We start from the raw sequence: 55,065 nt of genomic DNA, 5'->3' as shown, positions 1-55,065 counted from the left end.
GGTGGTCTGGCCCAGCCGCCAGCAACTGTTCAGCGAATCGGTGGCGGTGATCCTGATGGTGGGCCTGTCGGCTGCCTCGATCGCCGCGATCGATCGCCTCTTCGGCTGGCTGTCCTCCCAGATCTTCCGCTGATCCTCCCGCCCCGCATTCCCCACGCCGCCTCGTCGTCCTTTCCTCAACCTCGTGTCAGAAGCCGAACTCGCCCCTGCTGATCTCGCTGCCGTCGATCTCACCGACGCTGACGCCCTGAGCGCTGCGGCGGTCGACCTGGCAGCTGTCGATCCGGCCGCCGCCGCTGAAGCCGAGGCCAAGCCGCAGGTGGCCCGCTGGTACGCAGTGCAGGTGGCCTCCAGCTGCGAGAAGAAGGTCAAGGCCACCCTGGAGCAGCGGGCGATCACCCTGGGCGTCAGTAACCGCATCCTCGAGATCGAGATCCCGCAGACGCCTGCCATCAAGCTCAAGAAAGACGGCAGCCGTCAGTCCACCGAGGAGAAGGTGTTCCCCGGTTACGTGCTGGTGCGTATGGTGCTCGACGAAGACACGATGATGGCGGTGCGGAGCACCCCGAACGTGATCAACTTCGTGGGGGCCGAAGAGCGCCGCGCCACCGGCCGTGCCCGTGGCCACATCAAGCCCCGGCCCCTCACCCGGCCCGAGGTGGAGCGCATCTTCAAGCGCGCTGCTGAGAAGAAGCCACTGGTGAAGGTCGACATCACCGAGGGGGATCAGATCCTCGTGACAGCTGGGCCGTTCAAGGATTTCCAGGGCGAGGTGATCGAAGTGTCGGGAGAGCGCAGCAAGCTCAAGGCTCTGCTCTCGATCTTCGGCCGGGAAACCCCGGTGGAGCTCGAGTTCTCCCAGATCAGCAAGCAGAGCTGATCACCAGCGGCCGCCTCCCTGCGGAGGGTGGCCCTGGGTGTGTTCACCGCCTGCGGCGGACACACCACACCGCCGCTCCCCGCGAACGGCGATCCGCACACCTCCCCTCGGGGAGATCCTGTCCAGCCCACCGGGGCGTACGCCCCCATCTCCCGCGAGGGAGTTTCCGTTCCCCAGACCAGCCGATGGCCAAGAAAGTCGTAGCCGTGATCAAGCTGGCCCTCAATGCCGGCAAAGCCAACCCTGCTCCGCCCGTGGGTCCCGCCCTCGGTCAGCACGGCGTCAACATCATGGCGTTCTGCAAGGAGTACAACGCCCGCACCCAGGACAAAGCCGGGTATGTGATCCCGGTGGAGATCTCGGTCTTTGAAGACCGCAGCTTCACCTTCATCACCAAGACCCCGCCGGCGTCGGTGCTGATCTCCAAGGCTGCAGGGATTCCCAAAGGTGCCGCCACTTCCGCCAAGGGAGATGCCGGTGCCATCAGCCGCGCCCAGCTCGAGGAGATCGCCAAGACCAAGCTCCCCGACCTCAACACCAGCAGTGTCGAGGCGGCCATGCGCATCATCGAAGGCACCGCCCGCAACATGGGTGTCGCCGTCCGCGACTGAAGGCCCCCGGCCTGATGTCGCCACTGGCCGAGGCCCGCGGGCCGGATCCAGTTCCCTGCTCCTTTCCTTTTCACCCCACCCGGGGGAGACCCAGGGCCCGGGCCTCATGCGCCCGCCGGCTCCGTCGCCCGCACCCCAACTCCCACCATGCCGAACCCTTCCAAGCGTTACACCGCCCTGGCCGAAACGGTCAAAGACCAGGCCTACGAGCCTCTCGAGGCCATCGAGCTCGTCAAGGCCAACGCCACCGCGAAATTCGACGAAACGATCGAGGCCCACGCCCGCCTCGGCATCGACCCCAAGTACACCGACCAGCAGCTCCGCACCACGGTCGCCCTGCCGAACGGCACGGGTCAGAGCATCCGCATTGCCGTGATCGCCCGTGGTGAGAAGGTCGCCGAAGCCAAGGCTGCCGGCGCCGACCTCGCCGGTGATGAGGATCTGGTCGAGTCGATCGCCGGCGGCCAGATCGACTTCGACCTGCTGATCGCCACCCCGGACATGATGCCCAAGGTGGCCAAGCTGGGCCGTGTGCTCGGTCCGCGCGGCTTGATGCCGAACCCCAAGGCCGGCACCGTGGCCACCGACCTCGCCGCCGCCATCAATGAATTCAAGGCCGGCAAACTGGAATTCCGTGCTGACCGCACCGGCATCGTGCACGTGCGCTTCGGCAAGGCCAGCTTCAGCACCGAGAAGCTGCTGGAGAACCTCAAGGCACTGCAGGAAGTGATCGACCGCCAGAAACCCAGCGGTGCCAAGGGTCGCTACTGGAAGAGCCTCTATCTCACCTCCACCATGGGTCCGTCGGTGCAGGTGGATGTCACCGTGCTGCAGGACATCAAGCGCGACAGCTGAGCTCCGACGGCTGAGCGCCGAGGGCCCGGAAGCGGGCAGGTCGCCGGTGTAGGGTGATCCACTGGCTTGTCCAGAGGGCACGCGCCCAACCCAAGACAGCAGGTGAGCGATCGAGCTTCCGGGAAACCTTCCGGGAGTCCGTTTGTTCATAAGTCCTGCCGAGGTGCTCGCGGAAGGTTTGGCGCTCCGGTTTCCGGTGGTGCGAATCGTCAGGCGGCCTCGTCGCGCCCCCGTTTGAAACGGGAGCGGGTCCGTCACTCCAAACGCCCCAGCGGTGCTGGCCTTTGCGGGCCGCCACCTTCAAGGAGCGGCACTTTGAGTGAGGGGCTTCAGGGGCCGCGGGCCCGGCTTGTTCCCACCGATTCGTTCCACTCCTATGGGCCGCAAACTGGAGAGCAAGCAACAGATCGTCGAAGAGCTCAAAGGGCTCCTCGGTGCATCGGAAATGGCACTGGTCCTTGATTTCAAGGGCCTGTCGATCAAGGAGATGTCCGACCTGCGCACCCGCCTGCGGGCCAGCAACGGCATCTGCAAGGTGACCAAAAACACCTTGATGCGCCGAGCGATCGATGGAAACAGTGCCTGGTCGGAACTTGATTCCCTGCTCACCGGCACCAACGCGTTCGTCCTGATCAAGGGCGACGTCGGCACTGCCGTCAAGGCCGTTCAGTCCTTCCAGAAGGACACGAAGAAGTCGGAAGTGAAAGGAGGCCTTTTCGAAGGCAAGCTCCTTTCCCAGAACGACGTCAAGGCCATCGGTGAGCTGCCCTCCAAGGAGGTGCTGCTGGCGCAGATCGCAGGTGCGATCAACGCCGTGGCCACCAAGCTGGCTGTGGGCATCAACGAAGTTCCGTCCGGTCTTGCCCGAGCGCTCAAGCAGCACGCCGATTCCGGCGAAGGCTGACCGCCGACTGTGGCGATTCCTGGAGTCGTCGCTCCCCATTCACCCGATCTGTTGCTGAATCTCAACCATGTCCGCCACCACTGACTCCATCCTCGAGTCGCTCAAAACCCTCTCCCTGCTGGAAGCTTCCGAGCTCGTCAAGCAGATCGAAGAAGCCTTCGGCGTGTCCGCCGCCGCTTCCGCCGGCGCCGTGATGATGGCGGCTCCTGCTGCTGCCGCTGAGGCCGTCGAAGAGCAAACCGAATTCGATGCCGTGCTCGACGGCTTCGACGCTGCTTCCAAGATCAAGGTGCTCAAGGCCGTCCGTGAAGTCACGGGCCTCGGCCTCGGCGAAGCCAAGGCTCTCGTCGAAGCGGCTCCCAAGGCCATCAAGGAAGGCGTCTCCAAAGACGAAGCCGAAGCCATCAAGAAGGCCATCGAAGAAGTGGGCGGCAAGGTCACCGTCAAGTGATCTCCGGGGGTGGCCGTTCGGCTGCCCCACCCCGCTTGTTTCCGGCCTTTTCTCCCTGGCCCGATCGGCCTCAACGGCCCGGCTGGCCTTCGGGCTCCCTCCCGGGGTCCGTCTGCTTACCCATTTCCTCTTGAAGCCAGCCCCCGAGGCTGGCTTTTTTGTGGGCGTGATCTGCTGGTCCCCTCGGCTGGAGCGGCTTGCTTGGCCTGCCGTCCTGAAGCAGCTTGGCCTCCCCAGCCGCCGCGGAACCGTCAAGACAAAAAAAAGCCCCGCCGAAGGCAGGGCTTTAGAGGTGGGACGTTTCAGGGAGTCTGTCCTTGTTTCGACCCTTGAAGGTCGTCCCTCACCCCTCACACCCCCGAACGTTAACGCTGCTGAAAAGGGGGGAGTGGGGGAATGGGTCGCTGGTTCAACTGTCACCGCGGCTGTTGCTGCTCCTTTCGTGGCCGCCCCGATCCCCTCGGTGTTCACTCCTCGAACGGCACCACCTGCAGGGCGATCGGTCCCTCGGTTTCTTCGTAGGAGGGCCTGCTGTCGTCCCTGCGGCCCAGCAGTGGGCGTTGGCGGCCGGCCACGAGCGAGCCCCTTGCCTGAGCGGCCCGTGCCAGCAGGTCCTCCAGCGGCGTGCCGTTGGCGAAATACACGTGGCTGAGGGTCTGGTTGCCGAAGGCGCGGCGGTTGAGCTGCCAGTCGGGCTCCAGGGTGATGGCCACAAAGGCATCCCGATCGCGCAGCGGCACGGTGCCGCGCCCCACGACCAGGGTGGTGGTTTCCGTGGGGCTCATCGCCTGCAGCTGAAGCTCCTGGCCCACCTGCCGCAGCCGCAGGCGGTAGCGGCTGGCCAGATCCTGATCGGCGACCCGCAGCGAGTAGCCGTTGCTGTCGAGATAACGGCTGCAGATGCCGGTGAAATCGAAGCGGTTGAGGGAGGGATCCACCAGGCCATCCGGCCGCTGTTCCCAGCACAGCGGCCGGGGTGCCAGTTGCTCGAGCACCAGCAGCGACCAGTCGGCCGAGCCCACCGGCTTGGCCAGCACCGCAAAGCGGGAGGCATCCACAGGCACGCTGTTGAACACGCCCTGGGCCAGGGCCACGGAACTGTTCACGGCAGGGGCGGCGGCCATCGCCAGACCGAGTCCCGCCAGGGCCAGGTAAGTTCGCTTCATGATCGTGTGCGTCCTGGCCCGAGGGGGATCCAATGTTTACCGAACTTTTCGCCTGACGCCCAGTGGGTGCTGAGCCGGTGCGGGTGGTGGCAGCGGCCTGTGATGGGGCCTGCAGTGGCAACCCGGGCCCAGGGGGCTGGGGGGCACTGCTGCGCTTCGAAGACGGCAGCATGATCGAACTGGGGGGTGCGGATCCGGCCACCACGAACAACCGCATGGAACTGACGGCGGCCCTGGCGGTGCTGGAGCGCCTGCGCGAGCTGCCACGCCACCCGGATCTGCGACTGCGCACCGACAGCCGCTACCTCATCGATGGCCTGCAGCGCTGGATGGCTGGCTGGAAGCGCAAGGGCTGGCGCACCGCCTCGGGCAGCCCGGTGCTCAACAAAGACCTCTGGGAAGCGCTGGATCGGGCCCGGCTGCCGGATGTGCCGCTCGTGCACGTGCGCGGCCACAGCGGCGACCCCGACAACGACCGCTGCGACGTGATCGCCGTGGCCTTTTCCCGCGGCGGCAGACCTGCCCTGGCCGGGCGCGCTGCCGCAGGCGCCGCTCCTCTTGTTGCTTCTGTTCCTCCACCGGCCACCTCTGTACCCGCGTCCGGTGACCCCCTTGCTGCCGGCACCCCTGCTGACGACCCTGCGCCACCGGCACTGACCGCCTTGCTCAGCCGCCTGGAACTGGCGGACCGGTTGGCGGACGGCGGGTTTACCCTCTCGGCAGCCGAGCTGGCCCAGCTGGTGGATCTTCCCCTCGCCCGTTTGGCCGAGCGTCCCGGCGACTGGGTCTGGCGCGATTGGCACGTCCGCTCGCTCGACCAATGTCGCTGGCGCCTGGAGCGTCGTTGATGGAACCCCCCATGGCATCGGCCCCGCCCCTGTCCAGCACCGAAGCGCTCTATCGGCGCTGGGTCGGTCCGTTGCTCGCCCGCGATGACGGGGCCGACGCCGAACAGCTCACCCAGCTCACTCTCACCGCCTTGGGGCTGGCCTCCCGGCGCCGGCACTGGCCATTGGTGTCGGGCAGCCTGGCGGGCCTGGGGGCGGAATTGCAGCGGCCGGATCTCCGCCTCGAGCAGACCCTGTTCGGATGCCGCTTCGCCAATCCGCTGGGCCTGGCGGCCGGCTTTGACAAGAACGCTGTGGCGGCTGGCATCTGGCACCTGTTCGGCTTCGGTTTCGCCGAGCTCGGCACGATCACCTGGCACGGCCAGCCCGGCAATCCGCGGCCCCGCCTGTTCCGCCTCTCGCAGGAGCGGGCCGCCCTCAACCGGATGGGTTTCAACAACAACGGCGCTGTGGCTGCCAAACGCACCCTGGAAGAGCAGCACCTGCCGCCGGCCGGGCAACGTCCGGCCGTGCTTGGCCTCAACCTGGGCAAATCCAGGATTACCTCGCTCGAGCGCGCCCCCGACGACTACGCCTCCACGCTGGAGCTGCTGGCCCCGCTGGCCGATTACGCGGTGATCAACGTGAGCTCTCCCAACACCCCGGGGCTGCGGGACCTGCAGGACGCCACCCAGCTGCGACGGCTGGTGGAGCGGTTGCGCCGCCTGCCAGGTTGCCCGCCCCTGCTGGTGAAGATCGCTCCTGATCTGGAAGACGACGCCATCGACACGATCGCGCGGTTGGCTTATCAGGAGGGGCTGGCTGGCGTGATCGCCGTGAACACCAGCTTGAACCGTCGGGGCCTGGAGAAGCGCCGCCTCGCGCAGACCGGACGCACCCTGGAGGAGGAGGCCGGTGGCCTGAGTGGCGCCCCGCTGCGTGGCCGTGCGCTGGAGGTGCTGCGCCGGCTGCGGGCCACGGCTGGACCAGCCCTGCCACTGGTGGGGGTGGGTGGCATCGACTCGCCTGAATCCGCCTGGGAGCGCATCACGGCGGGGGCGTCGTTGATTCAGCTGTACACCGGTTGGATCTACGCCGGGCCTGCACTTGTGCCAACCATCCTTGAAGGCCTCCAGCAGCAACTCGACCGCCACGGCTGCCGCCATATCGGCGAAGCGGTGGGCAGCGGTTTGCCTTACCTGAGCGCCTAGCGAGCGATTCGGTGCATCGGCGGAAGTCTGCCGATACGATTCGCGCATCTTTTCGTCGCCGATCTTGGTTCTCGCTGGCTTGCAAGAACGGCTGCGGCCTCTGACGGCCCGTCTGTTCCCTCCCCGCCTCCTGCTGGTGCTGGAAGACGAGCAAGTCACCTTGATGCATTTGAAGGGAGCCACCTACCCGCCCACAGGCACTTTGCTGCGCACTGTGCCGTTGCCACGCGGCACCTGCAGCGGTGGCCAACCTCAGCAGAAAGCGGCCCTTGGGGACCTGATCGGTGATCTGGTGGTGGAGCTCAACTTGATGGGGGCGGAGGTGGTGGCGGCCTTGCCCGCCGCTGCCTGCACGCTCCGGGTGGTGGAGTGGCCCTATGACGACTGGCCTGAGCAGCCCGACCTGGCGCTGCGGGAGTTGAACCCGGATCTGGGGCTCCCATTCCCAATGAGCCAGACCTACATCACTCTTGGGCCTCTCCCCTCGCGGGATCCATCCCGCCCCCCCACCTCGCTGGTGGCCATCGGCCAGCGCGCCATGATCCAGGCCTGGGTGGAGGTGTTCTCCATTGCCGCCTTGGATCTTGTCTGCCTTGAGCCCGCCCAGGTTGTGACGCTGCGGGCGTTGGATCCTCTGATTGCTGCGGCTCCTGCCGGCGAACTGATGGTGTTGCTCGAGCTCCGTGGGGACAGTGCCGATCTGTTGCTGGTTCGTGATGGCATCCCCGAATTCAGCCGGCGGGTCACGGCAGGCGCCATGTCGATCGAAAGGGAGCTGCGTACCTGTCTGGCGTTCTGGCAGCGCCGGGATCCGAGCATGACGTCCGTGCGGGTGCTGGTCTACGGCCCCGCTCAAGATTGCGCGAAGGTTTCCGATACGCTCTCGCCGACACCGTCGTGGAGCGTGGAAATCGTCGACCCCCTGCAGCAAAGGTGGCTGAGCATTGTCGGCACCGAGAACGATCCTGATCCTTCCGCTGCCGACGCGGTCGGTGGAGCGTCCCTGGTGCGGATGTGCGGCCTGGCTGCCGGAGACCTGTCCCGATGAGCGCCTCCTTACCCCCCGTTGACCTGCTGCGCGAACGCCGGGTTGAACTGGGCCTGCCAGCGGATGGGCCGCCACCTCTTGACGCTCGGCGCCTGCTGCTGATCGGCGCCGCCGTCGGTGGTGGCGATGCTGGCCGTTTCGCTGCTGCTGCGGATTCAGCAGCAGATGATCTCTCAGGAATTGGAGCGTCTGGCACCGGTGCGGGGGCAGGTGGCCCAGCTGGAGCAGGAACTGGCCGCCGAGAAGGCCGCCAATGACAAAACCCGCGCCAGCAACGCGTCCCTGGCCGGCGGACTGATCACACTGCGCTCCGGTTCGGCGCTGATGACGGATGTGAGCCAGCGCACCCCTCGCGGCCTGCAGCTGACCCAACTCACGGTGGAGAAGCAGGCCCTCTTGATCAAAGGCCGCAGCGCTGATCCGGGTGCCTTTGAGCGCATCAATGCTCTGGTGCTCCAACTCCAGGGCTCACCCCTGCTGGATCCGAGCCAGATCACCCTGGCCAGAGCAAGCCGGCCCTCAGCAGGAGGGTCAGGGTCGAGCCCAGAGGCCAATCTGGTGGCCTTCGAAATTTCTGCGGGCTTCCGCGCTACGGCCGAATCACTCAACCAGCGCCTGGCCCTGCTGCAGAGCCTCGGCGCTGAAGGCCTCGCCTTGCGGCTGCAGAAGCTCCGCCGTGAGGGAGTGCTGCCATGACGAACCTCCAGGAAGGCATCAAACCGCCATCCCCTGCCTTGCGGATCGGACTGCTGGCGGGTCTCCCGATCGCCGCCGGTGCCCTGCTCTCAGGACTGGTGTTCTTCGGCGGGGTCTGGCAGCCCTGGAGCAGCCTGCGCCAAAACCAGGTCCAGCTTGATGAATTGCGCGAGATGGAGCGCCGTCTTCCCCTGCTGCGCGTTCAGCGGCTGCGCCAGATCGAGGACACCGAAAAAATCCGCAAGCAGCAGAGCAACCTTCTGCAGCTCATCGCCGGCAGCGGCGATTTCGATACCTTCATGGCGCAGCTCAACCGGGAAGCGAGTGCTTCCGGTATCCAGCTGGATGTGTTTGAACCCGTTGCCCCGCCTGCCGCACCGGCGGCTGCCGAGGGCGCCCCTCCCGCATCGGGCCAACCGGCCCAAGGAAAGGCTGCCGCCGACCCCAATGCTCCGCCGCCCCCGCCCCAGGACCCATTGGAAGCCAGTGGCCTGGTGAAAGCGACGACCCTGCTCAGTGCCCGCGGGCGTTATCCCAACCTGCTTGATTTCCTGCGCCGGTTGGAGCGTCTGGGGCTGCTGGTTGTGCAGAGCGATCTGAACGTGGCGCTTCGAGAGGCAAGTGCCCCTGCTGGAGCTAATTCACCTCCACTTGCTGATCTCAAGCTCAATCTCTCTCTCTATCGAGAGGGAGATCCAGCGCCCAAGCCGCCCAAGCCCGCTCAGCCCACGACGCCCTGATTTCCCCATTCATGCCCACCGCGTCGCACACGTTCACTTCTACACATAAGATCCCCCAACGATGAAATTTGCGGAGAACCGGTCAGTGCGACGAGTTGGAAGTCTGGCTCTTTCGGCAGCCTTTCCAGTGCTGACCCTTTTGCCGGTTGCCGAAGCCATGGCAGCGCCCGCCCAGGTGGGCCCATTTCAGCCGGGGACTCCTGCCGCCGGAACGAACCCTCCCGCCAGCCAGTCCGGCTCAGTGGAGCTGAAGATCCGCCGCCTGCCCGATTCGGTGGAGTTTGTGATCGAAGGCACCGGTGCAGCTCCGCAGCTGCAGCAGTTCACCAACAACCGGGGCTGGGAGGGGCAAATCCTCCTCACCGGTCCAAACAGCCTGCGGCGTGGCCCCCAGAGGGTGAGCCTGCCGGATCTGGGCTTCGAGACGGTGAGCCTTGAAGGCGAAGGCACCCGCTTCTTCCTGCAGGTGTCTCCGAGTCGTGGGGGTTCCATGCCTCGCCCGGTGGTGAGCGCAGACGGCCGCAACCTGATTCTCACCTTCCCCGCTCCCCGCCAGAGTTCCACCCAGACCGGCCGGCTTGACCTCAATACACCGGGCCGGGTGGATCAGCCGCGCTTTGCGCCGCCGCTGCAACCCAGGGCGGTGGCACCGCCGGTGGGCGACATGGCCGTTGGCAGCATGCTCCTGCGCAACCGCAGCTTCGTGAACCTGCGGGGTCCGAGTGTGACCATGACCCTGCGCAATGCCCCGGCGAAAGACGCGCTGATGGCCGTGGCCCAAATGGGTGGTTATGGCTTCGTCTACGTTGACGACTCGCCTGCCCCTGGCGCGACCCCCGCTCCACCTGACACGGCCATCAACGCCAGGCGCGTGTCGATCGCCTTCCGTAATGAGGCCTATTCCAGAGCCGTGAACGCGATCCTGTTGGCCTCTGGTTTGCAGGGAAAGCTGGAAGGCAATCTGATCGTTGCTGGCCCCAGCGCGCTGAGCAAAACCTTCGGATCTCAGCTCTCCAAGGTCTACCGGCTGAATCAGGCGTCAGCCAACTCCGCTGCTGACTACCTGGCGAGCCTCGGGGCCACAATCAACAAGACGTTCACCACCACATCCACCTCCAGCGAGGTGGCTTCCACAGGCACACCGGCGAACAACACGGCCGCTTCCACCGCCACGACAGCCACCACCACGCAGATCAACTCCTTCGGCGCCAGCCAGGGGCCTTTGGTGGGGCTGATCGGCACCACCGACACCAGGCTCGGCACCATCACCCTGGTGGGGGAAAGCTCTCTGGTGGCGATCGCTGAGGCCTATCTCAAGCAGCTGGATCTGCGCCAGCGGCAGGTGGCCCTTGCTGTGCGCATCCTTGATATCAACCTGGAGAACTCCCAGGATATTGCCAACAGCTTTGCGTTCCGCTGGGGTAATAACTTCATCGTCAATGACAATGGTCAGCTGCTGGGTGCATTCGGGTCGCGGCTCCCGCCCACAGCTGGTGATTTCCGGCGCGGTGTTCCTAGCGATCTGACAGTTGAACTCACGCCTGCCCAAGGCACAACACCGGGAGAAGTTCAGGTTGAGGGCAGTAACCTTCCAGGGCTGGTGGCCACTGGTGCGGCAGCATTGAATGGCGGTCGGTCGGTCGGCGCTGCCATAACCGATGGCTTCCGGCGGAATCCCGGCCAGAACTTCCCGCAAGACAACTTCTTCGACTTTGTTCAGGCCCAGATCGTTTCGCGCAACACCAAGCTGATCGCAAGTCCCACGTTGATCCTGCAAGAAAATCCCTCCCGCCTGCGCGATGGCGGTGCAGGCGCGGGAGACAGCGGCAACTCCAACCAGGGCCTTGATTCCTACACGATCGATTCGCCCATTGCCCGCAGCCGTGCCAACGAATCAGTCGTGCGGGTGGGCACCAATGTGATCACCAATGTTGAGGTGGAGCAGCAGGAAAATGGTGGTACCCAATGCACGTTGGAACTCTCGACAGCTGGTCTGGTGCTGGGCGCCCGCGTCGAGAAAATCGATGACAACGGCTTCGTGACCTTCTCACTTTCCCCCAGTATTTCCGCCGTCACTGACTCGGTGCCGGGCCCACCCTCCTGCACCAGCGAAGTGAGCATTCTCAGCGTGCGGCGGCTGGACACCGGCGCTCTGCGGGTCCGCGACGGCCAGACCCTGATCCTCACCGGTGTGATTTCCGATGTGGACATCGCCGAGGTAACAAAATGGCCCATTCTTGGTGATCTTCCCTTGGTCGGCCAGTTCTTCCGCGGCTCCTCCAACCGACGAGAAAAGCGTGAGTTGGTGATCATGGTGACGCCGCGAATCATCTCCGACAATGACGGCGCCACCTTCGGCTATGGCTTCCAGCCCTCTACGCCGGAATCCCGCCAATTCATGAGCAACCCGCAGTGAAACCGCAGCGGTGAGGGCTCAGAACGCCAGGGGGATGAACGCCTTGGCGGCCAACGGCAACAGGAACTGAACCACACCCATTGCCCCGCCCACAACCTGGCTGCCGAAGCCATTGCCTCCGTCTTTTCCTTGCCGCGGATCTTTTTTCAGCTTGGCGGAGGCCTCCAGCAACTGCTCGGACGTGGCCAGATCCCCGCTGGTGGCGTAGAGCTGAGCGGCATAGCTGAAATCGGCGGCGGCCTGCTCGGTCTTGGCTTGCTCTCCGCGCACGATTCCGCGTGCCACCCAGCTGATCGCCGCCTCCTGGTCGCGCTGAATGGCCGCGTCGAAGAAGCGTTCTGCCTCCGGCAGGCGCCCTGCTTTGGCCGCTGCGACGCCGGCATTGTGCAGCTCGGCGTGTCCCTGAAGGGCGGGATCGATGCCCCGGGCCCCCTGCCAGTGGGTGGTGGCCAGGCTGCCCGTGTCGACCTGGGCGCCACTGAGGTCGGCCTCCCGCAGGTCGGTGCCTTCCAGCGTGGCCCCCCGCAGATCGGCCCCCCTGAGCGAGGCCCCCTGGAGGCTGGTGAAGCTGAGATTCGCCCCGCCTAACTTGGCCCCATCCAGACGGGCACCACTCAGGTTGGCGCGCTGCAGCTGGGCGTTGCGCAGATCCGCGTCGCGCAGGTCTGCCCGCACCAGATCGGCGTCCTGCAGCTCGCAGCGCTTGCAGGAACGCGTGTCCAGCAGACGCACGACGGCATCAAATGAGGAGGCGCCGGCTGGGGGCATCAGCCCGAAGGCCGTCAGTGAACCCAGCAGCAGCACAGCCAGCCTTGGCTGGAGACCGCCCATCATCTGGTGCTTGCATGGATCCATGTGTTCTATCGAGCAGCACGGCTGACTGGACTGGAACGGGGCCGGATCCTGTCCCGGATGCTCATGCCTGTGAGCTCGAGGCGGCGGGCAAGGCTCCGAGCTGTTGCCGCAGCTGGCGCAGGCGCTTTCGGGAGGCCTGGCGCTGGTCTTGCGGCAGCGCTGGCCCGAACCGCTGCCGCAGGTAGGTGCAGGCCAGTTCATCGAGTGCGCAAGCGAGATCAGGACGCTGCTGTCCGGCTCGACGGCAGAAGCTGCCGAGGTCTTCACCGGGGCGTGGTTCGAGCCCCAGCAGCCGCAGACGCTGGAGACAGTGATCGAGCTCGCGTCGCAGGCCATCGGTGTCGCGCCGCCGCTGGCTCCAGTGCATCAAGGGCAGCACGAGGCCGAGGCAGAGGGCCAGTGCTGCCACCAGCAAGGCGCCCAGCCATTCATGCCGCTTGCCCAACAGCCGCTCAATCAGCGCCATCTGGTCCTGGCGATTGAAGCTCATCACCCACCCGGTCCAACGCAGATCGATGCCGCGCCACTGGAGCAGGGCCCAGCCCAGTGGGCTGAACTGGCGGGGGGTTTGCCCGGCAGAGATCGGCTGGCCGGCCGTGATTCGGAGCGGCGATACCCAGGCGGTGGGATCCACCAGGACCCAGCCCTGGTCTGCCAGCCAGACTTCGCTCCAGGCATGGGCATCGCTCTGACGCACATCCAGATAACCGCCGCCGCCCACCTGGGGCACCCAATCTCCCCCCTGGTAGCCGAGCACGATGCGGGCAGGCACGCCGGCGGCACGCATCAGGGCCGTGAAGCCTGAAGCGAAGTGCTCACAGAAGCCCGTCCGGGTGTCGAAGAGGAAGGCGTCCACCGGATCAGGGCCCGGCAGCAAGCCTGGCTGGGTGGTGTAGCGAAACGGCTGTGAGCGGAACCAGCGTTGGGCTACAGCGACCCGATCAGCAGGCGGAAGGGTGTCCTTCCACTCACGGCCGAGGGCCTGTAGGCGGGGGTTGATGCCGACCGGCAGCTCCAGGGCGGCTTCCCTGGGCGGCTGAAGCTTCCAGGCAGCGGGCGCACTCAGGTTGGTGAAGCCATAGGCGCGCCGTTCGATCGGTGGCCGGTTGTTGAGCAGCACGCCATCGGGGCTGATGCGCAGCTCCGGATCCAGCGGTTGGCCTTGGCCGCTCCAGGGGAGCACCGGCAGCAACATGGGCTCGGCTAGCCAGAACTGTTCGCGGCTGCCGGTGGGTGACTCGCCGGCAGTCTGTGGGAGCAAGGCATTGAGGTTGTCTTCGTTGGGCAGCCGTTCCCAGCGCTGGCCATCGAAGCTGTGCAGCGTGAGCACCCGCCAGTACCGGGACTCCGGTGGTGGCGGCTCTTCGTTCGTGAAGCTGATCCGGGCCGCTGGCGTGTCCACCGCCACCAGATCGGCGATGCTGCCGGTGTCGAGCTGATCGGAGAGGCCTGTGCGGGCGGTCTGTCCCATGGGCACCGTCCAGAGCGGCCCGACCCGCGGCACCAGCAGAAACAGCACCAGCACCAGCGGCAGGGCGGCGCCGAGCAGGCGCAGGCTGCGGGCCAGCAGGGTCCGCAGCTGCACAGCACTGCCGAGTTCCAGCGACAGCAGGCTGCTGAGCGCCAGCAGCGTGGTGAGCAGCTGGATCAGGCTGGGCCCCAGACCGGGCAGCAGGGCCGCCATCACCCCTGTGATCACCAGAATCAGCAGCGAGGCGCGTCGCAACTCGCTGCGGGAGTGCGCCTCGCGCAGCTTGAGGGCGGTGAGCGTGATCAGGCAGATCGCCCCCCAGCTCAGCGGCATGCCGGTGTCGATCGCTGGCAGCAAGGCGGCCAGTAGGCCGAGCGCCACCCATTGCAGCCGCCGTTGCCCGCTCACGGAAGCAGGGCCAGGGCCGCCAGGCACTGGTCGCGATGGCGGCTGCCGCTGCCCGGAGCGATCGTGGTGCCGCCCAGGATCAGGCCGTAGCTGTCACCGGCAGCACTGAGCGCCCAGATGCGGGCACTGAGGTGTTCGAGCGCCTGCTCCTTCGGCAAGTCCGGTTGGGGGCTAAGGAGGGGCTCCGACGGCGGGGAGCCGCCGAACACCTTGGAGTGGGCGCCCCGGCCCCGCGCCATGGATTTCCAGAACAGCCGGCTGACCCCTTCCTCGGCCCTGTGTGGCCGCAGATCGACCCAGTGGTCATGGCCCAGGGCGCTGGGGCGGCCGCTTACGTTCAGCCGGTTCCCCTCTGCATCAGCAAAGGTTTCGGCCACCGGCCCTTCGCGGCGGGCTGGGTAAACGAGCTGGGCGGTGGGCGGTTCCCACAGGCTCCAGCAGCGGAACAGACCGAGCGGAGCACTGGAGCTGATACGCAGTCGGCCGGGCCGTTGCAACCCCCGCTGCTGCGGTTGCCAGGGAATTGACAACTCGGACTGGCCCGGCTGGATCTCCTGATCGCGGCTCTGGGTGGTGCTGTGCTGCCGCAGCGCAGAGCCCAGGATGAAGCCGATGCGCAGCTGATCGCGATGACACTGGCTGCGCACGACCACCGGGTAGTTGAGTGGGGCATCGGCGAATCCTGGAGGGGGATCGTTGCAGCTCAGTTCGAGGCCTTGCAGATTGAAGGCGGTGAGATGCATCGCCAGCAGGAAGAGCCCCAGCAGCAGATAAGACATCATCAGCGTGCCGTTGCTTTGCAGCTGGATGCCCACCACCTGCAGCAGCACGACGGCCATCAACCAAAGGGCGCCGAATCCAGTGGGCAGGATGTAGATGCTTCGGGCGCCAAGGCGCAGCTGGTGCCCGGCGTGAGGCCGGAACAGGCCATTGCGCTTCGCCTTGGGGACAGCTGGGTGGTCAGCGGAGACCATCGACGCCCGCCAGTAAGCGGTGGCTCCAACTGCCGGAGGCACAGGCACCGACACCGTTGGTGGCGATTGGCTCGCCGTTGTCCATGCGGTGTTCGCAGACGCTGGGAAGTACGGCCTGCACATCGGCGGGAATCACGAAATCGCGCCCCTCCAGCAACGACCACGCCCGGGCTGCCGCCAACAGCGACTGGGCGGCGCGCGGAGAGAGCGGCGAAGCACCGAAGCTGTCCTGGCGGCTGAGCTGCACCAGATCGAGCACATAAGCGAGCAGAGAAGGCTCGGCATGCTGGGCCGCCGCCTGCTGTTGCAGGGCGAGCAGATCGGCGGCGGTCAGCAGGGCCGGCAGCTGATCGGGCCGCATCGCCTGGCCGCTGAGCAGGGCCAACTCCGCTTCCCGCTCGGGGAATCCAAGGGTGAGCCGCATCAGGAAACGATCCAGCTGGGACTCCGGCAGCGGGGCGGTGCCGGTTTGATCGAGGCCGTTCTGGGTGGCGATCACGAAGAAGGGCGAGGGCAGCTCATGGCTGGTGCCATCAACGCTGACCCGGCCACTGGCCATTGCCTCCAACAGCGCACTCTGAGTGCGGGGGCTGGCCCGATTGATCTCATCGGCCAGAAGCACCTGGCTGAACAGGGGGCCGGGCTGGAAGCTGAAGTTGCCACTGCCCGTATCGAGCACACCGATGCCGGTGAGATCGGCAGGGAGCAGATCGCTGGTGAAGTGCACCCGCTTGAATTCCAGCCCAAGACAACGGGCAAGAGCTTCGGCGAGGGTGGTTTTGCCCATGCCGGGCAGATCTTCGATCAGCAGGTGGCCGCGTGCCAGCAGGCAGGCCACGGCCAAGCGGATCTGCTGGTCTTTGCCGAGCAGGACCTTGCTGACATGCTGGACGACCCGTTGCGGCGACACAGACTGGACCGTCACCAGCAGTTCCACCTATCAGATTAAAGGATTCTGAGTCTGGGAGCAGGGGACGATGACCAGTACGCCGGGCAGCCACGAGCTGGAGCTCCGGCACGGCGGCAATCTCGAGGCGGCGGCCAGCCGCCTCGGTTGCCAGCCGCATCAGGTGCTCGATGCCAGCGCCTCACTGGTGCCGTTCGGCCCCCCCGCCTCCCTGCGGCGGGCGTTGCGGGTCTGCCTGCAGGGAGGTGCCGCCGGCACGGCCCTGCGGGACTACCCCGACCGCAGCTATTCCCGGCTGCGGTCGGCGATCGCTGCCCACCACGGCATCGACCCGGCGGCGGTGCTGCCTGGCAATGGGGCTGCTGAACTGTTCACCTGGGCGGCCCGGGAGGCGGCGGCGGCGGGCCCCAGCCTGCTGCCCGAGCCCGGCTTTGCCGATTACCGACGCGCCCTGGCTTGCTGGGACGGGGCCATCGAACCTCTGCAGCTACCGCCGCCATTCCCTTCAACGCAGCGACCGACAGGTCGCCGTGGCGCACAGCCGGCCTGGGCCTGTCCGGCTCCGTTCCCCGCCCCGGCCGGCCCCGGCGCGGCGCTGTGGATCACCAATCCCCACAACCCCTCGGGCCAGCTGTGGGACCGCCGTTCGCTCGAGCTGCTGCTTGACCGCTTCGCGCTGGTGATCGTGGATGAGGCCTTTCTGCCCTTGGTGCCCGATGGCGAGCGGCACTCGTTGGTGCCGCTGGTGGCAGACCATCCCCAGCTGGTTGTGATCCGCAGCCTCACCAAGCTGATGGCGATCGCCGGGCTTCGGCTCGGCTATGCGGTGGCAGCTCCAGCACGTTTACAGCGCTGGCAGGAGTGGCGGGATCCCTGGCCGGTGAACGGCCTGGCCGCTGCCGTCGGCCCGCTGGTGATCGCCGATCGGCGCTGGCAGCAACGCGTGCAGCGCTGGGTGGCACGGGAAGGCCCCTGGTTCCACCGTCAGCTGGACGGTCTGCCGGGCCTGAGCCCACAGGCCGCGGCGGCCAACTTCCTGCTGATCAGAAGCGACCGCCCCCTGCTGGAGCTGCGCGAGCGTCTGGAGAGCCGTCACCGCATTCTGCTGCGTGACTGCCGTTCGTTCGCGGGTCTGGGGGAGTGCTGGCTGCGCATCGGCCTGCAGGACCGCCGCGGTAACCGCCGCATCCTCAGGGCACTGCGTTGTGAGTGGCAGGAATGAGCGCCTCCAGCAGGTGGGCGAGTTGCCGGTCGGCATCGCGCACCGCCAGACGCTCCATGCCGCTGCGCAGCTCCAGGAGGGGATCGGCGGCCGGAGCACTGCCCCGCAGCCTTGGTCCGATCAGCCGCCAGAGCGTTCGGCCCAGGGCCGGATGCCCAGCAGCGTGCTGGTGCACGATCACGGCCGCGCCGGCGGCGGCGGCAGCTGCCGCATTGGCCTCCTGGTGCTGGTCGGCGGCCTGCGGGTAGGGCACCAGCAGGGCGGGTGTGCCGCAGACCGCCAGTTCGCTGAGGCTGCCAGCACCAGCCCGGCTGATGGCCAGGTCGGCGTGCTGCAGCAGCCCCGGCAGCTCATCGCTGAACGTGCGCTCCACCAGCGCTGGGTGCTGCAACACTCCCACCTCCGGGTCGTTGCTACCGGTGAGATGCACCACCCGACAACCGGCGTTGAGCAAGGACGGCAGCAGCGGTCGCACCATGCGATTCAGCCCCAGCGCCCCCTGGCTGCCTCCCATCACAAGCAGCAGCGGACCCTCCCCTGCCGGCACCCAGGGTGGTAGGGGCGTGGCCTCGAGAAAGGCGCGGCGCACGGGGGTGCCGGTGAGCAGCGGCGTGCTGCCAGGCAGGCGTTCCGCCGCCGCCGGCAGGCCGATCGCCACCCGGGTGCACCAGCGGCTGAGCAGACGGGTGACCCGCCCGGGGATCGCATTGGATTCGTGCAACACCACCGGAATGCCGCACCAACGGGCAGCCAGGATGGCGGGGGCGGCGATGTAGCCGCCAGTGCTGAACACCACCTGGGTGCGCTCGCGGCGGATCACCCGCCGCACCTCACGGCTGGAGGCGATCAAGCGCAGGAGCTGCCAAAGCTTGCAGAGCCCCCGCCCCTGCAGCCCACCGGCGTGCACGGTGTGCAGCGGATAGCGGCTTGGCACCAGATCCGTCTCCAGCCGATCGGGCACCCCGAGCCAACTCACGGTCCAGGAGGCCGGCAGGGCCTCAGCCACCGCCAGAGCAGGGAAGAGGTGTCCACCGGTGCCGCTGGCGGCGATCAACAGGTGGGTCATCAGCCTTCAAGGACGGGCGGGAGTGCCCTCTCCGGGCGCGCCTAACTTAAAAGCACCCCGACGACCGCCATATGCCCATGTCGTTGCACCGCCTGTCGCTGCCCTCTCTGTCGTTCACTCGCCGTTCGCTCCCGCGTCCGCACAGGTCACACGCCTTGCTCTCGGCCCTGATGTTGGCTGCCGCCTGCTGGGCGCCGACGGCGATGGCGGCCGCTCCCGGCACCGATCTGCTGCGCAGCTTGGAGACCGCCCTCAACAGCGGCTCCGCCGGCAGCGTGGCTGCCTTGCTCAAGGCCGGCGACGGCATCGATCCCGCTGATCTGGAAGCCCGTTACCGCAGCCTCCGCACGCGCTTCCCTGATGCCCGCTGGCAGATCACCCCGGGGGACAGCCTCAAGGACGGCCGCAGCACTGTGCGCATCAGTGTGAGCGGCACCAGCCAGGTGGGCGCCTTCCTCTATCGCCTGCAGGCGGAGCAGCTGCTGGCCCTCAGCATCCGGGATGGACGGCTCGATGGTCAGGAGCTGATTTCCGAGAACGCCACCCTGCGCAGCGGCAGCACTGACCTGCCAGTCAGTGTGCTGATCCCTGATGCGGTGCTCACCGGCCAGCGGTATGACGTGGACGTGGTGTTCGATGACCCGCTTGACGGGGCGGTGGCCGCCGGTGGCATTGCCGCCGTGAGCGAGGAGCAGATCCGCGCCTTCCAGAGCCCCGACCTTGAACTCACCGCGCTCGGTGGCGGTGGGGTATTCAAAGTGGTGCAGGCGCCCCAGCAGCCCGGCAGCCAGACCTGGGCCGTGCTGCTCGTGCATCCCGATGGCATCGTGAGCACCACCAAGCGGGTGCGGGTGGTGGGCAACCGGGACGCGCTCACGCCTTGAGCACGTCCGCCAGCCACATCCGGTCATCTTCGGTGGCTGCTGAGTGTGCGTTTAGACAGAGATCGGCGACAGCATGAGGGCGCCTGAGCACATGATCTTCCTGATGTCCTCCACCCGTTTGCAACGACTGTTGCTACCCCCCGTCGTCGCCACCCTGGCGGTGATCGTCCATCTGGCTGCCGGCCAGGCCCAGGCCGTTCCTGGCGACGGACCCGGCGCTGGTCGCAGGGCCTGGCTCGAGTCGGTCGAGAAGCTCACCCCTAGCCAGAAGCAGGAACTGTTCAGCTTCCAGCGCAGCCTGTCCCTGAAAACCCATGCCGAGCAGATTTCCATCCTGCAGAGCAGCGAGCGTTGCGTCAGCGCCGCGACCGACTTGGACGACTTGCAATCGTGCCGCCGCAAGGCGATGGCAAGCCGTCGCGCCCTGATGACCAAAAACCGCGATCAGGCGAAAGCCTTCAACCAAAAGCTCGGCCTTCCCATGCCGGAGCTGAACGGGGAAGACAAAGGCGGCCGCCGCGGCCGGGGCAGCAGGCAGGCGCTCTGATCTGAGCCAGCGTGGGGGCAGTAGCCGCCCCAGCCTTTCCTGCGTCGCCCCGGTGACCTGAGATCAGGCCTCGTCGAGGGCGGCCACGCCGGGCAGCACCTTGCCTTCCAGCAGTTCAAGGCTGGCGCCACCACCGGTGGAGATGTGGCTCATGCGCTCGGCCACGCCCACCTTCTCGACAGCCGCCACCGAATCACCGCCACCGATGATCGTGCAGCAGCCCTTGCCGCTCAGATCGGCCAGGGTGTGGGCGATGCCGTTGGTGCCGGCAGCGAACTTGTCGAACTCGAACACGCCCATGGGGCCATTCCAGATCACGGTCTTGCAGTCGGCCAGGGCCTCCTGGAAGGTCTTGATCGAATCGGGGCCGATGTCGAGGCCCATCCAGCCGTCGGGGATGGCGTCGATCGCGGTGGTCTGGCTGTTGGCGTCGGGGGAGAAGGCATCGGCCAGCACCACATCGGTGGGCAGCAGCAGCTGCACGCCCTTGGCGGCCGCCTTGGCCTCCAGCTCCTTGGCGAGCTCAAGTTTGTCGTCTTCCACCAGGCTCTTGCCCACCGCCAGGCCGCGTGCCTTGTAGAAGGTGAAGATCATGCCGCCGCCGATCAGCACCTTGTCGCACTTGTCGATCAGGGCTTCGAGCACGCCGATCTTGCTGCTCACCTTGGAGCCGCCCACGATCGCCGCCAGCGGCCGCTGAGGCTCATCGATGGCGCCCTGCAGGTACTGCAGTTCCTTCTCCATCAGGTGGCCGGCCACGCTGGGGCTCAGGTACTTGGTGACGCCTTCGGTGGAGGCGTGGGCCCTGTGGGCGGCGCCGAAGGCGTCGTTCACATAGACGTCTGCCAGGGCGGCCAGCTTTGCGGCGAAGGCGTCGTCGTTCTTCTCTTCCTCGGCGAAGAAACGCACGTTCTCCAGCAGCACCACATCGCCGTCGGCCATGGCGGCCACCTTGGCTTCGGCATCAGGGCCGATGCAGCTGTCGGTCTTGACCACCGGTTTGCCGAGCAGCTCGGCGAGGCGGGACGCCACCGGGGTGAGGCGCATCGTTTCGTTCACCTGGCCCTTGGGACGGCCGAAGTGGGCGGCCAGGATCACCCGGGCTCCCTTGGTGGTGAGGTCGTTGATCGTGGGCAGGGCGGCCCGGATGCGCGTGTCGTCGGTGATGGCGCCGTCACCGTCGAGTGGCACGTTGAAGTCGACCCTCACCAGAACGCGCTTGCCGCTCAGTTCATCGGCGGAGAGGCTGGCCAGGGAGCGCTTCGTCATGGATTCAAGATGTAAGGAAAGATGCGCGACATTAACCCGTGGCCCTGCCCGTGTTGAAGGGGGCGGTGGTCTCGGGCACAGCGGGCGCTAGGACAAGGTCAGCAACTTGCCTGCCCCTTCTGTCCCGTCGGGGATGTGACCGATGTTCTCCACCATCCTGTTCCCCATCGACCAGAGCCGTCAGACCATGGAGACGGCTGCCTTCACGCTGCGCCTGGCCCAGCAGCACAACGGGCGGCTGGTGGTGCTCTCTGTGGTGGAACCGGAGGGCGCCATGCACGATGCGGCCGCCGTTGCCAGCCTGCTGGAGCAGGCCCGCAGCCACTTCGAGCAGGCGGGGGTGGCCTGCGAAGTGATCGAGCGGGAAGGCAATCCCGCCTTCGTGATCGGCGACGTGGCCGATGAGATCAACGCCGATGTGATCGTGATGAGCACCCGGGGCCTCACGCTCGCAGCCGATGAGCCCAGCACCGCCGCCCGGGTGATCCAGTTGGCTCCCTGTCCGGTGCTGGTGGTGCCCTGATGCAGCCCGCCATTCAGTGGTATCCCGGCCACATCGCCAAGGCGGAGCGCCAGCTGAAGGCCCAGCTCGCCAAGGTGGATCTGGTGATCGAGGTGCGTGATGCCCGCATCCCCCGCGCTACCAGCCACCCGCGTCTGAAGCGCTGGATGGAGGGCAAGCACCGCCTGCTGGTGATCAACCGCCGCGACATGGTGAATGAAACGGCCCGCCTGTCGTGGGACCGTTGGCTGCGCGAGCAAGGCGAAGTGCCCTGGTGGTGTGACGCCAAGACCGGCACGGGCGTGAAGCAGCTGCAGGAGGCGGCGATCCGGGCGGGCGAGCAACTCAATGCCCGCCGCGCCGGCCGCGGCATGCGCCCGAGGCCGGTGCGGGCCCTGGTGCTCGGGTTCCCCAACGTGGGCAAGTCGGCGCTGATCAACCGGCTGGTGCGCCAGAAGGTGGTGGAGAGTGCCCGGCGGGCCGGGGTCACCCGCACGCTGCGCTGGGTGCGGCTGGGCCAGGCGCTGGATCTGCTCGATGCCCCCGGCGTGCTTCCTCCCCGCCTGGAAGACCAGCGCGCCGCCCTGCTGCTGGCCCTCTGCGACGACATCGGCCAGGCCGCCTACGACGGAGAGGGGGTGGCGGTGGCCTTCCTGCACCTGCTCGATGCGCTGGCCTCGGTGCCGGAGGCCGGGCTGCCGGCGCAGCTGCTGGAGAAGCGCTACGGCGTGGCACTGCCGCGGCGTCAGGGGCGGCGCCATGCCGATGGCGAGCACGACGACGCCTCGGACGGGGATCGCGAGCGTGATGGAGCTGGGGCCTTGGAGTCGTTGCCGGATGGGCTGGCCTGGCTGGAGGCCGCTGCCGCCCGCCACACCAGCGGCGACACCGCGCGCATGGCCCAGCGCCTGCTCGATGATTTCCGCCGCGCCGTGCTCGGCCCGATCGCCCTGGAGCGCCCGCCCCAGAAGCCCGCCGCCGCTGTGGAGGCATGAGCGCGTTCGGGGCAGGTGAAGGGGAGTTGATCACGCTCCACTACCCCCGGCCCCTGCCGATGCGGCTCGATCGCTGGCTGGTGGCCCAGCGGCCGGAGCAGAGCCGTGCCCGCATTCAGAAATTCATCGATGCCGGCCTGGTGCGGGTGAACGGCAGCCCGGGCCGCGCCAAGACACCGCTGCGGCCTGGAGATTGCGTGGAGCTGTGGATGCCGCCGCCGGAGCCGCTCCCCTACCTGATCCCGCAGCCGATCCCGCTCGACATCCTCTACGAGGACAGCCACCTGATCGTGCTCAACAAGCCTGCCGGGCTCACGGTGCACCCGGCCCCCGGCAACAAGGACGGCACCCTGGTGAACGGCCTGCTGCACCACTGCCCCGACCTGCCGGGCATCGGCGGCGAGCGGCGGCCGGGCATCGTGCACCGCCTCGACAAGGACACCACCGGCTGCATCGTGGTGGCGAAGAGTCAGCAGGCCCTTGTGAACCTTCAACGCCAGATCCAGCAGCGCGTGGCCTCCCGCGACTACCTGGGTGTGGTGCACGGGGCGCCCCAGGCGGAGTCCGGCACGATCGAGGCCGCCATCGGCCGCCACCCGATCGACCGCAAGAAGTACGCCGTGGTGGCCGACGACAAGGGCCGGCTGGCCCGCACCCACTGGCGCCTGATCGAGCGGCTGGGTGATTACTCCCTGCTGCGTTTCAAGCTCGACACCGGCCGCACCCACCAGATCCGTGTGCACGGCGCCCACATCGGCCACCCGATCGTGGGGGATGCCACCTACAGCCGCTGCCGGCGTCTGCCGATCGAGCTGCCGGGCCAGGCCCTGCATGCGGTGGCCCTGGGCCTCGATCACCCGATCAGCGGCGAGCGGCTGAGCTTCGAGGCGCCGCTGCCGCCCGCCTTCACGGCGCTGCTCGCGGTGCTGCGCCGCCGTCAGCCCGCGCACCAGGCCCAGCCGGCAGCCGCCACCGGCGACAGCCCCGCAGACCCGTTGCCCTAGCCGGGGTCTGTGCGGTCGTTGGCTGCCGCTGTCGCGTCAGCGGCACTCTGGCGCCGCCGCTCCCGCAGCGATTCGTCGCGCATCAGGTCGTAGATGGTGTTGTGCTCAAACAGATCGGCCACGGCGATCGCCGTGCTCACGGCGAAGCCGATCGGCAGCAGCAGGGCGTAGTCCTTGCTGAGCTCGAAGGTGAGCAGGATCGCGGTGAGCGGCGTGCGGGTGAGGGCCCCCAGGAAGGCCCCGCCGCCGGCGAACAGCAGCGTGGACGGGGCGTAATCGAACAGCACCTGACACACCTGCTGCACCAATGTGCCCAGCGAGGCTCCCACCACCAGCGCCGGTGCCAGGAAGCCTCCGGGGGCGTCAGCCGCCACAGCCAGGGCAGTGCCGGCCGCCTGCACGATCAAGGCCACCAGGGCATTCAGCGGCGTGCTCAGCCCGAGCAGGGCGCTGAAGCCGAGCCGATCGGGATTGTCGAAGCTGGGATTGAGCAGGGAGGAGGCCAGGCCGATCCCCAGGCCCACCAGACCCAGCTGCTGCCACAGCGACAGATGCAGGCGGAAGAACCCCCGACGCAGGCGCACGATGACCCGTTGGTAGAGCATCGCCAGCGCGCCGGCGGTCGCGCCCAGCAGCATCAACAGGGGGATGTCCACCAGGCGGAAATCGGTGAGGCGCGAGGGGTCCTCGATCACCGGTAGCAGCTGCCGTAACCACAGCGGCCCGCTTTCATGGCCATCGAACAGCCGGGTCCAGGTGATCGTGGCGAAGATGGCGAAGGTGACGACGGCATTGCTGCGCACCGTGCTGCCTTTGAACATCTCCTCAAGCGTGTAGGCCAGGCCGCCGAGCGGCGCGTGAAAGATCGCCGCCAGGCCAGCGCCACTGCCGATCGCCACGGCCAGCCTGCGTTCCCGCGGTGGGGCCTGCAGGCCGTCGGCGGTGGCGCGGCCCACCACGGCGCCGATCTGGATCGAGGGGCCCTCCGGCCCCACCGGCAGGCCGCTGCCGATGGCGATGCCGCTGGCCAGCAGCTTGACGATCGCCAACCGCCAGGTCATCGGGATCGGCACCCCCTCCAGCCAGAGCATCACCTGCACGATTCCCGATCCCTTCGCCTCCGGCTCGAAGGCGCTGATCAGGCCACCGGCCACCGCGCCGCCCAGGCCGCCCATCAGCGGCAGCACGATCCAGCGGGGCAGCACGGCCGCCAGCTGCAGCCGCAGGCTGTTCAGCAGCTGGGTTTCGCCGCTGTACAACCGGATCGCCACGGCCACGCCGATGCCGATGGCGTTCACCAGCAGCAGCAGGCGCAGCAGGCGCCTGACGGCCTGGTGGCGCTCCGGGGCTGTCAGCGCCATCTCAGCTCAGGGCCGGCAGGCGTGGACTGGCCGCCACCAGCTGCCTGGTGATCGCCGCCTGGGGCGCTGCCAGCAGCTGATCGCCGGGCCCTTCCTCCACGATGCGGCCGCCGTCGAGCACGATCACCCGCTGGCAGAAGCCGCCGGCCAGGGCCAGGTCATGGGTGATGAAGATCAGCCCCAGCCCCAGCCGCTGCTGCAGGGCGCGCAGCAGGGCGAGCACCTCGGCCTGCACTTCTGCATCCAGCATGCTCACGCTCTCGTCGCAGAGCAGCACGCTCGGCTCCAGCACCAGCGCCCGGGCGATGGCCACGCGCTGCTGCTGGCCACCGGAGAGCTGCCGCGGCAGCCGGTTTTCGAAGGCCTCGGCCGGGCTCAGCCCCACCGCTTCCAGCCCGGCGCGGGCCCGGGCGCGTGCCTCCGGCCGGCTGGCCAGGCCATGGATGCGCAGCGGGTCGGCCACCGCTGTGCCCACCGTCATCACGGGGTTAAGGCAGGCCAATGGGTCCTGGAACACCATCTGCAGGCGCCGCCGCTGGCGGCGCAGCTCCGGCCCCCGCAGTTGCAGCAGGTCGCGGCCCTGCAGCCGCACGGCGCCGCCGCGCACGGGCGCCAACCCCATCAGGGCGCGGCAGAAGGTGCTCTTGCCGCAGCCTGAGGCCCCCACCACCCCCACCGTTTCGCCTTCGCGCAGCTCCAGGCTCACCCCATCCACCGCCTTGAGCCAGCGCTGCCGGAAGGGGAGCGAGGGCAGCGGGTGCCAGGAGCGCAGTTCCTCCACCGCCAGCAGGGGTGGGCCGCTGGCCGGTGGGGGCGTGAGGCCGCCTTCGCGCCGCCGCGCCGCCGCCACCAGCCGCTGGGCCAGGGGGGCCTGCGGCCGGGTGAGCAGGGTATGGGCGGGAGCCTCCTCCACCAGCCGCCCGGCTTCGAGCACGGCGATCCGGTCGCACCAGCGCCCGGCCATCGCCAGGTCGTGGCTGATCAGCAGCAGGGCGCTGCCGGTTTCGCGGCAGAGGCCCGTGAGTTCGGCCATCACCTGGCCCGCCACCGCCACATCGAGGCTGGTGGTGGGTTCATCGGCGATCACCAGTGCCGGCTCCAGGGCCATCGCCAGGGCGATCGCCAGCCGCTGGCGCATGCCACCGCTGAATTCATGGGGATAGCTGCCGTAGCGCTCCGGGTTGATGCCCACCCGCTCCAGCAGCTCCTGGGCCCGGCGCCGCACCTGGCGACGGCCCCAGAGCGGCCGGTGGGCGGTGAGCGTGTCGCCCAGGTGATCGCCGATGCGCAGCAGTGGGTTGAGCCGGGTCATCGGGTCCTGGAACACCAGGCCCACGGCTTCGCCCCGCAGGCGTTGCAGGGCGGCACGGCGCAGACGGCGCGGGTCCTGGCCGCACAGCAGCAGCTCGCCGCTGCATTGGCTTCCTGCCGGCAGCAGTTGCACTACGGCGCGGGCCACCGTGCTCTTGCCGCATCCGGAAGGCCCCACCAGCGCCAGACGGTCCCCAGGGTCGAGGCGCAGATCCAGGCCATCGAGGGTGGCAGGACCCTCCGGGGCGCCCGGGTAGCGCACCGTCAGCTGGTGGATCTGGAGCACTGGAGCGCTGGACCGGGAGCTGGCCATGGTGTGAGCGGATCGTGACCGGGCAGCGGGCCCAGCATGGGGGATCCGAGCCCGATCTGCTCATTCCGCGTGGCGCCTGCCTACGCTGAACGCCAGAGGAAACCTGTAGATGCTCGAAGCGGCGGCAGGAACCCGAATCGCCCCGATCGAGGTCAACGGACTCCCCGCTGTTCCTGACCGCTCGAAAGAGGCCGGGGCCGCTGGAGGCGCTCTTTCCCCTGCGGCCAGCACCACCCAGCGCCGCCTGCGCGACGCCGAGGCTTACGGCGTCGTCCTGCCCGACTGGCTGCGCACCTGCCTGGAGCGGGTGCGGACCAGCGACGACCAGCCCGGTGCCGCCGTGCCCCCCAGCCATGGCGAATCGCTGCTCGCCAACGCCTTCGATTTCGCCTTCCAGCTGCACGACGGCCAGGTGCGGGCCACCGGCGAGCCCTACATCATTCATCCGATCGCGGTGGCCGACCTGCTGCGCGACATCGGCGCCGGCCCCGGTGTGATTGCCGCCGGCTTCCTGCACGACGTGGTGGAGGACACGGAGGTGAGCCCGGAGGAGCTGGAAGCCCAGTTCGGCGCTGAGGTGCGGGCGCTGGTGGAAGGGGTCACCAAGCTGGGCGGCATTCATTTCACTGACCGCACCGAAGCCCAGGCGGAGAACCTGCGCCGCATGTTCCTGGCGATGGCCAGTGACATCCGGGTGGTGCTGGTGAAGCTGGCCGACCGGCTGCACAACATGCGCACGATCGGCGCCCTGCGGCCCGAGAAGCAGCAACGCATCGCCCGGGAAACCCGCGAGATCTATGCCCCGCTCGCCAATCGTCTCGGCATCGGGCGGTTCAAGTGGGAACTGGAAGATCTCGCCTTCAAGATCCTCGAACCTGCCGCCTATCAGGAGATCAAGGAGCAGGTGGCCAGCAAGCGCAGCGACCGCGAGGATCGCCTGGCGGTGACCGTGGCGCTGCTGCGCAAACGGCTGGCGGCGGTGGGGCTCACCAACTGCGATGTGAGTGGACGGCCGAAGCATCTCTACGGCATCTGGAGCAAGATGCAGCTTCAGCAGAAGGCCTTCCACGAGATCTTCGACGTGGCGGCGCTGCGCATCCTCACGCCGAATCTGGAGAGCTGTTACCGCGCTCTGGCCGTGGTGCATGACACCTTCCGCCCGATTCCCGGCCGCTTCAAGGACTACATCGGCCTGCCCAAGCCCAATGGGTATCAGTCGTTGCACACGGCGGTGATCGGCCGGCACCGGCCCATTGAAGTGCAGATCCGCACCACAGAGATGCACCAGGTGGCGGAGTACGGCATCGCCGCCCACTGGAAATACAAGGAGGGCGGCTCACCTGCGGATGGCGGCACTACCGAACGCTTCAACTGGCTGCGGCAGCTCGTTGATTGGCAGCAGGACGGCGGCGGTGACGACAGCAGCGATTACCTCGCCTCGATCAAGGAGGACCTCTTCGATGAGGAGGTGTTCGTGTTCACACCGCATGGGGATGTGGTGGGGCTGCGCAAGGGCGCCACGGCGGTTGATTTTGCTTTCCGTATTCACTCGGAAGTGGGCAATCACTGCCAGGGCGTACGCATCAATGACCGCCTCTGCCCCCTCGCCACCCAGCTGAGAAATGGCGACTTCGTGCAGATCATCACGGCGAAATCTGCCCACCCGAGCCTCGACTGGCTCAACTTCGTGGCCACACCCACGGCCCGCAATCGCATCCGCCAGTGGTACAAGCGCAGCCACCGCGATGAGAACATCCTGCGCGGCCGCGATCTGCTGGAGCGGGAGCTGGGCCGCGACGGTTTCGAGGCGCTGCTGAGCGGCGAGGCGATGGCCAAGGTGGCCCGCCGCTGCAACCTGGTGGGCACTGAAGACCTGCTGGCGGCGCTCGGTTTCGGCGGCGTCACCCTGCATCAGGTGGTGAACCGCCTGCGCGAGGAGATTCGCCTCGCCACCGAAGCGGCGGCACCGGCGCTCACCAATGAGCAGGTGGCCGCCGCCGTTTCGGCTGGCCGGCCGGAAGCGCCCGTGGCGTCACCCGCCTCGGGCAGCCCGATTCTGGGGGTGGAAGGGCTGGAATACCGGCTGGGTGGCTGCTGCGGCCCACTGCCCGGTGAGCCGATCGTGGGTGCGGTGGCGCTGGGCAACCACGGCATCACGATTCACCGGCAGGACTGCGGCAATGTGGCCCAGGTGCCGGTGGAGCGGCGTCTGCCGGTGCGCTGGAACCCGATCGGTGAAGCGCAGCAGCGGCGCTATCCGGTGCGGCTGCGCATCGAGGTGCTCGATCGGGTCGGGGTTCTGAAGGACATCCTCACCCGCCTGGCCGATCACCGCATCAACGTGAGCGATGCGCGGGTACGCACCAGCGTGGGCAAACCGGCCACGATCGATCTGAAGGTGGAATTCGTGAGCGCCGCCCAGATGGGCACCACCATGGATCAGATCCGCTCGATGGCGGATGTGCTGGATCTCTGCCGCACCGGCAACGGCTGACCACACCTGCAGTTGACGCAGTTTCTTTCTCAGGTCTTCAGCAGCGGCTTGACGGCATAAATCACCCGGTCGGCGTAGCCAAGATGGGCGTAGAGGCGGTGGGCTCGTTCGTTCTGTGCCAGCACGGCGATCCCCGACACTTCACAACCCTTCGCCTGGAAGTAGCTTTCGACCGCGGCCATCAGCTGCGTGGCCACCCCCTGGCCACGAAAATCTTCCGACACAAACAACTCAAGAACTTCGCCCTCCCGCTGCACCGTGTTGCCGATGGCTTCGTAATAGGGCGGGGCTTTCACGATTCCTGCCACCATTCCCGCTGGCTGATCACCACTCACGGCCACCAGGATCACACCGTCCCCGCCGGCAACGCGCTTCTGCAGATCCTGCGAATAGGCCTCTCCATAGCCATCCGGGCAGATGATCCGCTGCGTTGGATCGAGGGGCATGAGCGATTGCTGCAGCCCCGTGATGTACTGGGCGATCAGGTGCAGTTCTTCGCTGCGGATGGGCCGGATTTCAAGGGGGGGCTTCATGGGAATCGGTGCAGCCGCGGCTTCGGGGATGGTGTGCCACACACGGTGAGGCTCTCTCCGGCTGCGCGATTCTGCAGCAGCTGTACCGGGCGTCCCGGCGGCAGACCACTCGTTGCGCTACGCGCAGTTTCGCCTGCTGCCCATGTCCGCCAGCCCCAATCCCCTGCTCGCCTTGCCCTTCGAGCCCTCGATCGAGGCGCTCGGTGAGGCCTACTGGGATGTGGTGGAGGCGGCCGCCTTCCCCCAGAGCCGCCTGCGCTTTCGCAACGATCCGCTGCTGCAGCAGCTCGGGGTGGATCCGGCCGCGGTGAGCGACGCGGATCTGGAGGCGGCCTTCGGGCGCTTCGAAGGGCGCACGCCGCTGCTGGCCCTGCGCTACCACGGCTATCAGTTCGGCACCTACAACCCGTTTCTCGGCGATGGGCGCGGCTTCCTCTACGGCCAGCTGCGCGATCGCCACGGTGCCCTGCAGGACCTCGGCACCAAGGGGTCTGGCACCACGCCCTGGAGCCGTGGCGGGGATGGCCGCCTCACGCTCAAGGGCGGCGTGCGCGAGGTGATCGCCTCCGAAGCCCTGCACCGCCTCGGTGTCACCACCAGCCGCACACTCAGCCTGGTGGAAACGGGCGAGGGGCTGTGGCGCGGCGATGAGCCCTCCCCCACCCGCAGTGCGGTGATGGTGCGCGTGGCCCGCACCCACCTGCGCTTTGGCACCTGCGAGCGGCTGCTGCACCTGCGCCAGCCCGGCCAGCTCGAACGGTTGTTGCGTCATGTGGTGGCCGTGTACTACCCCCACATCGCCGCCGCCCATCCCCCCGCTGCCGATGGCAGCGCCCTGGCGGCCCTGCTGGCGTTCTACGGCGAACTGGTGGAGCGGGTGGCGCGCCTGGCGGCCGAATGGATGGCGGCCGGCTTCATCCATGGCGTGCTCAACACCGACAACATGTCGTTGGTGGGCGAAAGCTTCGATTACGGCCCCTTCGCCTTCCTGGAAACCTGGGATCCGGGCTTCACCGCCGCCTACTTCGACCACAGCGGCCTGTACGCCTACGGCCAGCAGCCGCTGATCTGCCACCAGAACCTGCGCCTGCTGCAGGAGCCCCTGGTGATGCTGCTGCCGCGCGCCGAGCTGGAAGCGCGGCTGGAGCGGTTCGTGCCCACCTACGACCACCACTACCGCCACTGCCTGATGCGCCGCCTTGGTTTTGATGCCGGCGCCGTGGCGGCGGTGGTCGATCGCGGCGGCGATCTGGTGGACCCGGTGCCGCTGGCCCTGCAGCTGCTGGCCGCCTGGCCGGTGGCCTACGGCAGCTTCTTCGCCGCCCTCGCCGACCGCATCGCCAGTGGCGGCCTGCCGGAAGAAGCCGAAGCCCTGGCGCCGTTCGTGCCTGGGGCCCCTGCGCCACCGCCCGATCGCTGGGCCGCCTGGCGGGAGGCCTGGTGGGGCTGGTCGTCAGCGCTGCCTCCGGAGCAGCAGCAGGGCATCGCCGCCACCCTGCGGCACTGGAATCTGCCGGTCACGCCGGTGCGGGGCGAGATCGAGCGCCTCTGGCAGGCGATCGACACGGCGGACGACTGGGACCCCCTCCAGCAGTGGCTGGATGGCTGTGTGGCCTCTGCTGGCGTCCCCTGACCTCAGGTGTCTTCGGGTGTTTGGCGCTACAGCTGCCCCAGCGGGCCTCTGTCTGAATTCAGTCACCGGTTTCCGTCTCGATGCCTCGCCATGACCTCCGAACAGGCCGCCCAGCTGATCGACGACACCCTTGACCTCGTGCATCAACGGCTCCAGACGCTCGAAGCTGATCGCCAGGGCCGCGAACACAGGGCGCTGGCCGCCGAATTCCGTGAGTGGCGCCAGCCCAGTGGCGGCCACATCGACCTGATGCTCTGCCCCGGCTTCAGCCGCGGCTGAACGCCGGGCCCTGCCGCAGCCGAGACTGGAGCGTCCGTCGCCGCCGGGGCCGGTTGGATTGGGACGACACCATCGCTGCGATCGCCACGGCCGTGGCACCGGGCCTGGGGAGTGTGGCGATCGTCAGGATGTCCGGCCCGGCGGCGGAGTCGATCGGCCGCACCCTGTTCCGCGCCCCGGGGCAGCAGGTCTGGGACAGCCACCGCGTGCTCTATGGCCATGTGGTGGACCCGGCCAGCGGCGAACGGGTGGATGAGGCTCTGCTGCTGCTGATGAAGGCACCGCGCAGCTTCACCCGCGAGGACGTGGTGGAACTGCACTGCCACGGCGGCCTGATCGCCGTGCAGCGCGTGCTGGCGCTGGTGCTGGCCCACGGCTGCCGCCGTGCCGCCGCCGGTGAATTCAGCCAGCGGGCCTTTCTGAACGGTCGCCTCGATCTCACCCGCGCCGAGGCGATCGGCGACCTGATCGCCGCCCGCAGCCAACGGGCCGCCCAGCTGGCGATGGCGGGCCTCGATGGCGGCCTGCAGCGCCGCATCACGGTCTTGCGGGAGCAGCTGCTCGACCAGCTGGCCGAACTGGAGGCACGGGTGGATTTCGAGGAGAACCTGCCGCCGCTCGATGCCGCCGCCGTGGTGGCGGCGCTCACGGCGGTGCGCCAGGCGCTCGAGGCTCTGGTGGCTGAGGCGCGCCAGGGGGAGTTGCTGCGTGATGGGCTGCGGGTGGCGATCGTGGGTCGCCCCAACGTGGGCAAGTCGAGCCTGCTCAACCGGCTCAGCCGCCGGGAGCGCGCGATCGTGACCGACACCCCCGGCACCACCCGCGACCTGCTCGAAAGCGAGCTGGTGCTGGAGGGTGTGCCGCTCACCCTGCTCGACACGGCCGGCATTCGCCCCACCAGCGATGCGGTGGAACGCCTCGGCATCGCGCGCAGCCGCGCCGCCCTGGCTGCCGCCGATGCGGTGCTGCTGCTGTTCGATCTCACCACCGGCTGGAGCGACGACGACCAGGAGCTGCGCGACCTGGTGCCGGACGGTGCGGTGCTGCTGCTGGTGGGCAACAAGGCCGATGCCGCCGGCCTTGCCACCGGTGCGGTGGCCCCGACCGGCCCCGGGTTTCCGCTCGAAGTGGCGATCAGCGCCCGCACCGGCGAGGGCTGTGATGTGCTCGTGGAGACGCTGCTGCAGCGCTGCGGTGCCACCGAGCTGCAGGGCCTGCAGGTGGCGCTCAATGGCCGTCAGCGCGAGCTGGCCGCCGCCGCTGCAGCTGCCCTCGGCCGCAGCCTGGAGGCCGCCGCGGCCCAGCTGCCGTGGGATTTCTGGACGATCGATCTGCGCGCCGCCGTGCGCAGCCTCGGTGAGATCACCGGCGAGGAGGTGAGCGAAGCCGTGCTCGATCGGGTGTTCGCGCGCTTCTGCATCGGCAAATGAAACGGGGCGGAGCAGAGGAAAGAGGGCTGAGCACAATGGCCTCACGGCGTGGAGCTGTGCGGTGATCGATCCCAGGGCTCAGCTTCCGTTGGCCCAACGCCAGGCCATCGGCGCCGCCGCTCTGGCGGCCCTGCTCACGGTGGCCCGCTGCAATGGCGCGCCCACGGCCAAGGCCCTTGCCGCCATCCGCGGCGTGCGTGATCACCTGCTGCAGATCGACTGCGACCTGGAGGCGCTGGCACCGATCAGCCCCGACCAGCTGGCCGAACGGGTGCAGGCCGTCACTGCCGATCCCCAGTGGCGCGAGCGCATCCTGCGTGGCATGACCCTGGTGGCCCTGCTCGACGGTGCCCCCTCCCCGGTGCAGCAGCAGCTGCTGGAGCAGGCGGCGGCAGCCCTGGCGGTGGACCCGGCGCCGGTGCGCACCTTCGGCCAGGTGATGGAGCAGCGGCTGGCCATGGTGCGCCTCGACATCGCCCGGCGCGGCTTCATCGCGTCGGCGGCGCGGGCCACCCTGGAGCAGGAGGGGCTGCGCGGTGCCCTGGGGGTGGCGCGGGTGTTGCTGCGGCAGGAGGACACCGCCATGGCGGAGCGCTACCGGGCCCTGCGCCACTACCCCGCCGGCAGCTTCGGCCTGGCCTATGCCGCCTTCATCGACCGCAACGGCTTCGGGTTCCCCGGAGAGCTGGGCGGCCCGCCGCCGCCGGTGATGCACCACGACTGCTGCCACGTGCTGGGCGGTTACGGCACCACCGCCGCCGAGGAGGGGGCCGTGCTCGGCTTCCAGGCGGGCTTCGAGCGGGTGGACCCGTTCTATGTGCTGATGTTCGGGCTGGCGGAATTCGAGCTGGGCATCGGCACGACCCCGTTCATCCCGGGTGAGCGTGATGCGCTGGATGTGGAGCGCCTGTTCGCCGGCATGGCCCACGGCGCCCAGGTGTCGGTGGATCTGATCGCCGCCATCGACCCCTGGGACCACTTCGCCGACCCGCTGGAGCTGGTGCGCCAGCGCTTCAACGTGCTGCCCCGCGGCCGGGAGCCCGAATGGCCGGCGTCGATCACGCGCTGAGCTGTCCTGCCTGCCGCTGCCTGCGGCTCCCTTCCCCCGCCTCTCCCCTTCTTTCCCGGTGACACAGCCGCCCCTGCTGCCTTTCAGCCCTGCTCTTGAACAGCAGCTGCGTGGCTGGCTGGCGGAGGACCTCGGCCGCGGCGATCTCACCGCCCCGGCCCTGACGGGCGCCCGGGGCCGGGCCCACTGGATCGCCAAGGCCGATGGGGTGTTCTGCGGCGGTGTGCTGGTGGAGCCCCTGTTCAGGCTGCTGGATGCGGGAGTGGTGGTGCGCGATCGGCTGGCGGAGGGGACGCCGGTGCGGGCCGGGCAAGCGTTGCTGGAGCTGGAGGGGGCAGCGCCGGCCCTGGTGGCGGGGGAACGCACGGCCCTCAACCTGGCCATGCGCCTGAGCGGCATCGCCACCGCCACCGCCCGGCTGGTGGCTGAGCTGTCGGGCAGCGGCGTGGCCCTGGCCGACACCCGCAAGACCACGCCCGGCCTGCGGCTGCTGGAGAAGTACGCCGTGCGCTGCGGCGGCGGTTTGAACCACCGCTTCGGCCTCGATGATGCGGCCATGCTCAAGGAGAACCACCTGGCCTGGAGCGGCGGGGTGGGGCCGGCGATCGCGGCGGTGCGGGCGGCGGCGCCCTGGCCGGCGCGGGTGATCGTGGAGGCGGAAACCGCTGCCGAGGCCGAAGCCGCCGTGCGTGCCGGCGCCGATGCGGTGCTGCTCGATGAATTCGCCCCGCCGGCCCTGCAGGCGTTGGTGCCGCAGCTGCGGGCTCTGGCGGCAGCGCAGGGGCGGGCGGTGGTGCTGGAAGCGTCGGGGGTGCAACCTGAACAGCTGCGGGATTACGCCGCCACCGGCATCGATCTGATCTCCACCAGCGCGCCGGTCACCCGCAGCCGCTGGCTGGATCTGAGCATGCGCTACCTCCCGAGCGGCGGCTAGGCGTGGCCACCACCCGGGCCTGGCGTCGTGGACCTGGCGTTGTGGATTTATGGCGTTGGTTCCAGGCTTGTGGCGCGCCTGGCCCAGTGGCAGCAGAGTGATGCCGGGTTATCGATGCCGTGAGCCATGCCGTTCTGCCGCTTCTCGAGCCCGAGCCTTCGGCTCACCTCGGTGGTCCTTGCGTTGCTGGCGGCCGTGATGCCGGCCGCAGCGGCTCGTGCCGAGGGGGTGCTGCAGCGGGTGGCCGTCACCGGTGAGCTGGTGGTGGGGAGCGAACCCCTGCTACCCCCCCTCAGCTTCCGAGACAGCAGTGGCCAGCCCGTCGGCTATGGGGTGGAGGTGGTGCGCCGGGTCCAGGCAGAGCTGTCCGCGGCGCTGGGGCGGCCGATCACTGTGCGGTTCGAGCCGGTGAGCGATCCCGCCGAGCTGGTGCGCCGGGTGGGCAAGGGAGAACTGGCCCTCGCCTGCGGTGTGCCCTTCTCCTGGGCCCGCGATGCCCAGGTGGATTACACCCTGCCGATCGGGCTCTCCGGCATCCGCGTGCTGGCCCCGGCGGGCCGGATCGATGGCTCAGCAGCCTCGCTGCTGGGCCGCCGCATCGGTGCGGTGCCGGGTTCCCTCGGTGAGGCGGTGTTGAAGGGCATCCAGCCCAAGGCACGCGCTGTTCCCTTCGCCGGGCTGGGGGAGGCGGTGGCCGCGCTGCAGGCCGGCCAGCTGGACGGCGTGATGGGGGACACCACCCTGCTGATCGGCAAGGTCAGCAGTCTCGGTGCCACCGGCCTGGTGGTCACGCCGGAGCTCCCTTATGAGCGCTACGCGGTGGGTTGCGTGGTGCCTGAAAACGATTCCGCCTTCCGCGACTTCACCAACCTGGCAATCGCTCGGATGCTGCAGGGCTATGTGGACGGCGATCCCGAGGCAGTGGCCAGCGTGGACCGCTGGGTGGGTCCGAAGGGGATGCTGGGGGTGCCGTCTGAGCGCATTCGCACCTATTTCGAAACGGTGTTGCTGAATTACGAGGCGATCCGTCCCCAGGGTCCAGCGGCAGCGTCTTCCGCCCCGTCTGCGCCCTGAGTCACCCCGCCCCACGCCCTCGCCCTCCGCTTCTTCCGTTCTCCAGGTTTCACTTCCGATGGCTTTCCTTCCGCGTCCCAGGCAGTTCGGCTTTCTGTTGTTCCTGGCGATCCTGCCGCTGATCCCGGCCGCCGAAGCGCTGGCTGCCGCTGGCGCCGCCAGCCCGAGCCGCGACGGTCCTGAACCGGACAGCCTCAGCGTGGAGGCCCGTCTGCGCCGCATCGCCGGGGCGGTTCGCGAGCTGGAAACCGGCGCGGTCCATGGCCAGGATCAGGCCGGTGATGGCCAGGAGCCGGCAGCAACCAAGGCCATCCCCGACGATGTGCTGGCCTACGTGTTTGTGAACGGGCCGCGGGTCGGTTGGCGCAATGGCGGCTTCTCTAACGGTGGCTTCCGCAATGGCGGCTTCTGGAACGGCGGCTTCCGCAACGGAGGTGGCTGGCCTAACGGCGGCTTCGGCAATGGGGGGTTCCGCAATGGCGGCGGCTTCCGCAACTTCTGGTGAGCCGTTGACCTCCCCCGCGTTCGGTCCCCTGCGGCTGCTGGTGGTGCAGCCCACCCCGTTCTGCAACCTCGACTGCGACTACTGCTACCTGCCCAGCCGCGACGACCGCAGCCGGCTGCCGCTGGAGCTGCTGGAGCGCACGCTGGAGCGGGTGCTGGAGAGCCCCTTCGCCACCGACGACTTCACCCTGCTATGGCATGCCGGTGAGCCGCTCACCATGCCGATCGCCTTCTACGACGAGGCCACCGCGCTGATCCGCTCCGTACTGGCCCGCCGGGACGGTCCGCCGCTGCAGATCGCGCAGTCGTTGCAGACCAACGCCATGACGATCGACGCCGCCTGGTGCGACTGCTTCGAGCGCAATGACATCCACGTGGGTGTGAGCCTGGATGGCCCCGCCTTCCTGCACGACGCCCACCGCCGCACCCGCACCGGCCTGCCCAGCCATGCCGCCAGCCTGCGGGGCATCGGCTGGCTGCAGCGCCGCGGCATCCCCTTCCAGGTGATCGCCGTGCTCACCGACGACGCCCTCGATCACGCCGACACCCTGTTCGACTTCTTCCACGGCCAGGGCATGGACAACCTGGCCTTCAACATGGAGGAAACCGAGGGAGAGAATCTCAGCTCCACCCTGTCCCGCCCCCGCTCGGAGGCGCGCTACCAGGCGTTTTTGGAGCGTTTCTGGGAGCGGCTGCGGGCCGAGCCCGGCGCTCTGCGCCTGCGGGAGTTCGATGAGATCGCCGGCCTCGCCTGCGGCGATCAGCGGCTGGCGCGCACCGACATGAACCACCCGTTCGCGATCGTGAACGTGGATGCGCGTGGCAACTTCTCCACCTTTGACCCCGAGCTGCTGTCGGTGGCCACCGCCGCCTACGGCGATTTCGCCTTCGGCAACGTGATCACCGACAGCCTGGAATCCGTGGTGGATAGCGCCAAGTTCCAGCAGGTGTACAGCGAGATCCGCTCCGGCGTGGAGCGCTGCCGGGCCGAGTGCGAGTACTTCGGCCTCTGCGGCGGCGGCGCCGGCAGCAACAAGTACTGGGAGCGCGGCACCTTCGACTGCAGCGAGACCCAGGCCTGCCGCTACCGCATCAAGCTCAGCGCCGATGTGGTGATGGCGGGCCTGGAGCGGGAACTGGAGCTCACCAGCTGAGCGGAGGCTTCAACCGCCCACCGGCGGAGCAGAGCCTTCAGCCCTCATAGGGCCAGAACTCCGGCTCGTCGAGCATGGGCCGCTCCAGCGGCAGCACGTGGAAGCGGCGACGGATCTCCAGCAGGGGCTCGCTGGCGAGGGCGAGGTGATCGAGCCGGCTGAAATCACCGCTGCAGGCGGCGCCCCGACGCCAGGCTTCCGCCAGCAACTCGGGCGCACCCGGCAGATCGAGGGCCCCCCGTTTGCCGTTGAGGCCGTTGTAAGGCTCGCCGTCGCCGCCGTAGGGCACGAACTGGCTGTCGTTGCCGTGCACGAACAGGCCCACCTCATGGATGAGGAAGTTGGCGAGCGAGGCCATCCAGTTCGCGTCGTCGTTGCGGAGCGCCAGCTTGAAGGCGCCCAGGGCGATCTCACCCGGCCCCGTCGGTTCGTAGCCGGTGATCACGTGGTTCATGTCATGGCTCACGTAGTAGGCGGGGTTCGGGGTGTTCCGGGCCGGCAGGGGCAGGCCGTTGCGCGCGTAGAACTGCACGAAGGCCCAGCCAAGGCTGCCGTGGGGGCAGTCGCGCAGCCCCTGCACCTGGGCGAAGAAGGCGTCGCCGGGAGCGCCGCCCTGATCCTTGCCAGGCTGCTTGCTGGGATCCGCCATCAGGGCGCCGTGGCGGGCGGACAGCTCGGGCATGAAGGTGGCATAGCAACGCACGAAGCTGGCGGTGGCTTCCGCGGCGGTGCGGTGGAAGAGGTCCTGCACGAGGCGCAGCTCCACGCCGTGGATGCCGATCGCATCGCTGAAGGCCTCCAGCCGCTGCAGCTGGGCGGCGCTGCGGGGATGGCGGCAAAGCTCCAGCATCAACGCCAGCTGCAGGAAGCGGCGGCGGCTGTCGTCGTCTGGCAGCCGGGCCGCCAGCTCCTCGGGCGGCAGCGGTGCGACGGCCGTGAGTTCGTCTGGGGTGAGCCCGAGCAGGTGCACCGCCAGGCTGCTGAGCAGCCGCGCCTGCTCGCTGGTGGCGCCGCCCTCTATGGCGACCAGATCGCGCAGCCCGCCCACCAAGGTGCGTGCCAGCGGCGGAGGGAAGGGTTGCAGCATCGACGGTGGGGCCGCACCCCGCCATTCAAGCGCTGCCCGCCGCCGACGGTCCGCTCTCCGCCGCCGTGATCCGCTCCAGTTGCAGGGCATCGGTGCAGCCGTCGTGGCCCTGGTTGTAGTGGCTGGAGCAGAAGGCGCCCCGCCAGCCCGGCGGCAGCTCGGCCAGCAGCGACACGGCGTAGGGATGGCGCTGGGCCACCCGCTTGATCGTGTGGGCGGGGTAGAGGCGCACCGCGTGGCGGCTGACCCGGCAGAGCTCGCTCAGGGCCTGACGGTGCCAGGCCAGATCGAAGGCGTCACTGCTGGAGAGGCCACCATCGCGCAGGGGGGCATAGGCGAAGAGCAGATGGCCGCTGAGCACCAGATCGAAGCTTTGGTCCGGGAAGGGCAGCTCCGGCAGGGAGGCGTTGCGGTAGTGCTGTGGATGATGGCGGCGATCCTCCAGAAAGGCCTGCAGCGCCTGTATGTGCTCCTCGCGGCAGGCCTCCAGATCGAAATCCGGCCGCAGCGCGGCGCTGCTGCGCAGGCCTGCCATGGTGCGCTCCAGATCGGCCAGGGCCCGCCGTTCGAGCTCCTGCTCCGGCAGGGCATAGAGGGGATCCACCGCCACCACCTCCCCCACCAGGCCCCGCAGCCGCGCCGAGAGCGAACCGGGCCCGCCGGGGCAGTCGAGCACGCGGGCGTCGCGCCACTGCTCCAGGTCTCCTTCGAGGTTGAACATCGCCAGGGCCTGCTCCCCCAGACGCCCGTAGAACACCACGGAGGCAAGTTGCATGCGGTTTTGAGGCGGTGGGATTGTGCGGTGAACGGGGCGTTCACCTGCTCCGCCAGCGGGTTCCGCCATCCTGGCGGGCCACCCATGGCGTGGGCAGCCCCGTAGCGCTGCTCGCTCCATTTGTGCATGCTTCCAGAACCTGCCCGGCGGGTTGCCATCGGTCCAGAGGGGATGATCAGGGTGCCTCCCCCCTGCCGGGAGCGCCCTGCTTCTGCCCCGCTGCCCATGCTCCGCCTCGCCCAAGCCCTCGACAGCCAGCTGCGCGCGGCGATGCAGCGGGCCTTCCCCGTGGAAGCCATGGGCGAGGAGATCTCACAGATGTTCGGGGCAGGGGGCCTGCGGCTGGATCCGCAGCTGGCGCCGGCTACCAAGCCCGAGTTCGGTGATTTTCAGGCGAACGGTGCCCTGTCCCTCGCCAAGCCGCTCCGCCAGGCGCCACGGGCCATTGCCATGGCGATCGTGGAGCAGCTGGCGGCCGATCCGGCCTTCACCGCGCTCTGCCTGGAACCGCAGATCGCCGGCCCCGGCTTCATCAACCTGACTCTGCGGCCGGAGCGGCTGGCCGCGGAGGTGGCCGGGCGGCTGAGGGATCCGCGCCTGGGGGTGCCCACGGTGGCCGAGCAGAGCGGTAACGGGGCGCCGGCGCCGGTGGTGGTGGATTTCTCCAGCCCCAACATCGCCAAGGAGATGCACGTGGGGCACCTGCGCTCCACGATCATCGGCGACGCGTTGGCGCGGGTGCTGGAGTTTCGCGGCCATCCGGTGTTGCGGCTCAACCATGTGGGCGACTGGGGCACCCAGTTCGGCATGCTGATCACCCATCTCAAGCAGGAGGCGCCCGAGGCGCTTATCACCGCTGACGCGGTGGATCTGGGCGATCTGGTGGCCTTCTACCGCCAGGCCAAGGCCCGCTTCGACAGCGATGAAGCCTTCCAGACCACTTCGCGTGAGGAGGTGGTGAAGCTGCAGAGCGGCGATCCGATCAGCCGCCGCGCCTGGCAGTTGCTGTGTGATCAGTCGCGCCGGGAATTCCAGCGCCTCTACGACGCCCTCGACATCCGCCTCGATGAGCGCGGCGAATCCTTCTACAACCCCTATCTGGAGGCGGTGGTGGCGGATCTGGCCGCCACCGGACTGCTGGTGAGCGATGGCGGCGCCCAGTGCGTGTTCCTCGAAGCGGAGGACGGCAGCGCCAGCAAGGCCCCGCCGGTGATCGTGCGCAAGAGCGACGGCGGCTTCAACTACGCCACCACCGATCTGGCCGCCATCCGCTACCGCTTTGCGGCGCCCCCAGCAGGCGATGGGGCGCGGCGGGTGATCTACGTCACCGATGCCGGCCAGGCCAGCCATTTCGCCGGGGTGTTCCAGGTGGCCCGCCGCGCCGGTTGGATTCCCGAGGACGGGCGGCTGGAGCACGTGCCCTTCGGGCTGGTGCAGGGGGAAGACGGCAAGAAGCTCAAGACCCGCGCCGGTGACACGGTGCGACTCAAGGAGTTGCTGGAGGAGGCGGTGGAGCGCTGCGAGGCCGACCTGCGCCGTCGGCTGGCGGAGGAGGAACGCCAGGAAGAGGAGGACTTCATCACCGAGGTGGCCACCACCGTGGGCCTGGCGGCAGTGAAGTACGCCGACCTCAGCACCAACCGGATCACCAACTATCAGTTCAGCTTCGATCGCATGCTGGCCCTCAGCGGCAACACCGCCCCCTACCTGCTGTATGCGGTGGTGCGCATCGCCGGCATCGCCCGCAAGGGTGGCGCCGGGCCGGATACGGCCGCCGGTGCCGCAGATTCACCCTTGCCGGAGATGCTCAGTTTCAGCGAGCCGCAGGAGTGGGCGCTGGTGCGGGAGCTGCTCAAGTTCGACGGCGTGATCGCCGAGGTGGAGGAAGAACTGCTGCCGAACCGGCTGTGCAGTTATCTGTTCGAACTGAGCCAGATGTTCAACCGCTTCTACGATCAGGTGCCGGTGCTCAAGGCCGAGGAACCGGCGCGGAGCTCGCGGCTGGCGCTCTGCCGCCTCACGGCGGCCACCTTGAAGCTGGGGCTTGGCCTGCTCGGCATTCCCACCCTGGAGCGGATGTGAACGGCTATTGGGCTCTGGCCAGGTAATCCTCCTGGAGGATGTACATGCGCTTCACATCGCGGTAGCGGCCTTCGATGAAAAATTCGCCCACCAGGTGGCCTTCCTCCGCGAAGCCGCAGTCTTGATAGAGGTGCAGGGCCTTGGCGTTGTCGACGGCCACGGAGAGGTAGATCTTGTGCAGATTCAAGATGGTGAAGGAATAATCAAGCGCTTTGTGGATGCAGAAGCGGGCGAAGCCTTTGCCTTGATGGTGTGGTGCGATGATGATCTGAAATTCCGCTCGGCGGTGGATGTAGTCGATCTCGATCAGCTCCACCAGCCCGATCAATTCCTTTTCCCTGGTTTCCACCACGAAGCGCCGCTCTGCGTTGTCATGGATGTGCCGGCTGTAGAGCTCTTCGAGCTCATCAAAGGATTCGTAGGGCTCCTCGAACCAGTAAGCCATCACGCTTCTGTTGTTCACCTGGTCGTGAATGAATCTCAGGTCGCCGCGCTCAAGGGCCCGCAGAACCAGATCGGTTGTTGTCACCAGATCCTCCTCCCTATCCAGGATTCGATTCTGCTTCAGAACGCCAGGTTGAGCCGGCTGTGTGTTCCATCGGCGGCAGGGTCATGCCTGGCCGCCGCTGCCTCAGGGGCGGCGTCTGGAGCCTCTTTAGGCTGCTGCAGGTGGATGCTCCCCGTCGCCGTGAGGCCGCTTCTGTGAACAGCCCCAGCCCCGGCGAGCGCCCGGCCGTTTCCACCTGCCCGTTGGCACGCCCGGAGGTGGAAACGCTCACGGCCTACAGCGCGCCGCTGGAGGGGCGCCGCGGCCTGCTGCGGCTGGATTTCAACGAGAACACCGTGGGGCCCAGCCCGAAGGTGGTGGCGGCGGTGCGCGCCATTCCGCCCGATCACTACGCGATCTACCCCGAATACGACGGCCTGCGGGAGGCGGTGATCACCGCGCTGGTCGCCGAATCTGTCACCGGCCCCGGCTCAGACTCCGACACCGAAAGCCTTCCCGGCTCCGCCACCCTCACTGCCGCCCATATCGGCCTGTTCAACGGGGTGGATGAGGCATTGCATGCCGTGTTCCACGCCTACGGCGCCGCCGGCGAACGGCTGCTCACCACCAGCCCCACCTTCGGCTACTACACCCCCTGCGCCCGCATGCAGGGCATGGAGATCGAAGCGATCCCCTACCGGCTGCCCGGTTTCGCCTTCCCGTTTGAGGAGATCAAGGCGGCTCTCGCCGCCACAGCCCCGCGGCTGCTGCTGATCTGCAACCCCAACAACCCCACCGGCACCCGGCTGGCGCCACAGCGGATCCTGGAGCTGGCGGCCGCTGCCCCCGGCACGCTGGTGGTGGTGGATGAGCTCTACGAGGCCTTCACCGGCGACAGCGTGCTGCCACTGCTGCTGAGCGGGAATGGAGCGCCCTCCCCAGGAGTGTCCACAGCAGCAGGCACCGACCCCTTCGCGGCCTACCCGAACCTGCTGGTGCTGCGCTCGCTGGCGAAAACGGCCGGGCTCGCCGGGCTGCGCTTTGGGTTCGCGGTGGGGGCACCGGCCCTGGTGGACCGGGTGAGCCGGGTCAGCGGCCCCTACGACGTCAACAGCTTTGCCGTGACCGCCGCCCATGCGGCCCTGGCTGATCAGGCCTACACCGACGCTTACGTGGCCGAGGTGCTGCGGGCGCGGGCCTGGTTGCTGGAGCAGCTGGTGGCCGCCGGGGTGCGCCATCACGCCGCCGGTGGCAACTACCTGTTGCTCTGGCCGCGTCGGCCGGCGGCCGTGGTGGAGTCCGAACTGCGGGCGGCGGGCATCCTGGTGCGCTCGATGGCCGGCAAGCCCCTGATCGATGGCGCGCTGCGGGTGAGCCTGGGCACCACCGAGCAGATGGAGCAGTTCTGGGCGGCGTACCGGCGCATCGAAGGGCTGGCCTGAGGGCTGCCGGCGTGTGTCTGTGGGCTTGGGCCTGCCACGCCGGCCCGGCGTTCAGGGCGCCTTGGCGGCGGCCGGTTCAAGCACGGTGATCGGCTTGCCTTTCTCTCCCGAATACACCACCACGATTTCGGCCGGTTCGTTGCCGTTGTTGGTGCCGTAGTGGGGCTGATTCACCATCTCGATCAGCCCTTCACCGGCCTTGAGCTGCAACCTGGCCCCCGCCTCGCTGATCACCAGCAACTGGCCGCGGATCAACATGCCGGCGTTGATCACCGGATGGTGGTGCATCGGCAGCTTCACCCCCGGCGGAATGGTGATGTGCAGCACGGTGATTTCCGGTTCGCCCTTGGGATAGGCGGGCAGCCGCGTGCCGTTCCAGGCCTCGCCGGCTTTCACCAGGGTGCGCACCTTCACGGCCGCCGGTTCCCCATCGGCGAGGGCGGGCGGCACGGGCAGCAGCAGGCTGCCGCCCAGCAGCAGCAGAGCCAGCCAGGGCCGACAGCCGCTCAGCGGACGCTTGTTCTGAACCTGCAAGGCCATCGGGGCGGCGGGCATCTCTCGCTGGGCAGTCTGGGGGCTGGTTCGCTGGCGTGCAGGCCCGCCCATCGCCCGCCCATCCCCATAGCCTGCCCTTGCTCTGCTCCCGTTGCGGCCGCTGTGGATTTCACCGCCGATCTCCCCGTTGTGCAGATCCGGCGAACGGTGATGCGCCGGGCGCTGCTCTCCACGGCGATCCCGCCGCGGGTGGCCCTGGCGATGGGCCAGGAGCCGCTGTTGCTGCGCTACACGATCGGCCTGTTCGGCTATGGCCTGATCGGTTGTGCGGTGACCGATGCCGAGAGCTGCCTCCAGCGGCTGGCGCAACAGCCGCACGGGCTGCTGGTCTGCTCCGACAGCCTGGAGCGCGGTGACGTGCTCAGCCTCACCGCCACCGCCAAGGAGCGCTACCCCGCCTTGAAGGTGATCGTGATCAGCACGGGGCCCTGCCCCGAGCCGGCACTGGTGCGGGCCGCCTGGATCGATGGGCTGGTGGCGGAATGCGACATGACCTTCCACAGCGGGGCGCTGCAGGCGGCGGTGCTGGCGGCGCTGGGCGGCTGCCACTTCCGCAGCGCCTCGATGCGGAACCAACCGATGCCGGAGCCGATCAGCGAACTCAGCCCGCGGGATTACCAGATCCTGGAGGGCCTCGCCGATGGGCTCACCGACCGGGAGATCGCCGAGCGGCTGATGATCAGTCCGAACACGGCGAAGTCGTACACCAAGCGTCTGCTGCAGAACATGGGGGCGCGCAACCGTCTGCAGGCCCTGGTGATCGCGCTGCGGCAGGGGCTGATCCGGCTGCGCTGATGGCTGCTGCCCGAACGGCTGCCGTGGCGCCCACCCTCAGCGGAGCCGCCAACCACCCTCCGATGGGGGTCGCCCCGGCGGGGACATCCGGCGTAGGACCGTTGCAGCGATTTGTTTTGCGCGATGTCCAGCGTTGATCCACTCACAGGTATCGGCTTCAATTACGCCGAGGCGCTGCAGAAGAACTTCCTTTTTTATGAGGCGCAGCGCTCCGGCGACCTTGACGAAGCCAGAAAGCGGATCGACTGGCGCGGTGACTCCGGCCTGCGCGACGGCGCCGACGGGGTGTACTTCGGTGGGCAAACCGCCGCCAACCTCCAGGCCGGGCTGACGCTGAATCTCACCGGCGGGTATCACGATGCCGGCGACCATTCCAAGTTCAGCCTGCCGCTCGCTTCCACCCTGGCCACCCTCTCCTGGGGCGGGATCGAGTTCTCCGATGGCTATGCCCTCTCGGGGCAAACCGACGAACTGCTCGATGCGGTGCGTTGGGGCACGGATTACCTGCTCAAGGCCCACGCCGTTGATGCAGCGGGAGCGACGCGGTTCTTCGTGGCGCAGGTGGGCAATGTGGCGGCCGACCACGCCTTGTGGAGCTCGCCGGAGAGCCAGACCATTGCCCGTCCGGCCATGGCGGTGACACCGAGCAAGCCCGGCTCCGATGTGGCGGCGGGCTCAGCCGCAGCGCTGGCTTCCGCCTCGGTGCTGTTCCGCCAGAACGGCGAAGCCGCCTACGCCGATGTGCTGCTCACCCGCGCCATTTCGCTGTACGACTTCGCCGATCGTTACCGGGGCCGCTACTCCGATTCGATTCCGGAGGTGCGCAATTACTACAACTCCTGGAGTGGGTTCAACGATGAGCTGGCCTATGGCGCGGCCTGGCTGTCGCGGGCGGTCACGGCGGCGGGCGGCAGTGGCACGGCCTACCGCGACAAGGCCCTGTCGATCTATACCAGCAACATCGGCGGCCTCTCGCGGGGCTGGACCGGCAACTGGGACGACGCGTCTTATGCCACGGCGGTGATCCTGGCGGAGGACACGGGCTCGGCCCGCGTGCAGCAGGACGTGGAGCTCTGGTTGAACAACTGGGTGAACGGCGGCAACGGCGTGACGATCAGTGCCGGCGGCCTGCGCCACATCAGCCAGTGGGGCTCGCTGCGCTATGCCGCCAACACGGCCTTCCTGGCGGATGTGTACGCCGACAACGTGCGCGACCCGGGTGGGTCCTTCAGCCGGCTGTCTCAGGGGACGGTGGACTACATCCTTGGTGCCAATCCGCGCCGGTCGAGCTATCTGGTGGGCTTTGGGGCCAATGCACCCCGGCAGCCCCATCACCGGGCCGCCTCGGGTGTGGGCTGGGATGGGTTCCGCAACGGCCTGCCCAACGCCCACATTCTCTACGGCGCCCTGGTGGGTGGCCCTACCAGTTCCGACGACTTCTCCTATCAGGACCGCCGCGACGACTTCGTCGCCAATGAGGTGGCGATCGACTACAACGCTGGCCTGGCCGGTGCCTTCGCCCGCAGCGTGGAGCGTCGCGGCGGGCAGGCGCTCACCGATGCCCAGCTCGATGCTCTGCCGGGCATTTCCGTACGAACCAGCGGCGGCGGAACGCCGGTGCCACCCACCCCGACACCAACTCCAACCCCAACCCCCACACCAACCCCGACGCCCACTCCCACACCCACTCCAACCCCAACTCCAACCCCGACACCCACTCCAACTCCAACGCCAACACCCACGCCCGTCCCCGGCGCTCCCTTGCCCCAGACCCTCAACGGCATTCCGCTCACCTCCAACCCGAACCTGGCGGTGTCCGTGGGCGGATCGATCTGGACGGGTGGCATGACGGTGCAACTCACGCTCACCAACACCGGCACGGTGCCGTTGAACAGCTGGAACTTCAGCTTCGAGAGCCCGCACCGTCCCACCAGCACACCCTGGGGGGTGCGGATCAGCAGCACGGCGCTGGCGGGCGGCCTGTTTCGCCACACCGTGACTGGTGATGCCTGGGCCAGCACGATTCAGCCGGGCCGCAGCGTGAACGTGGGCTTCAACGCCAGCCAGGGAAGGCCCCTGGGCAACAGCGGCGCACTCACGGCGACGGCGCTGTTCGGTGATGGTGGCCGGCTTGGCTTCAGCAGTGTCAACCCCAGTTTCAAGACAGGCGGTGCCGCCGCCGATGTGATCAGCACCAGCGCCGCTGTTGATGCGCTCACCGGCCTGGCTGGCGCGGACACGTTCCGCATCACCAGCCTGCGCGATTCATTGCTGAACGCCAGTGATCAGATCACAGATCTGGCCATCGGCAGCGATCGCATCGATGGCCCCCGGGAGGTGTCGGCCGCCGATCTGCGTGAGCTGGGCAGCGTTGCTGACCTCAGCGCCACGGCACTGGCGGCGGTGCTGACCCCCACAGCGTTCGCCGCCAACGGAGCCGCCACCTTCAGCCTTGGCGCCAGCGGCGGCAGCCGCACCTTCCTGGCGCTCAATGATGGGCTGGCTGGCTTCCAATCCGCCAACGACGCCATCGTGGAGATCACCGGCTTCACCGGATCGCTCACGGCCCTGGCGATCGTGTGATCGGCGCGGTCAGAGGTGTCGTGGCGCCTTTGCGGCTGCTCGGCGTAGTTTGTGAATCAGAAACGACGTTGAACTTCTCCGGTGCCCCCAGCCGCCAAGACCGCTCTGATTACAGGCATCACCGGCCAGGATGGCTCGTACCTCACCGAGCTGCTGCTGGAGAAGGGCTACGCGGTGCACGGCATCAAGCGCCGCGCCAGCAGCTTCAATACGGCGCGTATCGATCATCTTTATCAGGATCCCCATGAAGAGAATCCGCGGCTCACGCTGCACTATGGCGATTTAACGGATAGCACAAATCTCATCCGGATCATCCAGCAGGTGCAGCCGGATGAGATTTATAACCTTGGCGCCCAGAGCCATGTGGCGGTGAGCTTTGAGGCGCCGGAGTACACCGCCAACAGCGATGCCATGGGCACGCTGCGCATCCTGGAAGCGGTGCGGATGCTGGGGCTCACACCGAAAACGCGCATCTACCAGGCCAGCACCAGCGAGCTGTATGGGCTGGTTCAGGAAACACCGCAGAAGGAAACCACACCCTTCTATCCGCGCAGCCCCTATGGGGTAGCGAAGCTCTATGCCTACTGGATCACGGTGAACTACCGCGAGGCCTACGGCATGTATGCCTGCAATGGGATTCTGTTCAACCATGAGTCACCACGGCGGGGTGAAACGTTTGTGACGCGCAAGATCACGCGCGGCCTGGCACGGATCAACGAAGGGCTGGAGGATTGCCTCTACATGGGCAACATCGATTCGCTGCGTGATTGGGGCCACGCCAGGGATTATGTGGAGATGCAATGGCGGATGCTGCAGCAGGAGGGGCCGCCGGAGGATTTCGTGATTGCCACGGGCCGGCAGGAAACGGTGCGGCACTTCATCGAGTTGGCGGCGTTGGAGCTGGGCTGGGGGGCGATTCAGTGGGAGGGCACGGGCACCGAGGAGATCGGCAAGCGCAGCAGCGGCGAAGTGGTGGTGCGGATCGACCCGCGCTATTTCCGCCCGGCGGAGGTGGAAACGCTGCTGGGGGATCCCACCAAGGCACGCGAGAAGCTGGGCTGGACGCCCACCACCACCTTGGAGCAACTGGTGGCCGAGATGGTGGCAGCCGATAAGGAGGAAGCGCGCAAGGAGGCGATCCTGCGGCTGAAGGGCTTCAAGGTGGTGGGCTCGATGGAGAACCCGCCCACCAACCCGGCGGCGACGGCGGCGGCCGGAGGCAAGGGGTGATGGCGCGCTTACCAGAGCAGGTTGCAGGGAAAGGCCCTGAGAGCTGGATCAACGCTCAACAGGGTGAGGGCCTCCAGCTCGGCCTGGGCGGCCAGCAAGCGATCAAAGGGATCGCGATGGGCCATCCCGTAGCTGCCTGCCCGCAGGCCATGGCGCAGCTCGATCGGCAACAGGTCGAACCCCTGGGCGGCCAACACGGCGGGCAGCTGCTCGAGCAGGGGAGTGGCGGCGGGAAGCTTGCCCAAGCGGACCTTGGTGGCGATCTCCCAGCCGGAAGCCGCACTCACCAGCACCCGTGCCGTGTCATCGGCAATGGCGGCATGGGCGGCTGGAGAGAGGCGATCGGGTTCAGCCAGCCACCAGAGCAGGGCGTGGGTGTCGAGCAGCAAAGCAGCGCTCATAGGAGGGGGTCTTCCAGAGCGGCGAGCTCCTCCTCCGGCAGCGGTTCGAGCAGCACCTCCGGCGGAGGCAAGGTGATGATCCCGCGCAACACGCCGGGATTGCGCTTGGGTGTGGGCTGCTCCAGAGGCACAAGCCGCGCCCAGGGACGTCCGCCTTTGGCCAGCACGATGGTTTCACCAGCATGGGCGGCATCGATCAGCCGGGAGAAGTGGGTTTTGGCCTCGTGCACGTTCACGATCCGCAAGGGTGTGCGCATGGCGACGAGAGGCTGCTGCCAACCAATGCACCTTAGTCCACTGGTGGACCAAGCGGGAGCTCAGGCTCGTGGCCGCAGGCCTGGAGTGCAGCTCTTGAACAGGTTGTTTAAGCCATGACCACCACCTCCACCACACCCTTGATCACCCCAGCCGACCGCTTCTTCGTGGCGGGCCACCGCGGCATGGCAGGCGGCGCGATCGTGCGGGCACTGCAGCGCGCCGGCTATGGGGATGAAGCCCAGGGCGGCGCCCTGCTCACCGCCAGCCGCGAGGAGCTCGATCTGCTCGACGGCGCGGCGGTAGCGGCCTGGTTTGCGGCGCACCAGCCCACGGTGGTGGTGCTGGCAGCCGCGAAGGTGGGGGGCATTGCGGCGAACAGCAGCTATCCGGCTGATTTCCTGCTCGACAACCTCAAGATCCAGAACAACGTGATCGAGAGCGCCTGGCGCAGCGGCGTGCGGCGGCTGCTGTTCCTGGGCAGCAGCTGCATCTACCCGAAGTTCGCCGCGCAGCCGATCCGGGAAGAGGCGCTGCTCACTGGAGCCCTGGAGCCCACCAATGCGTGGTACGCGATCGCCAAGATCGCCGGCATCAAGCTGTGTGCGGCACTACGGCAGCAGCACGGCTTCGATGCGATCAGCCTGATGCCCACCAATCTGTATGGGCCTGGCGACAACTACCACCCCACCAACAGCCATGTGCTGCCGGCCTTGATCCGGCGGTTTCATGAGGCGGCCCAGGCCAAGGCGCCCAGCGTGACCTGTTGGGGCACCGGCACGCCGCTGCGGGAATTCCTGCATGTGGATGATCTGGGCGAGGCGTGCGTGTTCGCGCTGGAGCGCTGGCAGCCGGGGCCCCAGGAGTTGCAGTTTCTGAATGTGGGCACGGGCGTGGATCTCACGATCCGCGAGCTGGCGGAAGCGGTAGCCGCGGCCACCGGCTTTGCCGGCAGCCTGGAGTGGGACAGCACCAGGCCCGACGGCACCCCCAAAAAGCAGCTGGATGTGAGCCGCCTGGCGGCCCTGGGCTGGCGCGCCCGCATCCCGTTGGCCGAGGGGCTGGCTGGCACGGTGGCCGAATTTGCCAGCAGTGGCAGCGCGAGGCTTTAGCCCCCATCCAGGTGACTGCGCCCGAAGGGTGTGCCTTTATGGGGTGGAGCAGGTTCACTGGAGCCTGGTGGAGGCGGCCATGGCGATTGTGAGCATTACCACCGAAAGGCCCACAATCGGCGCGCGTGTGTAAGGTGCGGCCAGGAGGATTGGATGTAATGATTCTGGATCTTTTCACTAGCAGAAATCAGATCTGCCACGTGATGAATGTGGAAACTGCAACCATGATCTGTTGCGAGTTCAGTGGTGTTTGGATTGGCTGAAGCCGGGGTTGAATTCCTTTGATTTCATGCTTAGGCTGCGGCTGCGTGAGCTTGCTGGCCATGGCTTCAAGGGATGATGCGTAAAGGAATTATCTTGGCCGGTGGCAGCGGCACGCGTCTGCATCCGATCACCCAGGCGGTGAGCAAGCAGTTGCTGCCGGTGTATGACAAGCCGATGGTGTATTACCCGCTGAGCACGTTAATGCTGGCGGGAATTCGCGATGTGCTGGTGATCACCACGCCGGTGGATCAGCCGTCGTTTGAGCGGTTGCTGGGCGATGGCAGCGCCTGGGGGATGGCCATTCGCTATGCGGTGCAGCCGAGCCCGGATGGGTTGGCCCAGGCGTTTTTGATCGGTGCCAGATTTCTGGATGGGGCACCGGTGGCGCTGGTGCTGGGGGACAACCTGTTCCACGGCCACGACCTGAGCGTGCAGTTGCAGGCCTGTAGTGGCGGCGGTGTGGGGGCCACGGTGTTCGCCTACCCGGTGCGTGATCCAGAGCGCTACGGGGTGGTGGATTTTGATGCGCAGGGCCGGGTGCTGAGCCTGGAGGAAAAGCCGAAGCGTGCGAAGTCGCGCTATGCGGTCACGGGGCTGTATTTCTATGACAACACCGTGGTGGAGCGGGCCGAGCGGGTGCAGCCCTCGGCGCGGGGTGAGCTGGAGATCACCGATCTGAACCGGCAGTATCTGGAGGAGGGGCTGCTGAGGGTGGAGCTGATGGGCCGTGGTATGGCCTGGCTGGATACGGGCACCTGCGATTCGTTGCACGAGGCCACCAGCTACATCCGCACCTTGGAGCACCGGCAGGGTTTGAAGGTGGGCTGTCCGGAGGAGGTGGCGTGGCGGCAGGGCTGGATCAGCGGCGAGCAGCTGGAGCGGCTGGCCCTGCCGCTGAAGAAAAGCGGCTACGGCAGCTACCTGCTGTCGCTGCTGCAGGAGGGAAGCGATGCAGGTTGAGCAGCTCAGCACGGCCAGCGGCGCGGTGATGCAGGGGCCGCTGCTGATCACGCCGCAGGTGTTTGGCGATGAGCGGGGCTTCTTTTTCGAGAGCTGGAACCAGCGCCGCTTTGATGCAGCGGTGGGCACGCCCACCACCTTTGTTCAGGACAACCACTCCCGCTCCAGCTGTGGCGTGCTGCGAGGGCTGCACTACCAGCTGGAACCTGAGCCCCAGGGGAAATTGGTGCGTTGCACCAGCGGCACCATCTTTGATGTGGCGGTCGACATGCGCCGCCCCTCGCCCACGTTCGGCCAGTGGGTGGCTGCCGAGCTGAGTGCCGGCAACCAGCAGCAGCTGTGGGTGCCGGTGGGCTTTGCCCACGGTTTCCTCACCCTCAGCGACACAGCCGAGGTGCTGTACAAGGCGAGCGGCTTCTGGAGCAAGGCCTGCGAACGCTCGCTGCGCTGGAACGATCCAGAAGTGGCGATCGCCTGGCCGCTGGCGCCGCTGGGGAACAGCGAGCCGCTGCTGGCCGTGAAGGATGCCGCCGCTCCCACGCTGGCGCAGGCTCTGGCCGCCGGGGAGGTGTTCGCGTGAAAGTGCTGCTCACCGGCGCTGCCGGCCAGCTGGGTCAGGCCCTGCGCCAGCAGGTGCCCGAGGGGGTGGAGTTGATCGCCAGCAGCCGCAGTGGCGGCGAGGGCGTGATGGCGCTGGATCTCGCGGATGCCCAGGCCTGCCGCGCGGCGGTGCGGTCACACCGTCCCGACTGGGTGCTCAATGGCGGCGCCTACACGGCGGTGGACAAGGCCGAAAGCGAGCCGGAGCTGGCCCTGGCCGTGAACGGCGCCGCGCCGCGCGCCTTTGCTGAGGCGCTGCTGGAAAGCGGCGGACGCCTGTTGCAGGTGAGCACTGATTTTGTGTTCAACGGCCAGCAGGGCAGTCCGTATCGCACGGAGCAGCAGCGTGCGCCGCTGGGGGTCTACGGCTGCAGCAAGGCCGCCGGCGAGGAGGCGGTGGAAGACGTGTTGGGCAGTGGCGGCAAGGGCGTGATCCTGCGCACCAGTTGGGTGATGGGGCCGGTGGGCAGGAACTTTGCGCTCACGATGCTGCGGCTGCACCGGGAGAAGCAGCAGATTGGTGTGGTGGCGGATCAGGTGGGCTGCCCCACCAGCACGCTCACCCTGGCGGCGGCATGCTGGCGGCTGATGGAGCAGGCCGGTTCACCACCAGCCAGGCCTCTACCGCTGATCCTGCACTGGAGCGAGGCCGGTGCCGCCAGCTGGTACGACGTGGCCGTGGCGGTGGGCGAGCTGGGCGTGGAGCTGGGGCTCCTGGAGCGAATGGCCGCTGTGAACCCGCTCACCACAGCCGATTACCCCACCCCAGCGCAACGCCCCAGCTATTCGCTGCTGGAAACCTCCAGCACCCGCCAGGTGCTTGCCCTGCCTGCGCTGCACTGGCGTCAGGCGCTGCGTCAGCTGCTGGAGGCCGTGGCGTGATCGCCACTATTAGGCTAGCTGGATCAGCTAGCCACCACAGCCATGGATGCCATCTGGACCCTCCAGGACGCCAAGAACCGCTTCAGCGCGGTGGTGGATGCGGCCGCCCGGGGCCAACCGCAAAAGGTGACGCGCCGTGGCAAGTGGGTGAGTGTGGTGCTGTCGGCCGACGACTACCAGCGGCTGCAGCGCCTCGACGTGGTCAACGCGCCATCGCTGTCCGAACTGTTGCTGCAGATGCCGCAAGACGACGAAGGCTTCGAGCGGATGCCCCTGACGCCGAGGGACTTCCCGTGTTCTTGATCGACACGATGGTGCTCTCCGAGCTGCGGCTGCGCCAGCGTGATCCGGGTGTGGTGGCCTGGATCGGCAGGCAGCGGCAGGAGGATTGTTTTCTGAGTGTGGTGAGCATCGGCGAGATCGAACGGAGCATTGCCCGCCAGCGCACAACCGATGCCGGATTTGCGCTGCAGTTGGCCGGATGGCTAGACCAGTTGCTGCGGCTGTATGGCTATCGGCTGCTGCCTGTGGACGTGGGCGTGGCGCGTCGCTGGGGGCAGCTCTCCGCCGAGATCGGCCACGACGGCGCCGACCTGCTGATCGCTGCAACGGCGCTGGAGCGGGGCCTCACGGTGGTGACACGCAACCTGCGGCACTTCACAGCAACCGGGGTGGCGACCCTCAATCCCTGGCAAGCGGAGCTGGAATCGTGACCAGTTCAGCAAACCCTGGCCGTCACCAGGGCGGCGCTGGATCCACATCCTGAGACGCTTCAACCGCCCTAAGCAGCCCAGCCCGATTCCGATCGCCACCACTTTCGTTCACCTGAACGGCATCACCAATTGACCTCTCCGCTCATGTCTGCAACCAGCCCACCCGACGTTTCAGAACTCCTCGCCGGCCGCCGCCGCATCCTGGTGACCGGTGGTGCCGGCTTTATCGGCGGGGCGGTGGTGCGCCGGCTGCTGCGCGAAAGCGATGCGCTGGTGTTCAACCTCGACAAATTCGGCTACGCCAGCGACCTCACCAGCATTGAGGCCCTGCCGCAGGCGGCCGAACGCCACCAGCTGCTGCAGGTGGACCTCACCAACGCCGAGGCCACGGCGGCAGCGGTACGGCAGGCCGATCCCGATCTGGTGCTGCACCTGGCGGCCGAGAGCCATGTCGACCGCTCGATCGAGGGCCCTGGAGCCTTCATCGAGAGCAATGTGACGGGTACGTTCCACCTGCTGCAGGCGGTGCGCGCCCACTGGGACGGCCTGCCGGCCGAGCGGCAGGCAGGCTTCCGCTTCCATCACATCAGCACCGATGAGGTGTTCGGCTCGCTGGGGCCCACGGGGCGCTTCTCGGAAACCACCCCCTACGACCCGCGCAGCCCCTATTCAGCCAGCAAGGCCGCCAGCGACCACCTAGTGAACGCCTGGCACCACACCTACGGCCTGCCGGTGGTGCTCACCAACTGCTCCAATAACTACGGCCCCTGGCAGTTCCCCGAGAAGCTGATCCCGGTGGTGATCCTCAAGGCCGCCGCTGGTGAGGCGATTCCGCTGTATGGCG

The 55,065-nt window shown here is 67.9% G+C and carries 56 protein-coding genes (2 of these 56 cut by a window edge); 39 read left to right on the top strand and 17 right to left on the bottom strand.

The annotated features are described in order from the left end of the window. From secE to rplL, 6 genes are all read left to right on the top strand, one after another. Positions 1 to 133, top strand: partial view of a preprotein translocase subunit SecE gene (gene secE / locus KBZ19_RS05775; RefSeq protein WP_198948268.1) — the 3' portion only. 116 nt of this gene lie to the left of the window's left edge; 133 of the gene's 249 nt are visible here — the last part of the coding sequence; the start codon falls outside the window, past its left edge; its stop codon occupies positions 131 to 133. 135 nt (positions 134 to 268) lie between these two features. Continuing rightward, a complete protein-coding gene (gene nusG, locus KBZ19_RS05770) occupies positions 269 to 880 on the top strand; it encodes a transcription termination/antitermination protein NusG (protein WP_255100688.1) in 612 nt (203 codons plus the stop codon). A 185-nt stretch (positions 881 to 1,065) separates the two neighbouring features. Next, on the top strand, positions 1,066 to 1,491 hold the full coding sequence (gene rplK / locus KBZ19_RS05765) for a 50S ribosomal protein L11 (protein WP_094512052.1): 426 nt from the start codon (positions 1,066 to 1,068) through the stop codon (positions 1,489 to 1,491). Between the two features lie 147 nt (positions 1,492 to 1,638). Next, positions 1,639 to 2,346: a 50S ribosomal protein L1 gene (gene rplA / locus KBZ19_RS05760; protein ID WP_255100181.1), complete on the top strand. Its 708-nt coding sequence runs from the start codon at positions 1,639 to 1,641 to the stop codon at positions 2,344 to 2,346. 376 nt (positions 2,347 to 2,722) lie between these two features. After that, positions 2,723 to 3,250 carry a 50S ribosomal protein L10 gene (gene rplJ / locus KBZ19_RS05755; RefSeq protein ID WP_094512046.1) on the top strand — a complete coding sequence of 176 codons (528 nt, stop codon included), beginning with the start codon at positions 2,723 to 2,725 and terminating at the stop codon, positions 3,248 to 3,250. A 67-nt stretch (positions 3,251 to 3,317) separates the two neighbouring features. After that, positions 3,318 to 3,701, top strand: a complete 384-nt coding sequence (gene rplL, locus KBZ19_RS05750; protein WP_094512042.1) for a 50S ribosomal protein L7/L12 — start codon at positions 3,318 to 3,320, stop codon at positions 3,699 to 3,701. Positions 3,702 to 4,168: 467 nt separating this feature from the next. Here rplL and KBZ19_RS05745 read toward each other — a convergent pair whose 3' ends face one another. After that, positions 4,169 to 4,867 (bottom strand): DUF3747 domain-containing protein, encoded by a 699-nt coding sequence (locus KBZ19_RS05745; protein ID WP_094512039.1) that lies wholly within the window; start codon positions 4,865 to 4,867, stop codon positions 4,169 to 4,171. 62 nt (positions 4,868 to 4,929) lie between these two features. Here KBZ19_RS05745 and KBZ19_RS05740 point away from each other — a divergent pair, with 62 nt between their 5' ends. From KBZ19_RS05740 to KBZ19_RS05715, 6 genes are all read left to right on the top strand, one after another. Beyond that, positions 4,930 to 5,715, top strand: coding sequence for a ribonuclease H (locus KBZ19_RS05740; protein WP_255100180.1), 786 nt, complete (start codon positions 4,930 to 4,932; stop codon positions 5,713 to 5,715). Positions 5,716 to 5,726: 11 nt separating this feature from the next. Then, positions 5,727 to 6,905, top strand: a complete 1,179-nt coding sequence (locus tag KBZ19_RS05735; RefSeq protein WP_255100179.1) for a quinone-dependent dihydroorotate dehydrogenase — start codon at positions 5,727 to 5,729, stop codon at positions 6,903 to 6,905. Between the two features lie 79 nt (positions 6,906 to 6,984). Then, positions 6,985 to 7,953, top strand: coding sequence for a hypothetical protein (locus KBZ19_RS05730; RefSeq protein ID WP_255100178.1), 969 nt, complete (start codon positions 6,985 to 6,987; stop codon positions 7,951 to 7,953). Positions 7,954 to 8,079: 126 nt separating this feature from the next. Beyond that, positions 8,080 to 8,649, top strand: coding sequence for a PilN domain-containing protein (locus KBZ19_RS05725; protein WP_255100177.1), 570 nt, complete (start codon positions 8,080 to 8,082; stop codon positions 8,647 to 8,649). Next, on the top strand, positions 8,646 to 9,389 hold the full coding sequence (locus KBZ19_RS05720) for a hypothetical protein (protein WP_255100176.1): 744 nt from the start codon (positions 8,646 to 8,648) through the stop codon (positions 9,387 to 9,389). Before KBZ19_RS05725 ends, KBZ19_RS05720 begins: the two co-directional genes overlap by 4 nt. Positions 9,390 to 10,032: 643 nt before the next feature. After that, positions 10,033 to 11,805: a type II secretion system protein GspD gene (locus tag KBZ19_RS05715; RefSeq protein WP_255100175.1), complete on the top strand. Its 1,773-nt coding sequence runs from the start codon at positions 10,033 to 10,035 to the stop codon at positions 11,803 to 11,805. 18 nt (positions 11,806 to 11,823) lie between these two features. Here KBZ19_RS05715 and KBZ19_RS05710 read toward each other — a convergent pair whose 3' ends face one another. From KBZ19_RS05710 to KBZ19_RS05695, 4 genes are all read right to left on the bottom strand, one after another. After that, positions 11,824 to 12,660 (bottom strand): pentapeptide repeat-containing protein, encoded by an 837-nt coding sequence (locus KBZ19_RS05710; RefSeq protein ID WP_255100174.1) that lies wholly within the window; start codon positions 12,658 to 12,660, stop codon positions 11,824 to 11,826. Between the two features lie 61 nt (positions 12,661 to 12,721). Continuing rightward, complete coding sequence (locus KBZ19_RS05705; RefSeq protein WP_255100173.1) at positions 12,722 to 14,539, bottom strand: DUF3488 and transglutaminase-like domain-containing protein; 1,818 nt, start codon at positions 14,537 to 14,539, stop codon at positions 12,722 to 12,724. Beyond that, positions 14,536 to 15,513 carry a hypothetical protein gene (locus KBZ19_RS05700; RefSeq protein ID WP_255100172.1) on the bottom strand — a complete coding sequence of 326 codons (978 nt, stop codon included), beginning with the start codon at positions 15,511 to 15,513 and terminating at the stop codon, positions 14,536 to 14,538. The genes KBZ19_RS05705 and KBZ19_RS05700 overlap by 4 nt, the downstream gene beginning before the upstream one ends. Continuing rightward, positions 15,500 to 16,438 carry a MoxR family ATPase gene (locus KBZ19_RS05695; protein WP_233132904.1) on the bottom strand — a complete coding sequence of 313 codons (939 nt, stop codon included), beginning with the start codon at positions 16,436 to 16,438 and terminating at the stop codon, positions 15,500 to 15,502. The genes KBZ19_RS05700 and KBZ19_RS05695 overlap by 14 nt, the downstream gene beginning before the upstream one ends. 52 nt (positions 16,439 to 16,490) lie before the next feature. On the opposite strand from KBZ19_RS05695, the gene KBZ19_RS05690 reads away from it, so the two are divergent. Continuing rightward, on the top strand, positions 16,491 to 17,642 hold the full coding sequence (locus KBZ19_RS05690) for a histidinol-phosphate transaminase (protein WP_255100170.1): 1,152 nt from the start codon (positions 16,491 to 16,493) through the stop codon (positions 17,640 to 17,642). On the opposite strand, the gene KBZ19_RS05685 is transcribed toward KBZ19_RS05690, so the two are convergent. After that, the gene (locus KBZ19_RS05685) at positions 17,611 to 18,708 is read right to left on the bottom strand and encodes a glycosyltransferase (RefSeq protein ID WP_255100169.1); all 1,098 of its coding nucleotides are present in this window, start codon (positions 18,706 to 18,708) and stop codon (positions 17,611 to 17,613) included. The two genes, KBZ19_RS05690 and KBZ19_RS05685, sit on opposite strands and share 32 nt — an antisense overlap. Before the next feature lie 203 nt (positions 18,709 to 18,911). On the opposite strand from KBZ19_RS05685, the gene KBZ19_RS05680 reads away from it, so the two are divergent. Beyond that, positions 18,912 to 19,592 carry a hypothetical protein gene (locus KBZ19_RS05680; protein ID WP_233132903.1) on the top strand — a complete coding sequence of 227 codons (681 nt, stop codon included), beginning with the start codon at positions 18,912 to 18,914 and terminating at the stop codon, positions 19,590 to 19,592. Between the two features lie 103 nt (positions 19,593 to 19,695). Next, a complete protein-coding gene (locus tag KBZ19_RS05675; protein WP_255100168.1) occupies positions 19,696 to 20,139 on the top strand; it encodes a hypothetical protein in 444 nt (147 codons plus the stop codon). A 63-nt stretch (positions 20,140 to 20,202) separates the two neighbouring features. Here the strand turns inward: KBZ19_RS05675 and KBZ19_RS05670 are convergent, their stop codons facing one another. Then, the gene (locus tag KBZ19_RS05670) at positions 20,203 to 21,408 is read right to left on the bottom strand and encodes a phosphoglycerate kinase (protein WP_094512008.1); all 1,206 of its coding nucleotides are present in this window, start codon (positions 21,406 to 21,408) and stop codon (positions 20,203 to 20,205) included. Between the two features lie 142 nt (positions 21,409 to 21,550). Here KBZ19_RS05670 and KBZ19_RS05665 point away from each other — a divergent pair, with 142 nt between their 5' ends. From KBZ19_RS05665 to KBZ19_RS05655, 3 genes are read left to right on the top strand one after another with little or no spacing between them, the layout of a single operon-like run. Further along, a complete protein-coding gene (locus KBZ19_RS05665; protein ID WP_255100167.1) occupies positions 21,551 to 21,931 on the top strand; it encodes a universal stress protein in 381 nt (126 codons plus the stop codon). Then, entirely contained in the window at positions 21,928 to 22,905 is a 978-nt protein-coding gene (gene ylqF / locus KBZ19_RS05660) for a ribosome biogenesis GTPase YlqF (RefSeq protein WP_255100687.1), read from the top strand. The genes KBZ19_RS05665 and ylqF overlap by 4 nt, the downstream gene beginning before the upstream one ends. After that, on the top strand, positions 22,902 to 23,909 hold the full coding sequence (locus tag KBZ19_RS05655) for an RluA family pseudouridine synthase (RefSeq protein WP_255100166.1): 1,008 nt from the start codon (positions 22,902 to 22,904) through the stop codon (positions 23,907 to 23,909). The genes ylqF and KBZ19_RS05655 overlap by 4 nt, the downstream gene beginning before the upstream one ends. Here the strand turns inward: KBZ19_RS05655 and KBZ19_RS05650 are convergent. Together KBZ19_RS05650 and KBZ19_RS05645 are read right to left on the bottom strand one after the other, a co-directional pair. Then, a complete protein-coding gene (locus KBZ19_RS05650) occupies positions 23,906 to 25,270 on the bottom strand; it encodes a ClC family H(+)/Cl(-) exchange transporter (RefSeq protein ID WP_255100165.1) in 1,365 nt (454 codons plus the stop codon). The genes KBZ19_RS05655 and KBZ19_RS05650 overlap by 4 nt on opposite strands. A 1-nt stretch (position 25,271) precedes the next feature. After that, positions 25,272 to 26,894 (bottom strand): ABC transporter ATP-binding protein, encoded by a 1,623-nt coding sequence (locus KBZ19_RS05645; protein ID WP_255100164.1) that lies wholly within the window; start codon positions 26,892 to 26,894, stop codon positions 25,272 to 25,274. Positions 26,895 to 27,003: 109 nt separating this feature from the next. Between KBZ19_RS05645 and KBZ19_RS05640 the strand changes: the two genes are divergently transcribed. Next, positions 27,004 to 29,388: a bifunctional (p)ppGpp synthetase/guanosine-3',5'-bis(diphosphate) 3'-pyrophosphohydrolase gene (locus tag KBZ19_RS05640; RefSeq protein WP_255100162.1), complete on the top strand. Its 2,385-nt coding sequence runs from the start codon at positions 27,004 to 27,006 to the stop codon at positions 29,386 to 29,388. A 29-nt stretch (positions 29,389 to 29,417) separates the two neighbouring features. Here the strand turns inward: KBZ19_RS05640 and KBZ19_RS05635 are convergent, their stop codons facing one another. Further along, positions 29,418 to 29,921: a GNAT family N-acetyltransferase gene (locus KBZ19_RS05635; protein WP_255100161.1), complete on the bottom strand. Its 504-nt coding sequence runs from the start codon at positions 29,919 to 29,921 to the stop codon at positions 29,418 to 29,420. A gap of 142 nt (positions 29,922 to 30,063) precedes the next feature. Here KBZ19_RS05635 and KBZ19_RS05630 point away from each other — a divergent pair, with 142 nt between their 5' ends. From KBZ19_RS05630 to grrM, 8 genes are all read left to right on the top strand, one after another. Then, positions 30,064 to 31,554 carry a YdiU family protein gene (locus tag KBZ19_RS05630; protein ID WP_255100160.1) on the top strand — a complete coding sequence of 497 codons (1,491 nt, stop codon included), beginning with the start codon at positions 30,064 to 30,066 and terminating at the stop codon, positions 31,552 to 31,554. 90 nt (positions 31,555 to 31,644) lie between these two features. After that, positions 31,645 to 31,833, top strand: coding sequence for a hypothetical protein (locus tag KBZ19_RS05625; protein WP_094511969.1), 189 nt, complete (start codon positions 31,645 to 31,647; stop codon positions 31,831 to 31,833). Positions 31,834 to 31,886: 53 nt separating this feature from the next. After that, the gene (mnmE, locus tag KBZ19_RS05620; protein ID WP_255100159.1) at positions 31,887 to 33,263 is read left to right on the top strand and encodes a tRNA uridine-5-carboxymethylaminomethyl(34) synthesis GTPase MnmE; all 1,377 of its coding nucleotides are present in this window, start codon (positions 31,887 to 31,889) and stop codon (positions 33,261 to 33,263) included. An 88-nt stretch (positions 33,264 to 33,351) separates the two neighbouring features. After that, a complete protein-coding gene (locus tag KBZ19_RS05615) occupies positions 33,352 to 34,332 on the top strand; it encodes a TerB family tellurite resistance protein (RefSeq protein WP_255100158.1) in 981 nt (326 codons plus the stop codon). A gap of 58 nt (positions 34,333 to 34,390) precedes the next feature. Then, the gene (gene nadC / locus KBZ19_RS05610; RefSeq protein ID WP_255100157.1) at positions 34,391 to 35,266 is read left to right on the top strand and encodes a carboxylating nicotinate-nucleotide diphosphorylase; all 876 of its coding nucleotides are present in this window, start codon (positions 34,391 to 34,393) and stop codon (positions 35,264 to 35,266) included. Between the two features lie 126 nt (positions 35,267 to 35,392). Beyond that, on the top strand, positions 35,393 to 36,340 hold the full coding sequence (gene grrP / locus KBZ19_RS05605; RefSeq protein ID WP_094511955.1) for an extracellular substrate binding-like orphan protein GrrP: 948 nt from the start codon (positions 35,393 to 35,395) through the stop codon (positions 36,338 to 36,340). A gap of 58 nt (positions 36,341 to 36,398) precedes the next feature. Next, positions 36,399 to 36,845 (top strand): GrrA/OscA1 family cyclophane-containing rSAM-modified RiPP, encoded by a 447-nt coding sequence (gene grrA, locus KBZ19_RS05600; RefSeq protein WP_255100156.1) that lies wholly within the window; start codon positions 36,399 to 36,401, stop codon positions 36,843 to 36,845. Positions 36,846 to 36,849: 4 nt separating this feature from the next. Then, complete coding sequence (gene grrM / locus KBZ19_RS05595; protein ID WP_255100155.1) at positions 36,850 to 37,998, top strand: cyclophane-forming radical SAM/SPASM peptide maturase GrrM/OscB; 1,149 nt, start codon at positions 36,850 to 36,852, stop codon at positions 37,996 to 37,998. A 37-nt stretch (positions 37,999 to 38,035) separates the two neighbouring features. On the opposite strand, the gene KBZ19_RS05590 is transcribed toward grrM, so the two are convergent. Continuing rightward, positions 38,036 to 39,085, bottom strand: coding sequence for a hypothetical protein (locus KBZ19_RS05590; protein WP_255100154.1), 1,050 nt, complete (start codon positions 39,083 to 39,085; stop codon positions 38,036 to 38,038). 25 nt (positions 39,086 to 39,110) lie between these two features. Further along, a complete protein-coding gene (locus KBZ19_RS05585) occupies positions 39,111 to 39,860 on the bottom strand; it encodes a class I SAM-dependent methyltransferase (RefSeq protein WP_255100152.1) in 750 nt (249 codons plus the stop codon). A 225-nt stretch (positions 39,861 to 40,085) separates the two neighbouring features. Here KBZ19_RS05585 and argS point away from each other — a divergent pair, with 225 nt between their 5' ends. Then, complete coding sequence (gene argS / locus KBZ19_RS05580; RefSeq protein WP_255100150.1) at positions 40,086 to 41,942, top strand: arginine--tRNA ligase; 1,857 nt, start codon at positions 40,086 to 40,088, stop codon at positions 41,940 to 41,942. A gap of 4 nt (positions 41,943 to 41,946) precedes the next feature. Here the strand turns inward: argS and speG are convergent, their stop codons facing one another. Continuing rightward, positions 41,947 to 42,471: a spermidine N1-acetyltransferase gene (gene speG, locus KBZ19_RS05575; protein ID WP_198948267.1), complete on the bottom strand. Its 525-nt coding sequence runs from the start codon at positions 42,469 to 42,471 to the stop codon at positions 41,947 to 41,949. A gap of 83 nt (positions 42,472 to 42,554) precedes the next feature. On the opposite strand from speG, the gene KBZ19_RS05570 reads away from it, so the two are divergent. Continuing rightward, positions 42,555 to 43,871, top strand: a complete 1,317-nt coding sequence (locus KBZ19_RS05570) for a histidinol-phosphate transaminase (protein ID WP_255100148.1) — start codon at positions 42,555 to 42,557, stop codon at positions 43,869 to 43,871. A 51-nt stretch (positions 43,872 to 43,922) separates the two neighbouring features. Here the strand turns inward: KBZ19_RS05570 and KBZ19_RS05565 are convergent, their stop codons facing one another. Beyond that, positions 43,923 to 44,426: a cupin domain-containing protein gene (locus KBZ19_RS05565; RefSeq protein ID WP_255100147.1), complete on the bottom strand. Its 504-nt coding sequence runs from the start codon at positions 44,424 to 44,426 to the stop codon at positions 43,923 to 43,925. A 102-nt stretch (positions 44,427 to 44,528) separates the two neighbouring features. Here KBZ19_RS05565 and KBZ19_RS15100 point away from each other — a divergent pair, with 102 nt between their 5' ends. The 3 genes from KBZ19_RS15100 (at position 44,529) to gmd (ending at position 49,034) form a co-directional block, all read left to right on the top strand. Further along, positions 44,529 to 45,221 (top strand): response regulator transcription factor, encoded by a 693-nt coding sequence (locus KBZ19_RS15100; RefSeq protein WP_255100146.1) that lies wholly within the window; start codon positions 44,529 to 44,531, stop codon positions 45,219 to 45,221. A gap of 123 nt (positions 45,222 to 45,344) precedes the next feature. Then, complete coding sequence (locus tag KBZ19_RS15010; protein ID WP_261346203.1) at positions 45,345 to 47,804, top strand: glycoside hydrolase family 9 protein; 2,460 nt, start codon at positions 45,345 to 45,347, stop codon at positions 47,802 to 47,804. Between the two features lie 81 nt (positions 47,805 to 47,885). Then, positions 47,886 to 49,034 (top strand): GDP-mannose 4,6-dehydratase, encoded by a 1,149-nt coding sequence (gmd, locus tag KBZ19_RS05545; RefSeq protein WP_255100145.1) that lies wholly within the window; start codon positions 47,886 to 47,888, stop codon positions 49,032 to 49,034. 8 nt (positions 49,035 to 49,042) lie between these two features. Here gmd and KBZ19_RS05540 read toward each other — a convergent pair whose 3' ends face one another. Both KBZ19_RS05540 and KBZ19_RS05535 read right to left on the bottom strand, forming a co-directional pair. Beyond that, positions 49,043 to 49,435, bottom strand: coding sequence for a type II toxin-antitoxin system VapC family toxin (locus KBZ19_RS05540; protein WP_255100144.1), 393 nt, complete (start codon positions 49,433 to 49,435; stop codon positions 49,043 to 49,045). Beyond that, complete coding sequence (locus KBZ19_RS05535) at positions 49,432 to 49,692, bottom strand: type II toxin-antitoxin system Phd/YefM family antitoxin (RefSeq protein WP_255100143.1); 261 nt, start codon at positions 49,690 to 49,692, stop codon at positions 49,432 to 49,434. The genes KBZ19_RS05540 and KBZ19_RS05535 overlap by 4 nt, the downstream gene beginning before the upstream one ends. Positions 49,693 to 49,806: 114 nt before the next feature. On the opposite strand from KBZ19_RS05535, the gene KBZ19_RS05530 reads away from it, so the two are divergent. Next, positions 49,807 to 50,802, top strand: coding sequence for a GDP-L-fucose synthase (locus KBZ19_RS05530; RefSeq protein ID WP_255100141.1), 996 nt, complete (start codon positions 49,807 to 49,809; stop codon positions 50,800 to 50,802). A gap of 187 nt (positions 50,803 to 50,989) precedes the next feature. On the opposite strand, the gene KBZ19_RS05525 is transcribed toward KBZ19_RS05530, so the two are convergent. After that, the gene (locus tag KBZ19_RS05525) at positions 50,990 to 51,127 is read right to left on the bottom strand and encodes a hypothetical protein (protein ID WP_255100140.1); all 138 of its coding nucleotides are present in this window, start codon (positions 51,125 to 51,127) and stop codon (positions 50,990 to 50,992) included. An 11-nt stretch (positions 51,128 to 51,138) separates the two neighbouring features. Between KBZ19_RS05525 and rfbA the strand changes: the two genes are divergently transcribed. From rfbA to rfbB, 6 genes are all read left to right on the top strand, one after another. Further along, positions 51,139 to 52,026, top strand: a complete 888-nt coding sequence (rfbA, locus tag KBZ19_RS05520; protein WP_255100139.1) for a glucose-1-phosphate thymidylyltransferase RfbA — start codon at positions 51,139 to 51,141, stop codon at positions 52,024 to 52,026. Then, on the top strand, positions 52,016 to 52,606 hold the full coding sequence (gene rfbC / locus KBZ19_RS05515) for a dTDP-4-dehydrorhamnose 3,5-epimerase (protein ID WP_255100137.1): 591 nt from the start codon (positions 52,016 to 52,018) through the stop codon (positions 52,604 to 52,606). The genes rfbA and rfbC overlap by 11 nt, the downstream gene beginning before the upstream one ends. Continuing rightward, a complete protein-coding gene (gene rfbD, locus KBZ19_RS05510) occupies positions 52,603 to 53,508 on the top strand; it encodes a dTDP-4-dehydrorhamnose reductase (protein ID WP_255100136.1) in 906 nt (301 codons plus the stop codon). Before rfbC ends, rfbD begins: the two co-directional genes overlap by 4 nt. Before the next feature lie 42 nt (positions 53,509 to 53,550). Next, positions 53,551 to 53,811 carry a type II toxin-antitoxin system Phd/YefM family antitoxin gene (locus KBZ19_RS05505; RefSeq protein ID WP_255100135.1) on the top strand — a complete coding sequence of 87 codons (261 nt, stop codon included), beginning with the start codon at positions 53,551 to 53,553 and terminating at the stop codon, positions 53,809 to 53,811. After that, positions 53,802 to 54,221 (top strand): type II toxin-antitoxin system VapC family toxin, encoded by a 420-nt coding sequence (locus KBZ19_RS05500; protein WP_255100134.1) that lies wholly within the window; start codon positions 53,802 to 53,804, stop codon positions 54,219 to 54,221. The genes KBZ19_RS05505 and KBZ19_RS05500 overlap by 10 nt, the downstream gene beginning before the upstream one ends. Positions 54,222 to 54,365: 144 nt before the next feature. Then, positions 54,366 to 55,065, top strand: the 5' portion of a protein-coding gene (rfbB, locus tag KBZ19_RS05495) for a dTDP-glucose 4,6-dehydratase (RefSeq protein ID WP_255100132.1). Its footprint extends 440 nt past the window's final position; 700 of the gene's 1,140 nt are visible here — the first part of the coding sequence; the start codon lies at positions 54,366 to 54,368; its stop codon lies off the right edge, out of view.

The sequence above is a fragment of the Synechococcus sp. L2F genome (assembly GCF_024345695.1).
GTDB lineage: Bacteria > Cyanobacteriota > Cyanobacteriia > PCC-6307 > Cyanobiaceae > MW101C3.
This window is presented reverse-complemented; position numbering and strand designations above follow the sequence as displayed.

Bases quoted from the DNA above. Each gene is read 5' to 3' on its own strand.
- KBZ19_RS05725 (WP_255100177.1), top strand. From the start codon at position 8,080: ATGCTGGCCGTTTCGCTGCTGCTGCGGATTCAGCAGCAGATGATCTCT.
- rplK (WP_094512052.1), top strand. From the start codon at position 1,066: ATGGCCAAGAAAGTCGTAGCCGTGATCAAGCTGGCCCTCAATGCCGGC.
- KBZ19_RS05540 (WP_255100144.1), bottom strand. From the start codon at position 49,435: ATGAGCGCTGCTTTGCTGCTCGACACCCACGCCCTGCTCTGGTGGCTG.
- KBZ19_RS05635 (WP_255100161.1), bottom strand. From the start codon at position 29,921: ATGAAGCCCCCCCTTGAAATCCGGCCCATCCGCAGCGAAGAACTGCAC.
- KBZ19_RS05650 (WP_255100165.1), bottom strand. From the start codon at position 25,270: ATGGCGCTGACAGCCCCGGAGCGCCACCAGGCCGTCAGGCGCCTGCTG.
- KBZ19_RS05525 (WP_255100140.1), bottom strand. From the start codon at position 51,127: ATGGCCAGCAAGCTCACGCAGCCGCAGCCTAAGCATGAAATCAAAGGA.
- KBZ19_RS05645 (WP_255100164.1), bottom strand. From the start codon at position 26,894: ATGGCCAGCTCCCGGTCCAGCGCTCCAGTGCTCCAGATCCACCAGCTG.
- KBZ19_RS05710 (WP_255100174.1), bottom strand. From the start codon at position 12,660: ATGGATCCATGCAAGCACCAGATGATGGGCGGTCTCCAGCCAAGGCTG.
- rplJ (WP_094512046.1), top strand. From the start codon at position 2,723: ATGGGCCGCAAACTGGAGAGCAAGCAACAGATCGTCGAAGAGCTCAAA.
- KBZ19_RS05735 (WP_255100179.1), top strand. From the start codon at position 5,727: ATGGCATCGGCCCCGCCCCTGTCCAGCACCGAAGCGCTCTATCGGCGC.
- KBZ19_RS05700 (WP_255100172.1), bottom strand. From the start codon at position 15,513: ATGGTCTCCGCTGACCACCCAGCTGTCCCCAAGGCGAAGCGCAATGGC.
- KBZ19_RS15010 (WP_261346203.1), top strand. From the start codon at position 45,345: ATGTCCAGCGTTGATCCACTCACAGGTATCGGCTTCAATTACGCCGAG.
- KBZ19_RS05655 (WP_255100166.1), top strand. From the start codon at position 22,902: ATGAGCGCGTTCGGGGCAGGTGAAGGGGAGTTGATCACGCTCCACTAC.
- KBZ19_RS05690 (WP_255100170.1), top strand. From the start codon at position 16,491: ATGACCAGTACGCCGGGCAGCCACGAGCTGGAGCTCCGGCACGGCGGC.
- grrA (WP_255100156.1), top strand. From the start codon at position 36,399: ATGGCTTTCCTTCCGCGTCCCAGGCAGTTCGGCTTTCTGTTGTTCCTG.
- KBZ19_RS05630 (WP_255100160.1), top strand. From the start codon at position 30,064: ATGTCCGCCAGCCCCAATCCCCTGCTCGCCTTGCCCTTCGAGCCCTCG.
- KBZ19_RS05535 (WP_255100143.1), bottom strand. From the start codon at position 49,692: ATGCGCACACCCTTGCGGATCGTGAACGTGCACGAGGCCAAAACCCAC.
- KBZ19_RS05670 (WP_094512008.1), bottom strand. From the start codon at position 21,408: ATGACGAAGCGCTCCCTGGCCAGCCTCTCCGCCGATGAACTGAGCGGC.
- KBZ19_RS05625 (WP_094511969.1), top strand. From the start codon at position 31,645: ATGACCTCCGAACAGGCCGCCCAGCTGATCGACGACACCCTTGACCTC.
- KBZ19_RS05665 (WP_255100167.1), top strand. From the start codon at position 21,551: ATGTTCTCCACCATCCTGTTCCCCATCGACCAGAGCCGTCAGACCATG.
- rplA (WP_255100181.1), top strand. From the start codon at position 1,639: ATGCCGAACCCTTCCAAGCGTTACACCGCCCTGGCCGAAACGGTCAAA.
- grrP (WP_094511955.1), top strand. From the start codon at position 35,393: ATGCCGTTCTGCCGCTTCTCGAGCCCGAGCCTTCGGCTCACCTCGGTG.
- KBZ19_RS05640 (WP_255100162.1), top strand. From the start codon at position 27,004: ATGCTCGAAGCGGCGGCAGGAACCCGAATCGCCCCGATCGAGGTCAAC.
- KBZ19_RS05680 (WP_233132903.1), top strand. From the start codon at position 18,912: ATGGCGGCCGCTCCCGGCACCGATCTGCTGCGCAGCTTGGAGACCGCC.
- rfbC (WP_255100137.1), top strand. From the start codon at position 52,016: ATGCAGGTTGAGCAGCTCAGCACGGCCAGCGGCGCGGTGATGCAGGGG.
- KBZ19_RS05585 (WP_255100152.1), bottom strand. From the start codon at position 39,860: ATGCAACTTGCCTCCGTGGTGTTCTACGGGCGTCTGGGGGAGCAGGCC.
- KBZ19_RS05685 (WP_255100169.1), bottom strand. From the start codon at position 18,708: ATGACCCACCTGTTGATCGCCGCCAGCGGCACCGGTGGACACCTCTTC.
- KBZ19_RS05530 (WP_255100141.1), top strand. From the start codon at position 49,807: ATGACCACCACCTCCACCACACCCTTGATCACCCCAGCCGACCGCTTC.
- rplL (WP_094512042.1), top strand. From the start codon at position 3,318: ATGTCCGCCACCACTGACTCCATCCTCGAGTCGCTCAAAACCCTCTCC.
- KBZ19_RS05720 (WP_255100176.1), top strand. From the start codon at position 8,646: ATGACGAACCTCCAGGAAGGCATCAAACCGCCATCCCCTGCCTTGCGG.
- rfbA (WP_255100139.1), top strand. From the start codon at position 51,139: ATGATGCGTAAAGGAATTATCTTGGCCGGTGGCAGCGGCACGCGTCTG.
- KBZ19_RS05565 (WP_255100147.1), bottom strand. From the start codon at position 44,426: ATGCCCGCCGCCCCGATGGCCTTGCAGGTTCAGAACAAGCGTCCGCTG.
- KBZ19_RS05505 (WP_255100135.1), top strand. From the start codon at position 53,551: ATGGATGCCATCTGGACCCTCCAGGACGCCAAGAACCGCTTCAGCGCG.
- KBZ19_RS05590 (WP_255100154.1), bottom strand. From the start codon at position 39,085: ATGCTGCAACCCTTCCCTCCGCCGCTGGCACGCACCTTGGTGGGCGGG.
- KBZ19_RS05675 (WP_255100168.1), top strand. From the start codon at position 19,696: ATGTCCTCCACCCGTTTGCAACGACTGTTGCTACCCCCCGTCGTCGCC.
- argS (WP_255100150.1), top strand. From the start codon at position 40,086: ATGCTCCGCCTCGCCCAAGCCCTCGACAGCCAGCTGCGCGCGGCGATG.
- KBZ19_RS05745 (WP_094512039.1), bottom strand. From the start codon at position 4,867: ATGAAGCGAACTTACCTGGCCCTGGCGGGACTCGGTCTGGCGATGGCC.
- KBZ19_RS05570 (WP_255100148.1), top strand. From the start codon at position 42,555: ATGCCTGGCCGCCGCTGCCTCAGGGGCGGCGTCTGGAGCCTCTTTAGG.